This window comes from Streptomyces sp. NPDC093109, from assembly GCF_040701725.1.
Lineage (GTDB): Bacteria > Actinomycetota > Actinomycetes > Streptomycetales > Streptomycetaceae > Streptomyces.
Map to the genome: position 1 here is coordinate 1 of NZ_JBFBEZ010000012.1, position 56,272 is coordinate 56,272.

The 56,272-nt window shown below is 71.8% G+C and carries 52 protein-coding genes, 1 other RNA gene and 2 pseudogenes; 24 read left to right on the forward strand and 31 right to left on the reverse strand.

Features of this window, described 5'->3' with window-relative positions; genetic code table 11:
• Positions 1 to 270: 270 nt before the first annotated feature.
• Positions 271 to 540, reverse strand: a complete 270-nt coding sequence (locus AB0389_RS13845; RefSeq protein WP_366395750.1) for a DUF1330 domain-containing protein — start codon at positions 538 to 540, stop codon at positions 271 to 273.
• A gap of 61 nt (positions 541 to 601) precedes the next feature.
• Positions 602 to 2,179, reverse strand: a complete 1,578-nt coding sequence (locus tag AB0389_RS13850; protein WP_366395594.1) for a prenyltransferase/squalene oxidase repeat-containing protein — start codon at positions 2,177 to 2,179, stop codon at positions 602 to 604.
• Between the two features lie 391 nt (positions 2,180 to 2,570).
• On the opposite strand from AB0389_RS13850, the gene AB0389_RS13855 reads away from it, so the two are divergent.
• A complete protein-coding gene (locus tag AB0389_RS13855) occupies positions 2,571 to 5,054 on the forward strand; it encodes an endonuclease/exonuclease/phosphatase family protein (protein ID WP_366395595.1) in 2,484 nt (827 codons plus the stop codon).
• A gap of 78 nt (positions 5,055 to 5,132) precedes the next feature.
• On the opposite strand, the gene AB0389_RS13860 is transcribed toward AB0389_RS13855, so the two are convergent.
• The 9 genes from AB0389_RS13860 to AB0389_RS13900 all read right to left on the reverse strand — a co-directional run bounded on the left by AB0389_RS13860 (position 5,133) and on the right by AB0389_RS13900 (position 14,217).
• Positions 5,133 to 6,632 carry an FAD-linked oxidase C-terminal domain-containing protein gene (locus AB0389_RS13860; RefSeq protein WP_366395596.1) on the reverse strand — a complete coding sequence of 500 codons (1,500 nt, stop codon included), beginning with the start codon at positions 6,630 to 6,632 and terminating at the stop codon, positions 5,133 to 5,135.
• Complete coding sequence (locus AB0389_RS13865; RefSeq protein ID WP_366395597.1) at positions 6,629 to 7,822, reverse strand: acyl-CoA dehydrogenase family protein; 1,194 nt, start codon at positions 7,820 to 7,822, stop codon at positions 6,629 to 6,631. Before AB0389_RS13865 ends, AB0389_RS13860 begins: the two co-directional genes overlap by 4 nt.
• Entirely contained in the window at positions 7,819 to 8,874 is a 1,056-nt protein-coding gene (locus AB0389_RS13870) for an ABC transporter substrate-binding protein (protein ID WP_366395598.1), read from the reverse strand. Before AB0389_RS13870 ends, AB0389_RS13865 begins: the two co-directional genes overlap by 4 nt.
• A 53-nt stretch (positions 8,875 to 8,927) precedes the next feature.
• A complete protein-coding gene (locus tag AB0389_RS13875; RefSeq protein ID WP_366395599.1) occupies positions 8,928 to 10,055 on the reverse strand; it encodes an LLM class flavin-dependent oxidoreductase in 1,128 nt (375 codons plus the stop codon).
• A gap of 65 nt (positions 10,056 to 10,120) precedes the next feature.
• Positions 10,121 to 11,155, reverse strand: coding sequence for an ABC transporter substrate-binding protein (locus AB0389_RS13880; protein WP_366395600.1), 1,035 nt, complete (start codon positions 11,153 to 11,155; stop codon positions 10,121 to 10,123).
• On the reverse strand, positions 11,152 to 11,937 hold the full coding sequence (locus tag AB0389_RS13885) for an ABC transporter ATP-binding protein (RefSeq protein ID WP_366395601.1): 786 nt from the start codon (positions 11,935 to 11,937) through the stop codon (positions 11,152 to 11,154). The genes AB0389_RS13880 and AB0389_RS13885 overlap by 4 nt, the downstream gene beginning before the upstream one ends.
• A gap of 7 nt (positions 11,938 to 11,944) precedes the next feature.
• Positions 11,945 to 12,886, reverse strand: coding sequence for an ABC transporter permease (locus AB0389_RS13890; RefSeq protein ID WP_366395602.1), 942 nt, complete (start codon positions 12,884 to 12,886; stop codon positions 11,945 to 11,947).
• Positions 12,887 to 12,900: 14 nt separating this feature from the next.
• Positions 12,901 to 13,749 carry a sulfurtransferase gene (locus tag AB0389_RS13895; protein WP_366395603.1) on the reverse strand — a complete coding sequence of 283 codons (849 nt, stop codon included), beginning with the start codon at positions 13,747 to 13,749 and terminating at the stop codon, positions 12,901 to 12,903.
• Between the two features lie 270 nt (positions 13,750 to 14,019).
• Complete coding sequence (locus tag AB0389_RS13900) at positions 14,020 to 14,217, reverse strand: hypothetical protein (RefSeq protein WP_366395604.1); 198 nt, start codon at positions 14,215 to 14,217, stop codon at positions 14,020 to 14,022.
• A gap of 42 nt (positions 14,218 to 14,259) precedes the next feature.
• On the opposite strand from AB0389_RS13900, the gene AB0389_RS13905 reads away from it, so the two are divergent.
• Positions 14,260 to 15,150: a LysR family transcriptional regulator gene (locus tag AB0389_RS13905; protein ID WP_366395605.1), complete on the forward strand. Its 891-nt coding sequence runs from the start codon at positions 14,260 to 14,262 to the stop codon at positions 15,148 to 15,150.
• On the opposite strand, the gene AB0389_RS13910 is transcribed toward AB0389_RS13905, so the two are convergent.
• Positions 15,123 to 15,467 carry an STAS domain-containing protein gene (locus tag AB0389_RS13910; RefSeq protein WP_366395606.1) on the reverse strand — a complete coding sequence of 115 codons (345 nt, stop codon included), beginning with the start codon at positions 15,465 to 15,467 and terminating at the stop codon, positions 15,123 to 15,125. The two genes, AB0389_RS13905 and AB0389_RS13910, sit on opposite strands and share 28 nt — an antisense overlap.
• Positions 15,468 to 15,798: 331 nt before the next feature.
• Here AB0389_RS13910 and AB0389_RS13915 point away from each other — a divergent pair, with 331 nt between their 5' ends.
• The 4 genes from AB0389_RS13915 (at position 15,799) to AB0389_RS13930 (ending at position 19,971) form a co-directional block, all read left to right on the forward strand.
• Entirely contained in the window at positions 15,799 to 17,196 is a 1,398-nt protein-coding gene (locus AB0389_RS13915) for a glycosyltransferase family 4 protein (RefSeq protein WP_366395607.1), read from the forward strand.
• 97 nt (positions 17,197 to 17,293) lie between these two features.
• The gene (locus AB0389_RS13920) at positions 17,294 to 18,025 is read left to right on the forward strand and encodes a class I SAM-dependent methyltransferase (protein ID WP_366395608.1); all 732 of its coding nucleotides are present in this window, start codon (positions 17,294 to 17,296) and stop codon (positions 18,023 to 18,025) included.
• Positions 18,022 to 19,164, forward strand: coding sequence for a prenyltransferase (locus tag AB0389_RS13925; RefSeq protein WP_366395609.1), 1,143 nt, complete (start codon positions 18,022 to 18,024; stop codon positions 19,162 to 19,164). The genes AB0389_RS13920 and AB0389_RS13925 overlap by 4 nt, the downstream gene beginning before the upstream one ends.
• A gap of 159 nt (positions 19,165 to 19,323) precedes the next feature.
• Positions 19,324 to 19,971, forward strand: coding sequence for a hypothetical protein (locus AB0389_RS13930; RefSeq protein WP_366395610.1), 648 nt, complete (start codon positions 19,324 to 19,326; stop codon positions 19,969 to 19,971).
• 114 nt (positions 19,972 to 20,085) lie between these two features.
• On the opposite strand, the gene AB0389_RS13935 is transcribed toward AB0389_RS13930, so the two are convergent.
• The 4 genes from AB0389_RS13935 to AB0389_RS13950 form a co-directional block, all read right to left on the reverse strand.
• Positions 20,086 to 20,943: a hypothetical protein gene (locus AB0389_RS13935; RefSeq protein WP_366395611.1), complete on the reverse strand. Its 858-nt coding sequence runs from the start codon at positions 20,941 to 20,943 to the stop codon at positions 20,086 to 20,088.
• A 303-nt stretch (positions 20,944 to 21,246) separates the two neighbouring features.
• Complete coding sequence (locus AB0389_RS13940; RefSeq protein ID WP_366395751.1) at positions 21,247 to 22,224, reverse strand: N-acetylmuramoyl-L-alanine amidase; 978 nt, start codon at positions 22,222 to 22,224, stop codon at positions 21,247 to 21,249.
• Between the two features lie 14 nt (positions 22,225 to 22,238).
• Entirely contained in the window at positions 22,239 to 22,928 is a 690-nt protein-coding gene (locus AB0389_RS13945) for a class I SAM-dependent methyltransferase (RefSeq protein ID WP_366395612.1), read from the reverse strand.
• 163 nt (positions 22,929 to 23,091) lie between these two features.
• The gene (locus AB0389_RS13950; RefSeq protein ID WP_366395613.1) at positions 23,092 to 24,915 is read right to left on the reverse strand and encodes an MFS transporter; all 1,824 of its coding nucleotides are present in this window, start codon (positions 24,913 to 24,915) and stop codon (positions 23,092 to 23,094) included.
• A 298-nt stretch (positions 24,916 to 25,213) separates the two neighbouring features.
• Between AB0389_RS13950 and AB0389_RS13955 the strand changes: the two genes are divergently transcribed.
• Positions 25,214 to 25,915 carry an alpha/beta fold hydrolase gene (locus AB0389_RS13955; protein ID WP_366395614.1) on the forward strand — a complete coding sequence of 234 codons (702 nt, stop codon included), beginning with the start codon at positions 25,214 to 25,216 and terminating at the stop codon, positions 25,913 to 25,915.
• A 178-nt stretch (positions 25,916 to 26,093) separates the two neighbouring features.
• On the opposite strand, the pseudogene AB0389_RS13960 reads toward AB0389_RS13955, so the two are convergent.
• The 3 genes and pseudogenes from AB0389_RS13960 to AB0389_RS13970 form a co-directional block, all read right to left on the reverse strand.
• A pseudogene (locus AB0389_RS13960) lies at positions 26,094 to 26,508 on the reverse strand (response regulator); the annotation flags it as partial.
• Positions 26,509 to 26,689: 181 nt separating this feature from the next.
• Entirely contained in the window at positions 26,690 to 26,866 is a 177-nt protein-coding gene (locus AB0389_RS13965) for a hypothetical protein (protein ID WP_366395615.1), read from the reverse strand.
• 116 nt (positions 26,867 to 26,982) lie between these two features.
• Entirely contained in the window at positions 26,983 to 28,278 is a 1,296-nt protein-coding gene (locus AB0389_RS13970; protein ID WP_366395616.1) for a hypothetical protein, read from the reverse strand.
• 216 nt (positions 28,279 to 28,494) lie between these two features.
• Here AB0389_RS13970 and AB0389_RS13975 point away from each other — a divergent pair, with 216 nt between their 5' ends.
• Genes AB0389_RS13975 through AB0389_RS13985 form a run of 3 tightly spaced genes read left to right on the forward strand, consistent with a single transcriptional unit; the run spans position 28,495 to position 31,497 of the window.
• A complete protein-coding gene (locus AB0389_RS13975; RefSeq protein WP_366395617.1) occupies positions 28,495 to 29,442 on the forward strand; it encodes a Nif3-like dinuclear metal center hexameric protein in 948 nt (315 codons plus the stop codon).
• Positions 29,439 to 30,182 carry a C4-type zinc ribbon domain-containing protein gene (locus tag AB0389_RS13980; RefSeq protein ID WP_366395752.1) on the forward strand — a complete coding sequence of 248 codons (744 nt, stop codon included), beginning with the start codon at positions 29,439 to 29,441 and terminating at the stop codon, positions 30,180 to 30,182. Before AB0389_RS13975 ends, AB0389_RS13980 begins: the two co-directional genes overlap by 4 nt.
• Before the next feature lie 10 nt (positions 30,183 to 30,192).
• Entirely contained in the window at positions 30,193 to 31,497 is a 1,305-nt protein-coding gene (locus tag AB0389_RS13985; protein WP_366395618.1) for a bifunctional RNase H/acid phosphatase, read from the forward strand.
• A gap of 75 nt (positions 31,498 to 31,572) precedes the next feature.
• Here AB0389_RS13985 and AB0389_RS13990 read toward each other — a convergent pair whose 3' ends face one another.
• The 3 genes from AB0389_RS13990 to yaaA form a co-directional block, all read right to left on the reverse strand.
• Complete coding sequence (locus tag AB0389_RS13990) at positions 31,573 to 31,884, reverse strand: hypothetical protein (protein WP_366395619.1); 312 nt, start codon at positions 31,882 to 31,884, stop codon at positions 31,573 to 31,575.
• Between the two features lie 420 nt (positions 31,885 to 32,304).
• Positions 32,305 to 32,922, reverse strand: coding sequence for a bifunctional 4-hydroxy-2-oxoglutarate aldolase/2-dehydro-3-deoxy-phosphogluconate aldolase (gene eda, locus AB0389_RS13995; RefSeq protein WP_366395620.1), 618 nt, complete (start codon positions 32,920 to 32,922; stop codon positions 32,305 to 32,307).
• 1,129 nt (positions 32,923 to 34,051) lie between these two features.
• Positions 34,052 to 34,864: a peroxide stress protein YaaA gene (gene yaaA / locus AB0389_RS14000; RefSeq protein WP_366395621.1), complete on the reverse strand. Its 813-nt coding sequence runs from the start codon at positions 34,862 to 34,864 to the stop codon at positions 34,052 to 34,054.
• 177 nt (positions 34,865 to 35,041) lie between these two features.
• Between yaaA and rnpB the strand changes: the two genes are divergently transcribed.
• Together rnpB and AB0389_RS14010 are read left to right on the forward strand one after the other, a co-directional pair.
• Positions 35,042 to 35,440: RNase P RNA component class A (rnpB, locus tag AB0389_RS14005), an RNA gene on the forward strand.
• A 1,057-nt stretch (positions 35,441 to 36,497) separates the two neighbouring features.
• A complete protein-coding gene (locus tag AB0389_RS14010) occupies positions 36,498 to 37,730 on the forward strand; it encodes an MFS transporter (protein WP_366395622.1) in 1,233 nt (410 codons plus the stop codon).
• 61 nt (positions 37,731 to 37,791) lie between these two features.
• On the opposite strand, the gene AB0389_RS14015 is transcribed toward AB0389_RS14010, so the two are convergent.
• The 5 genes from AB0389_RS14015 to AB0389_RS14035 all read right to left on the reverse strand — a co-directional run bounded on the left by AB0389_RS14015 (position 37,792) and on the right by AB0389_RS14035 (position 40,328).
• Complete coding sequence (locus AB0389_RS14015) at positions 37,792 to 38,220, reverse strand: hypothetical protein (protein ID WP_366395623.1); 429 nt, start codon at positions 38,218 to 38,220, stop codon at positions 37,792 to 37,794.
• 33 nt (positions 38,221 to 38,253) lie between these two features.
• Complete coding sequence (locus AB0389_RS14020; protein WP_366395624.1) at positions 38,254 to 38,958, reverse strand: phytanoyl-CoA dioxygenase family protein; 705 nt, start codon at positions 38,956 to 38,958, stop codon at positions 38,254 to 38,256.
• A gap of 42 nt (positions 38,959 to 39,000) precedes the next feature.
• Positions 39,001 to 39,255 (reverse strand): hypothetical protein, encoded by a 255-nt coding sequence (locus AB0389_RS14025; RefSeq protein ID WP_366395625.1) that lies wholly within the window; start codon positions 39,253 to 39,255, stop codon positions 39,001 to 39,003.
• 82 nt (positions 39,256 to 39,337) lie between these two features.
• Positions 39,338 to 39,871, reverse strand: coding sequence for an NUDIX hydrolase (locus AB0389_RS14030; protein ID WP_366395626.1), 534 nt, complete (start codon positions 39,869 to 39,871; stop codon positions 39,338 to 39,340).
• A 259-nt stretch (positions 39,872 to 40,130) separates the two neighbouring features.
• Positions 40,131 to 40,328, reverse strand: a complete 198-nt coding sequence (locus tag AB0389_RS14035) for a hypothetical protein (protein ID WP_366395627.1) — start codon at positions 40,326 to 40,328, stop codon at positions 40,131 to 40,133.
• Positions 40,329 to 40,503: 175 nt separating this feature from the next.
• On the opposite strand from AB0389_RS14035, the gene AB0389_RS14040 reads away from it, so the two are divergent.
• From AB0389_RS14040 to AB0389_RS14050, 3 genes are all read left to right on the forward strand, one after another.
• Positions 40,504 to 41,361 carry a helix-turn-helix transcriptional regulator gene (locus tag AB0389_RS14040; RefSeq protein WP_366395628.1) on the forward strand — a complete coding sequence of 286 codons (858 nt, stop codon included), beginning with the start codon at positions 40,504 to 40,506 and terminating at the stop codon, positions 41,359 to 41,361.
• Between the two features lie 2 nt (positions 41,362 to 41,363).
• Complete coding sequence (locus tag AB0389_RS14045; RefSeq protein WP_114658942.1) at positions 41,364 to 41,588, forward strand: DUF397 domain-containing protein; 225 nt, start codon at positions 41,364 to 41,366, stop codon at positions 41,586 to 41,588.
• 145 nt (positions 41,589 to 41,733) lie between these two features.
• Positions 41,734 to 41,859 (forward strand): hypothetical protein, encoded by a 126-nt coding sequence (locus AB0389_RS14050; protein ID WP_366395629.1) that lies wholly within the window; start codon positions 41,734 to 41,736, stop codon positions 41,857 to 41,859.
• Between the two features lie 29 nt (positions 41,860 to 41,888).
• Here the strand turns inward: AB0389_RS14050 and AB0389_RS14055 are convergent, their stop codons facing one another.
• Positions 41,889 to 42,548: a DUF4157 domain-containing protein gene (locus AB0389_RS14055; RefSeq protein WP_366395630.1), complete on the reverse strand. Its 660-nt coding sequence runs from the start codon at positions 42,546 to 42,548 to the stop codon at positions 41,889 to 41,891.
• 138 nt (positions 42,549 to 42,686) lie between these two features.
• On the reverse strand, positions 42,687 to 45,629 hold the full coding sequence (locus AB0389_RS14060; protein WP_366395631.1) for a LuxR C-terminal-related transcriptional regulator: 2,943 nt from the start codon (positions 45,627 to 45,629) through the stop codon (positions 42,687 to 42,689).
• 258 nt (positions 45,630 to 45,887) lie between these two features.
• Between AB0389_RS14060 and AB0389_RS14065 the strand changes: the two genes are divergently transcribed.
• From AB0389_RS14065 to AB0389_RS14085, 5 genes are all read left to right on the forward strand, one after another.
• A complete protein-coding gene (locus AB0389_RS14065) occupies positions 45,888 to 46,532 on the forward strand; it encodes a response regulator transcription factor (protein ID WP_366395632.1) in 645 nt (214 codons plus the stop codon).
• 263 nt (positions 46,533 to 46,795) lie between these two features.
• Positions 46,796 to 47,509, forward strand: a complete 714-nt coding sequence (locus AB0389_RS14070; protein ID WP_366395633.1) for a DUF4255 domain-containing protein — start codon at positions 46,796 to 46,798, stop codon at positions 47,507 to 47,509.
• Positions 47,506 to 49,686, forward strand: a complete 2,181-nt coding sequence (locus AB0389_RS14075; protein ID WP_366395634.1) for an AAA family ATPase — start codon at positions 47,506 to 47,508, stop codon at positions 49,684 to 49,686. Before AB0389_RS14070 ends, AB0389_RS14075 begins: the two co-directional genes overlap by 4 nt.
• Before the next feature lie 370 nt (positions 49,687 to 50,056).
• A complete protein-coding gene (locus tag AB0389_RS14080; protein ID WP_366395635.1) occupies positions 50,057 to 50,191 on the forward strand; it encodes a hypothetical protein in 135 nt (44 codons plus the stop codon).
• A gap of 84 nt (positions 50,192 to 50,275) precedes the next feature.
• Positions 50,276 to 50,656, forward strand: coding sequence for a hypothetical protein (locus AB0389_RS14085; protein WP_366395636.1), 381 nt, complete (start codon positions 50,276 to 50,278; stop codon positions 50,654 to 50,656).
• Here AB0389_RS14085 and AB0389_RS14090 read toward each other — a convergent pair.
• A pseudogene (locus AB0389_RS14090) lies at positions 50,629 to 51,378 on the reverse strand (hypothetical protein); the annotation flags it as partial. The gene AB0389_RS14085 and the pseudogene AB0389_RS14090 overlap by 28 nt on opposite strands.
• Before the next feature lie 291 nt (positions 51,379 to 51,669).
• On the opposite strand from AB0389_RS14090, the gene AB0389_RS14095 reads away from it, so the two are divergent.
• The 4 genes from AB0389_RS14095 to AB0389_RS14110 all read left to right on the forward strand — a co-directional run bounded on the left by AB0389_RS14095 (position 51,670) and on the right by AB0389_RS14110 (position 54,479).
• Complete coding sequence (locus AB0389_RS14095; RefSeq protein ID WP_366395637.1) at positions 51,670 to 53,295, forward strand: phage tail sheath subtilisin-like domain-containing protein; 1,626 nt, start codon at positions 51,670 to 51,672, stop codon at positions 53,293 to 53,295.
• A 103-nt stretch (positions 53,296 to 53,398) separates the two neighbouring features.
• Positions 53,399 to 53,842, forward strand: a complete 444-nt coding sequence (locus AB0389_RS14100) for a phage tail protein (protein ID WP_366395638.1) — start codon at positions 53,399 to 53,401, stop codon at positions 53,840 to 53,842.
• Entirely contained in the window at positions 53,842 to 54,324 is a 483-nt protein-coding gene (locus tag AB0389_RS14105; protein ID WP_366395639.1) for a hypothetical protein, read from the forward strand. The genes AB0389_RS14100 and AB0389_RS14105 overlap by 1 nt, the downstream gene beginning before the upstream one ends.
• Positions 54,321 to 54,479, forward strand: a complete 159-nt coding sequence (locus AB0389_RS14110; protein ID WP_366395640.1) for a DUF6760 family protein — start codon at positions 54,321 to 54,323, stop codon at positions 54,477 to 54,479. The genes AB0389_RS14105 and AB0389_RS14110 overlap by 4 nt, the downstream gene beginning before the upstream one ends.
• Positions 54,480 to 54,522: 43 nt before the next feature.
• Here the strand turns inward: AB0389_RS14110 and AB0389_RS14115 are convergent, their stop codons facing one another.
• Entirely contained in the window at positions 54,523 to 55,206 is a 684-nt protein-coding gene (locus AB0389_RS14115) for a hypothetical protein (protein ID WP_366395641.1), read from the reverse strand.
• Positions 55,207 to 56,272 lie beyond the last annotated feature (1,066 nt).

Sequence of the window (56,272 nt, forward strand, 5' to 3'; positions counted from 1 at the left end):
GGTCACCAAAGGCTTCCTCCGCAAAATCGCCCTCGGCGTCTACACACCCCCACCACCCGTAACCACCAGCACAAACCCTTAACTTGACGGCCTTGTGTCAGGGGTGGAGCGCAGCGGAATCGGCGTAGCCGACGCGACGGAGGAGCGCCCTTGATACCCGGCCCGGAAGCGCGAAACTCACAGCTGGAGGGGCGGCCCCACACCCAACAACCTCCGCCACCCACCCCACTCGGCGCTGCTCTGACCCGCACCCCACAACTCCCGCGAGCCTCACGCCCCCGTCGGTCGCGGCGGGAGGGTGAAGCCCTCAGGGGGTGAGCCCTCGGCGAACGGCATCTGTATCCGGGTCGCGCCCTCCCGGATCTCCCGGGCCCGCCGGTACTCGGGGGAGTCGTACCACTCGCGGATCCGGTCCATGTCGGGGAACTCGACGACCAGGAGCCGGGCGGAGTCCCATGTGCCCTCGACGGGCTCCGGGGTGGGGCCCGCGACCAGGTAACGGCCGCCGTGGCTGAGGATGGACGGCTCGGCCCGACTCAGGGCACTTCCGCCGCTTCCGCCGTTCCCGCCGCTCCCGCCACTTCCGCCGCTTCCGCGTAAGTCAGCGCGTCGCGGGGCGGTTGCTCCGCCTCCGGCTGCCCCGGCTGCCCAGCAGGTAGCCGATTCCGCCCCCGAAGGCCAGTGCGATCCCGACGAGCCACAGCACGCCGCGTCCGTCGGCGCCGCTCAACGCGCTCTCCGCCGCCGCCGCGGTCGTCGCCGCGGGGCTGGTGCCGGTGCCGGCCGCCGTGCCGGCCGCGCCGGTGGTGCCCGGGGCGGGGACGGGGGCGATGTACTTCGGGGCCGGGCCCGTCTCGTTCAGCCGCTGGACCAGGTCGATCCCGCCGAAGTTGCGCGGGTCGGTGCCCGTCGCGTGCGCGGCGAAGATCAACTGGGCGTAGGCGGCCGGGCCGTTGGCCTGGGCCCAGGCGCCGCAGTTCTGCTTCAGCCACTCCAGGGCGATGTTCGCCTGGTTGCCGTATCCGGTGGTGGTGAGCGCGACCACGGCTGCCGCCGTGTTCCCGAAATCGGGCAACGGTGCGCTGTCCTTGGCGTCGGGCAGCGGCGGCTGGTCGAGGTGGCCGGTCGCGGCGAGAGCGGTGGCGAGATAGGCGGCGCCGTTGCGGGCGGCCCGCTCCGGCGGCAGGCCGGCGGCCGGATCCGTCGCCGTACCCCCCGCGTTCTCGCAGATCGGCGCCGGACCCGGCACCACCGGCATGGTCACCATCCGCTTGCCGATCCCGGCCAGTACGGCGGCGGCCGTGGCGGCGTCGTCGGCGGTCAGCCGGCCGTCGGCGTCCGGCTGGTACGCGAAGGCCCCGGCGTCCGCGCCCGAGCCCGCGCCGCACGGGACGGAGAGGCGCACGAGCGCGTCGTAGGCGTGCTTGCCCTCGGGCGAGGGGGCGTTGTTCCGCGTACGGACGGAGCTGGGCCGTACCCCCGCCGCCGTCAGCGCGCCGATCACCAGGGAGGTGGAGTTCGTGTCGCTGGGCCGGCCCGGGCGGTAGCCCCAGCCGCCGTCCTCGTTCTGTACGGAACGGAGCCAGCTGATCGCGTGCTCCATCGGGAGCTGCTGCTCGCCGAGCGAGGAGAGCGCCTGTATGGCGGCGGCGGTGGACCGGGAGTCGACGGCCGTCTTCTCGTCGCACGGTACGGCGGGGTCCGCGCGGAACGCGGGGAAGGCGCCGCTGGCGCACTGCTGCGACTTGAGCCAGATCACGGCCTGGTCGCCCGGGCGCACTTGGGCCGCGGCCTGGCCGAGCATGGCCAGCGACTGGCGCCATACCCCGTCCCGGGTCGGATTCTTGTCGCCGTACAGACCGGGCGGAATCACTATGGTCGCCGCGTCGGAGGTGCCGGAGGCGTCGGAGGCGTCGGAGGTGCCGGAGGCGTCGGTGGTACCGGAGGCGTCGGTGGTATCGGAGGCGCCGGTGGCACCGGAAGTGGTGGAGGCGCCGGCGGCCGTGGTGGCACCGGTGGATTTCGTCGCGGGCTCCACCTGCATCGGAGACGCCCCGGCGGACGGAGTCCGCTCCGTGGCCGGAGCCGCGTCACCCCCCGCGCTGGCGGCCGGGGCGAACGCCACGCAGAGCACGGCGGATGCGGCGAGCGCCGCGGTGCAGCGGCGAACGGTGGTCATGGCGGGCGGAGCCTCTCCTGCGGGAGCTGCGGTTCAGTACCGCTCCGTACCGGTCTGTCGCGATGTGATGCGATGCGGGCGATACGGGTGTGAAGCTGACCTCGCCCACTCTACCGGCCCCCGCCGGGCGGCCACCCGGGCCCGTCCCGAGGCCCACGCTTCCGGCCCCCACGCTCTCCGACAACCAGGTTAAATCCGGCGAACAGTCGGGAAACATTGCCTCTTTGGCGGGACTACCCCCTTGTAGACGGTAGATCTACGCGCGTATCTTGAGCCGACTTTCGAGTCTCCGAGTCATCCGAGTCACCCCCGAGACGACCTTGCCGCACCGGCCGCCCCCACACCACGTGCGCAGGAACACGCCGTAGAACACGCAACAGAGAGAGACACCGTGTCCTCATACATCCCCCCGGCCCTGCGCGGCAGGCGCGCCCGGCTGATCGCCCTCTCCGTCGCCCTTCCCGTGGGCATAGCCGGATCTCTCGTCGCCCTTCCGCTCACGGCCCAGGCGACTCCGTCCGCCGACGCGGTCATCGCCGAGGTGTACGGCGGCGGCGGCAACTCCGGTGCCACGCTCACCAACGACTTCATCGAACTGGGCAACGCCGGCGGCGCGTCCTTCGACCTCACCGGCTGGTCCGTCCAGTACCTGAGCGGCTCGCCCAGCGCCACCACCAAGTGGTCGGTCACCCCGCTCTCCGGCGCCATCCCGGCCGGCGGCAGCTACCTCATCCAGCAGGCCAAGGGGACCGGCGGCACCGACGCCCTGCCCACCCCCGACGCCACCGGCACCATCGCGATGTCAGCGAGCAGCGGCACCGTCGCGCTGGTCCACTCCACCACCGCGCTGACCTGCCTGACCGCCGACGACTGCGCGGCCGACACCGGCATCAAGGACCTGGTCGGGTTCGGCACGGCCGTGGTCCGCGAGACCACGCCCGCCACCGGCGCCGACAACACCCACTCGGTCACCCGCGACGCCAAGCTCACCGACACGGACAACAACTCCGCGGACCTCAGCGGCGCCACGCCCACCCCGCGCAACAGCGCCGGTGAGGGCGGCGGCACGGCCCCGGGCGACGGCGACCCGTCCCCGTCCCCGACCCCGTCGCCGACCAACACCACCCCCGGTGACGTGCGTATCCACGACATCCAGGGCCCCACCCGGCTCTCGCCGTACGCGGGCAAGAGCGTCACCAACGTCCCCGGCGTGGTCACCGCCGTCCGCTCCACCGGCACCTCGCGCGGCTTCTGGATCCAGGACACCGAGCCGGACAAGGACTCCGCCACCAGCGAGGCCGTGTTCGTCTTCACCGGCACCACCACCCCGCAGGTCAAGGTCGGCGACTCCGTCCTCGTCTCCGCCAAGGTCGTCGAGTACTACCCGGGCGGCCAGGCGAGCGGCGTGCAGGCCCTCACCGAGCTGTCCGGCGCGACCACCGTCGTGCTGTCCTCCGGCAACGCGCTGCCCGCGCCGGTGATCGTCACCTCCAAGACGATTCCCGACACGTACGCGCCGAAGGTCAAGGGCGGCGGCAGCATCGAGTCGCTGCCGCTCAAGCCCACCAAGTACGCCCTCGACTGGTTCGAGGCGCACGAGGGCATGCGCATCCAGATCGGCGACAGCCGCGTCGTGGGCGCCTCCAACTCGTACGGCGAGACCTGGGTCACCACCAAGCCCAAGGAGAACGCCACCCCGCGCGGCGGCACCATCTACAAGTCCTACAAGGACGTCAACTCCGGCCGCCTCAAGCTCATCTCGCTGACCGGCGACCAGATCTCCGCCAACGTGGGCGACACGCTCACCGGCGCGAGCGCCGGCGTGCTGGACTACTCGAACTACGGCGGTTACGTCCTCCAGACCACCACCCTCGGCAAGGTCAAGTCGGCCGGTCTCAAGCCCGAGGTGGCGAAGAAGGCCAAGAGCGACGAGCTGTCCGTCGCCACGTACAACGTCGAGAACCTCGCCCCGGCCAACGCGCAGAGCAAGTTCGACCGGCTCGCCGAGGGCATCGTCACCAACCTCGCCGCCCCCGACGTCGTGAGCCTGGAGGAGATCCAGGACAACAGCGGTGCCACGAGCGACGGTACGGTCGCGGCCGACAAGACCCTCGCCAAGTTCATCGCCGCCATCAAGGCGAAGGGCGGCCCCTCCTACGAGTGGCGCTCGATCGACCCCGAGGACGGCAAGGACGGCGGCCAGCCCGGCGGCAACATCCGTAACGTCTTCCTCTTCAACCCCCAGCGCGTGAGCTTCGTCGACCGTCCGGGCGGCGACGCGACCACCCCCGTGAAGGTCGTCACCACCACGACGAAGGACAAGAAGGGCAAGGTCGTCAAGACCGACGTCACCCTGTCCGCCTCCCCGGGCCGGATCAACCCGACGTCCACCGCCTGGAACAGCAGCCGCAAGCCGCTCGTCGGCGAGTTCACCTTCCGCGGCCAGCAGGTCTTCATCGTCGGCAACCACTTCAACTCCAAGGGCGGCGACCAGCCGCTGCACAGCGTCAACCAGCCGCCGGTCCTCGGCTCCGAGACCCAGCGCGTGGCCCAGTCCAACGAGGTCCACGCCTTCGTCTCCGACCTGCTCGCCAAGGACAAGGAGGCCAAGATCGTCGTCCTCGGTGACCTGAACGACTACCCGTTCTCCAAGCCCCTGGCCACCCTCACCAAGGGCAAGGTCCTCAACGACCTGATCGACACGCTGCCGAAGAACGAGCGCTACAGCTACGTCTACGACGGCAACTCGCAGACCCTGGACCACATCCTGGTCAGCCCGGCGATCAAGAAGCCCGGCTACGAGGTCGTCCACATCAACTCCGAGTTCGCCGACCAGACGAGCGACCACGACCCGCAGGTCGTCCGCATCAAGTAACCGAGTCAGCCGTGTGGGCGGGTACGTGGTGTTGTGCCGCGTACCCGCCCACACGTGTGTCCCGACGGCCCGGGCGTCTCAGATCGCCTTGCCGGGATTGAGGATCCCGTACGGATCGAACGCGGCCTTCAGCCGGTGGTGCAGCGCCAGGCTGTCCTCGCCGAGTTCGTCGGCGAGCCACTGGCGCTTGAGCGTGCCCACTCCGTGCTCGCCGGTCAGGGTGCCGCCCAGCCGCAGCGCCAGCGCGAAGATGTCGGAAGCCGCCGCCCAGGCGGCCGGAGGCACCTCGGTGAGCGCCGGGTCGATGACCAGGATCGGGTGGAGATTGCCGTCGGCGGCGTGCGCCAGGGTGTATACGGGGACGCCGTGCCGCGCCGAGATGGCCCCGATCTCCCGTACCGCCCGCGCCAGTTGGGAGCGCGGTACGGCAATGTCCTCGATCAGCGGGCGGCCCAGACGTTCCAGCGCGGGCAGCGCCAGCCGGCGCGCGGCGAGCAGGGACTCGGCCTCCGCCGGGTCGTCGGTCGTCTCGACGGAAGTGGCCCGCGGGGTGAGGAGCGCGGCCACACGCTCCGCCTCCGCCGCCGCGCCCGCGCCGTCACACTGCACGAGCAGCAGCGCCCCGCCACGCGCCCGCAGCTCCGTGCCCGGCGCGTGTGCGCCCGGTGCGTGTACGCTAGGCGCCTGCGTGCCGCGCGCTTCCGTGCCGCGCGCTTCCGTGGCCCGCGCTTCGTCGATCGCGGCGAGCACCGGACCGTCGAGCAGCTCGGCCATGGCGGGCTCGATCCGGGCGGCGGTGAGCGCGCTCGCGCCGGCCGCCGCGTCCTCGAACGTACGGAAGTACGCGGCGATCGTGGCGGTCGCGACCGGGACCGGGCGCAGCCGCAGCGTCGCGGCGGTGATCACACCGAGGGTGCCCTCCGAGCCGGTGAGCAGCGCCGTCAGGTCGTACCCCGCGACGCCCTTGACGGTCCTGCGGCCGGTACGGATCAGGGTGCCGTCGGCGAGTACGGCGTCCAGCCCGAGCACGCTGTCCCGCGTCACCCCGTACTTGGCGCAGCGCAGCCCGCCCGCGTTGGTGGCGATGTTGCCGCCGATGGTGGAGATCGCGGCGCTGGCCGGATCGGGCGCGTACCGCAGCCCGTACGCGGCGGCGGCGCGGTCGAGGTCGGCGGTGATGACCCCGGGCTCCACGACGGCCAGCTGGTCGTCCGGGGAGATCTCGGTGATCCGGTTCATCCGGGCCAGATCGAGGACGACGGTCCCCTCGGCGGCGGTGGCGCCGCCGGACAGTCCGGTGCCCGCGCCCCGGGGCACGACCGGCACGCGCAGCGCGTTCGCGTGCCGCAGGGTGGTCCGCACGTCGTCGGTGTGTGCGGCGTGTACGACGGCGAGCGGCTGGCCGTCGGGGTGCGCGCCGGAGCGGTCGGTGGCGTACGCGGCGGTCGCGGCGGGGTCGGTGGTGAGCCGGTCGGCGGCCAGATCGCGGGCGAGCAGCCCGAGCAACTGGGCGGCGGCGGTGGCCTGTTCGGTCGGCTGATGGACTGGCAGGTGCGTCGGCTGACGGGTGATGGTCATGAGCCCTCCCGTTCGCTCCGCGCCCAGCCGCCCAGCGCCGACGCGCCGATGGCCAGCAGCGCGGTGTCCTCCTGCGGGGCGTGCACCGGCGCGCACTGGATGTCCCGGAAGTGCCGCTCCAGCGGGTTGTCCCGGGTGAGCCCCGGATTGCCGAGCAGCCGCAGCGCGGTCTGTACGGCGGTGGTGGCATGCCGGGTGGCCAGCACCTTCGTGCCGAGCGCCTGCTCCGGCGCGTACGTGTCGTCCCCGAGGTCGACGCGCCGGGCGCCCCCGTACACGAGCTGATCCGCGCTGTCGAGGAGCAGCTCGATCTCCCCGGCGGCCTGCCGGAAGCGCTCCGTGGTGGCCACCGGACGGCCCAGGTTGGCCGGCACGCGCTCATGGGCGAAGCGGTGGAAGTACCGCTGCGCCGCCCGGCCCACCCCCAAGTACAGCGCGGCGAGCGGGAGATGGAGCGGCGCGCCGGCCCGGTTGTCCTGCTCGGCGGCCGGGCCGTGCGCGGCCACGCTCACCAGGTTCCCGGCGGGGATCTCGACCTCGTGGAACGCGATGTCGTGGCTGCCGCTGGCGCGCAGCCCGAGGTGGTTCCAGCGGTGGGTGATCTCGATGCCGGGCGCGTCCCCCGGCACGGCGAACGTGCCCACGCGCGGCTCCGGTTCGTCCGTGGTGGCCCACACCAGATACCAGGTGAGCCCCTCGGCGCCGGTCACGAACCGCTTGGCGCCGCTGATCGCCCAGCCGCCGGCGGTACGGCGCGCGGTGGTGGCGGGCAGCCCGCCCCGGGCCGGCGAGCCCAGATCGGGTTCCACACGCGCGTTGTTGAGAAGGACGGGCCGCTCGGCGGAGTCGGCCAGCACCCGCGCGTACAGCTCCTCGGGCCAGTGCGGGCGGCGCGCCTGCATGGTGTGCGCGTTGAGGGTCATGGCGGCGATCAGCGCGGTGGCCGGATCGCCCTCGCCGAGGGCGGCGAAGATCCGCGCGGTGTCCTCGACGCCGAGGCCGGCCCCGCCGTACCGGGGCGCGACGGTCGCGGTGAGCAGCCCCGCCTCGTGGACGGCGCGGATGCCCTCGGCGGGGAACGCGCCCGTACGGTCGTACTCCTCGGCGTGGACGGCGAGTTGGCGGGTGACGTCGGGGAGCCGGTCGAGAGCGACGGGCCGGAGTGCGGGCCGCAGGCTCGGGGCGGTCATGAGGTGGTCCCCTTTTCGCTCAGCGCCTTCTCCAGGTCGGTGTTGAGCGCGTCGGTCCAGAAGCCGGCGACCTTGAGCGGCTTCGGCAGCGCGCCCAGTGTGTGGAACGCGTCGGCGACCTTCTGCGCGGACGCGGTGGCCTCCGGTGTGGTCGGGCCGATCCTGTTCGGCCGCTGCTTCTCGCCGTCCCGCAGCTGGCCGAGCGCCTGGTCCAGTGGCTGGTGGGTGGCGGCGGCCGTCACCTTCGCGAAGTCCTTCTCGTGGCCGTCGCGGATGTACTCCCAGCCCTTGGCGAGCCGGGCGAGGAGATCGGCCGTCGCCGCGCGCTTCGCCGGATCGGCGATCGTCTTGTCCGACGCCTCCCAGTTGAAGTTGCCGGAGAGGATGCCGGCGCCCGAGCCGATCGTGGTGGCGCCCTGCGCGTGCGCGGCGATGATCGCGTTGCCGTACGAGGCGAGCGCGTCGACCGAGCCGCCGGTCAGCGCCGCGAGCCCGGCGTCCGGCAGCAGTGGCACGGCCTTGATGTCGCTCCACTCCAGACCGGCCTTCTTGAGCAGCTCGTACAGGAAGTACTGGGCGGTGGTGTTCTTGACGTAGCCGACCTTCTTTCCCTTGAGCTGAGCGATGCTCGTGAGCGTGGAGCCCTTGGGCGCCACGACCTCCTGGAGGAGGGTGTTGGCCTGCTGTACGGCCACGACCTTGAAGTTGGCCTTGCCGTCGGCGGCGGCGAACACCGGCGGGATCTCGCTGGACTGCGCCACGTCGAGCGCGCCCGCCCGCATCGCCTGGAGCTGGAGATCACCGCCCTGGAACACACTCCACTTGATCTTGTACGGAGTGTTGTCGAGCCCGGCGAGTTTGAGGATGGACTCCTGGCGGGACCAGCCGGTGTCTCCTACGGCGAGGGTCACGGACGACAGGTCCGTCCCCTTGCCGGCGGTGTTTTTGTCCGCGGCGGACGTGGCGTCGGCGGAACCGCCGCAGGCGGCGAGCGGGAACAGCAGGGCGGAGAGGGCGAGCGCGAGCGCGGCGGTTCTGCGGACACGGGGCATGAGGTTCCTCGGGGGTGCGTGGTTCGTGGCGTGTGCGTCGTACGGCGGACGTGTTACGCGGCCGACTTGGCCCCGGCGGCCCCGGCGGAGGCGCGCGAGGCGAGCTCCTGCCGTACCAGCGGCAGCACGTAACGGGCGTAGTCGATCGCGTCGTTGAGCGGGTCGTAGCCCCGGATCGACAGCAGCTCGCAGCCGATGTCCACGTAGTCGAGCAGCGCGGCGGCGACGGTCTCGGGGGAGCCGACGAGCGCGGTCGACGAACCGGCCGCGTTGGTGGCCGTCGCCAGCGGCGTCCACAGCGCCCGGTCGTGCAGATCGCCGCGCGCGGCGATGTCGAGCAGCCGCTGCGAGCCGACATTGGCCGGCCGGCCGACACCCGGGGCCGGGTAGTGGTTGGCATGGTCGTCCTTGACGCGCGCCGCGGCGCCCTCCTGGACCTTGCCGAGCACCCGGTGTGCCTTCTCCCAGGCCAGCTCGTCGGTCGGCGCGATGATCGGCCGGAACGACACCCAGATACGCGGCCGGGGGCGCCCCGCCGCGTCCGCCACGGCGTTGACCGAGGCGATCTGCTCGGCGGTCTCCTTCAGCGGCTCGCCCCAGAGGCCGAAGATGTCGCCCTGCTGCCCGCCCACCCGGTACGCGTCGGCCGACGAACCGCCCACCGAGATCGGGATGGTGCCGTTCACCGGCGCCACGTCGGAGACGAAGTCCTCGAAGCGGTAGTGCGTGCCCTCGTGCGAGACGGGGCCCTCGGCCGACCACACCTTGCGCAGGATCCGGATGTACTCGTCGGACCGCTCGTACCGCTCCGACTTGGAGAGGTAGTCGCCCTCCCGGCGCTGCTCCTGGTCGCTGCCGCCCGAGATGATGTGCACGGCGAGCCGGCCCTTGCTGATCCGGTCCAGTGTGGCGAAGGCGCGCGCCGCGTGCGTCGGGAAGATCACCCCGGGGCGGTGGGCGAGCATCGGCTTGAGGCGCTCGGTGTGGTTCGCGACGAACTGCGCGAGCTGGAGCGCGTCGGCGGAGGACGAGTGGTAGGCGACGAGGGTGTAGTCGAAGCCGCCGTCGTCCAGGGCGCGGGCGTAGCGGCGGGTGTGCTCGGGGTCGATGCCCCGGCCGAAGGTGGAGGTGCCGTCGAAGGCGGGGTTGGGGTGGATGGCGCTGATGAACTCGACGGGCATGGTGAGCCAACTCCAAGGAGTGGAAGGGGAAGTGGGGGAAGCAGTGGGGGGTGCGGGGGAGCGTGCTACTTCGTGTAGAGGCTGGTGTCGACGGAGTCGGCGACCGTCACGTTCGGGTCGAGCACCTTGATCGCGTGCATCGTGTCGGCGACCTGCTGCACTGCCTTCGTCACCTCGGGGGTGATCGGGACGAGCCGGCCGTAGCTCTGGCTCACGATGGTCTTCGCGACCTCGGCGGACGCCCCGTTGTTCTTGCTGATGGCGGCGGCGTACTCGGCCGGATGGGACCTGGCCCACTCCAGTGCCGTACCGATGCGCCGGAGCGCGTCGCGCAGCGCCGGCTTCTTCGCGCTGTCGGCGAGGGCCTTGTCGGACGCGCCGATGAACCCGTACCCGCTGACCCGGCCGTCCGCGCCGTTGACGATCTCCCGGCCGCCCTGCTGGGTCGCCACCGCCTTGTAGACGCCGAAGATCGCCCAGGCGTCGATCCGCCCGGCGCTGAACGCGGCCTGCGCGTCGGTGGGCAGCAGGTACTTGACCTTGACGTCGGAGTACGAAAGCCCGGCCTGCTGAAGGGCGTTGGCCAGCAGGTACTCGGAGATGCTGCCCTTGGCCGACGAGACCACGACCGTCTGCCCCTTGAGGTCGGCCACCTTCTTGATCTTCGAGTCCTTCCGGACGACGATCCCGACCGCCGTACCGTCGTTGCGCAGCCCGGCGACCGCCTTGACCGGCACACCGCCGCTGAGCGCCTGGAGTGTGGGCAGGTCGGCGGCGTACGTGGTGTCCACCGCGCCGGCCTGCGCCGCCTGGAAGAGCGGGGCCGCGCCCTCGAACTCGGCCCACTTCACCCCGTACGAGGCACCCTTGAAGGCGCCCGAGGCGTTCACCAGCGTCTGGAGGTTCTTCGCCTGGTCGCCGAGTGTGAGTGTCACACCGGACGACCCGGCCGCCGCCCCGGCCGGGGCCGCCCCCGACCCCGATTCCGAGCCGGATCCCGTACCGCCGCTCGTACCGCATCCGGCCGCGCCGAACGCGAGGGCGGAGAGGGCGAGGAGTGCGGCGGCGGTGCGCACGCGGACAGCCGTTCTGTACGTCATGACGCGGTCCTTTCGAGAGCGGTAGCGGTCTTCGTCGTGTCGGGCGCGGTGTCGGGCGCAGTGCCGGCCGTGGCGTCGTGCACACCGAGCCAGGCCAGCAACTGGCCACGCAGGGCGACGAATTCGGGCGAGCCGAGCGAGCGCGGCCGGGGCAGATCCACGGTCACCTCGTGCGCGATACCGCCCGCGTCCATCACCAGGACCCGGTCGGCCAGCAGCAGCGACTCCTCCACGTCATGGGTGACCAGCAGGATCGAGCAGCCGTGCCGCGCCCACAACTCACCCACCAGCCGCTGCGCCTTGACCCGCGTCAGCGCGTCCAGCGCGCCGAACGGCTCGTCCAGCAGCAGCAGTTCGGGCTCCCGCACCAGCGCGCGGGCCAGCGACACACGCTGCGCCTCGCCGCCCGACAGCGTCTTGGGCCACACCGCCGCACGCTGCTCGATGCCCACCTCCGCCAGATAGCGGGTGGCCAGCTCCCGGTCGGGCTTGCCGGGCAGACCGAGCACGACATTGCGCCAGACCTTCAGCCAGGGCATCAGCCGGGGCGACTGGAAGGCGGCGGCACGCCGGTTCGGTACGGTCACCTCGCCGCTGATCTCGTCGTCGAGCCCGGCGAGGATCCGCAGCAGGGTGCTCTTGCCGCAGCCGCTCTGGCCGAGCAGCGCGACGAACTCGCCCCGCTCGATGGTCAGATCGAGATCGTCGAGCACGGTTCTGCCGTCGAAGGTCCGGGTCAGTGACCGGATCTCCACACTGGTGCGGTCGGTGTCGGTACTCATACGCGTGTCACGCCCCGTCGCCGTCGAAGGAGGCCCGCCAGGTCAGCAGGCGCTTGGAGAGCAGCCGTACGACGAAGTCGCAGAGCAGCCCGAGGACCGCGTAGACGGCGAGGCAGAGCACGATCACGTCCGTACGGAAGTACTGCTGCGCGTTGCTCATCAGATAGCCGATGCCGTTGCTGGCGTTGACCTGCTCGGCGAAGACCAGCGCCAGCCACGCGGTGGACAGCGCGTACCGCAGCCCGATCAGCGCGCCGGGCAGCGCGGACGGCAGGATGACGTAGCGGATCAGCCCGAGGCGGCCGAGGCCCAGCATCCGCGCGGCCTCGATGAGCTGGGAGTCGGCGGAGCGGATGCCGCCGTAGATGTTGAAGTAGAGGGGATACGTCACCCCGAGCGCCACCAGCGCGATCTTCGGGGTCTCGTCGATGCCGAACCAGACGATGAAGAGCGGGATCAGCCCGACCCAGGGGATCGCGCGGAACATGCCCATCGAGGAGTCGATGACGTCCTCGCCCAGCCGGAAGAGCCCGGCGGCGAGGGAGAGCGCGAGCGCGATCGCGGCGCCGATCACGAAGCCGGTCGCGGCCCGGCGGCCGGACGCGGCGATGGCGCTGGGGAGTTCGCCGCTGGCGGTCAGGTCCCAGGCCTGGCGTACGACGTCGACCGGCGAGGCCAGGATGTTCTCCGGGAGCACCCCGGTCGCACTGGCGAGGTACCAGGCGAGCAGGACGCCGACCGGACCGCTGGCGCGCCGGGCCCAGCGCGGGACGCGCGGCCCGCCGCGACCGCCGGGACCGCCGCCGGTCCGCCGGGCGGGCCGGATGGTGAGCCGGGACGCGGACGGCGCCGGGGATTTGGACGGCGACGCGGGTACGGACGGCGCGTGCGGCTGCGTGTTCGGTTCCGGCGGTGCGGTGCCGGGGGCCGTGTGCTCCTGGACGGACATCGGGGTTCCTCTCGTCAGCCCGGCTGGGAGCCGGTGGCGGCGGGTCGGGCGGGGTCGGCGGACCAGGCGGACCAGGAGCCGGGGAAGAGAGCGGCGTCGGTGCCGGCGAGGGCGAGCGCGGCGATCTGGTGGGCGGCCGTGACACCGGATCCGCAGTACACGGCGACGGGGGTGGAGCCGTCGGCGCCGAGGGCGGCGAAGCGGGCGCGCAGCGCGTCGGGCGGCAGGAAGGTGCCGTCGGGGGCGAGGTTCTCCCCGGTGGGGGCGGAGCGGGCGCCGGGGACATGGCCGGCTCGCGGGTCCACGGGCTCGGTCTCACCCCGGTAGCGCTCGCCGGCGCGGGCGTCCAGCAGGGTGCCCGTACGGGCCAGCGCGGCGGCCTCGTCGGCGTCGGCCGTCGGCAGGTGGCCGGCGGTGAGGGTGATGTCCCCGGGTACGGGCGCGGGCGCGTCCCCGGACTCCAGCGGCAGCCCGGCCGTACGCCAGGCGCCGAGCGCTCCGTCCAGCAGGGTGACGTCCGCGACGCCCGCCCAGCGCAGCAGCCACCAGGCGCGGGCCGCCGCCGTACCGCCGTTGTCGTCGTAGACCACGACCGGCCGGCCGGCGCGCACCCCCCAGCGGCGGGCGTCGGCCTGGAGCACGGCGAGTGCGGGCAGCGGGTGCCGGCCGGCCTCGGGGGAGGCGGGCGCGGCCAGTTCGGTGTCGAGGTCGACATAGACGGCGCCCGGGACATGGGCGTCCCGGTAGTGCGTACGGCCGTGCGGGTCGCCGAGCGCCCACCGTACGTCGAGGACGACGGGCGGGGCGGGGGAGCGGAGCAGGGCGTCGAGTTCGGTGGCCGTGATGATGACGCGGGCGGTCATGCGGTCGCCTCCGGCGAGGTGGGGGCAGGCAGTGGCGCACTCCGGCCCCGGGGCGGGCCCGGAGCGGCGCGAAGAGATAAGGAGAAGGAGGAGATCAGGAGAAGGAGGAGATAAGGGGAAGAAGGGCCGGCGATCACCGATCAGCGAACTGAATCGGTGCGCGGAATCGGTGCGCGCAATCGGTGCACGGCACAGGCACACGCACGGAACAGCCCTACGGCGAGGTGCGGCACACCCGCGGCTACGGCAGGTACGGCCCGTCCAGCGGGGTCAGCGACAACAGGCGCTGTTGACGAGGCCGAAATCGACCACGCGGCGCTGCGTCAGCGGCACGCCCACGGCGGCGTACCGCCGGGCGTCGAGGGGCTTCGGCGCGGTGGCCGCCCCATTCGCTGTCTGCAACATGGCACCAGGATGACCGACGCCGAGCGCCACGTCCAACGACGATTCGCACTCATAATCGATCACATTTTCTGATCGATCAAGGATTTCGGGTGCTAGCGTGCGCGCATGGCACACGTACTGGACATTACGGCGCTGCGCAGCCTCCTCGCGGTCGCGGACCGCGGCGGCTTCCACCGCGCCGCCGAGGCGCTGGCGCTCAGCCAGTCCGCGGTCAGCCAGCACGTACGGCGGCTGGAGAAGACCCTCGGCCGCCCGGTCGTCGAGCGCGAGGGCCGCGGCACCCGGTTCACGGCCGACGGCGCCCGGCTGCTGGAACAGGCGCGCCGGATCGTCGCCGTGCACGACGAGGCGGTCCGCACCCTGCTCGGCGACGACGGGGAGGCCGTCGTCATCGGCTCCACCGAACACGCGGCCGACCAGATCCTGCCCCTGCTGACCGCCGCCGTACGCGAAGTGCGCCCGCAGTGCCGCGTACGGTTCCGCATCGACCGCTCCGCGCGGCTCGTGGAGGCCGTGGACCGGGGCACGGTCGACCTGGCCGTCTACGTCACAGAAGCGGGCGGTACGGAGGGCACGCCGGTCGGCGGACTGCCCCTGAACTGGTACGCGGCCCCCGGCTGGAACCCGCCGCCCGCCCCGGCGCCGCTCCCGCTGGTGGCCATCGAGGACCCCTGCGCGATCCGCCGCCGCGCCCTGGGCGTACTGGCCGAGCGCGACATCCCCGCCACCGTCGTCTGCGACGCCGGCTATCTCGCGGGCGTCCTCGACGCCGCCCGCACCGGGCTCGGCGCCGCGCTGCTGGCCGGGCTCGGCGACGCCCCCGAGGGGCTGAGCGCACGGCACGACCTGCCGCCCGTACCGGCCATCCGGATGAGCGCGCACGCGCGGCGGGGCGCCGATCCGGCGATGGTCGCGGGCGCGATCGCCGCCATGGAGGAGCTGCTCGCGGTGGCGCCGGCCCCGCCCGCTCACGCGTCGCAGGGCGCCGTCAGATAGTCGAAGCTCCGCGTGACGTCCAGTACGCGCCGTACGGGTGGCGTGTAGCGCAGCAGACAGAGATCGCCGCCCGCGCGTCTGCTCGCCCGGCGCTGGCTGCGCAGGATGTTGAGCCCCGTGGAGTCCATGAAGTGCACCTGGCTGAAATCCAGCTCGACATAACGGTGCGCCAGCGGCGCCAGCGTGGCGAACAGGTCGGGCCCGGTGTCGCAGTCGAGTTCGCCCCCGACCTGGACCAGTACGCGGTCGGGCCGGGAGACGATCTCCACGCGGAGGGGCTCGTACGAGGGGGGCAGAGAGATGGGTAGCTCACTCATTCCGGTAGCCGGTGGAAGGCCCTGTGCGGGCGACGACCGGGGAACGCTACACCGTGCGATCCCATGACGAGGTGTCAGGAAGGGCGCGCCGTCGCGCAGCCCGGTCATTTCGGCCACGGGCCCGCGTGTCGCGCGTAGGTGCGGGGTGCGCCCGGGGTGTGCCCGGGGTGCGCGCGGGGTGGCGTGAATCACCTGATCCGACGGGTACGGCGAGGCTACTTGCCGGTAGATTCGGTGCGGTGTACGAGAACTTGTTCTAGCTTGTCGGCAGCGGTTACGCTCCGTTGAACAACCCGAGAGCACAGTGAAAGCAGTGAAAAGGGGACCGCGAGTGACCGCTGAGGCCGTTGAAGCGGGCACCGGGTCAGGGTCAGGGTCAGGGGCAGAGGCGGAGTCCGCGTCAGGGAACGAGGGCGGCGACACCTCCGGCGGCGACCGTCCCCTCCGTATCGCGCTCCTCAGCTACAAGGGGAACCCGTTCTGCGGCGGGCAGGGCGTCTACGTCCGCCACCTCTCCCGCGAACTCGCCCGCCTCGGTCACAGCGTCGAGGTCATCGGCGCCCAGCCCTACCCCGTACTGGACGAGGGCGTACGCCTTACCGAGCTGCCCAGCCTCGACCTCTACCGCCAGCCCGACCCCTTCCGCACCCCGAAGGCCGCCGAGTTCCGTGACTGGATCGACGCCCTCGAAGTCTCCACCATGTGGACCGGCGGCTTCCCCGAACCGCTCACCTTCTCCCTCCGGGCCCGGCGCCATCTCGCCGCCCGCGCGGGTGAGTTCGACGTCATCCACGACAACCAGACGCTCGGTTACGGACTGCTCGGCGACCTTGGCGCGCCTCTGGTCACCACCATCCACCACCCGATAACCGTCGACCGGCGGCTGGATCTCGACGCCGCGCCCACCTGGACCAAGAAGGCGTCAGTCCGGCGCTGGTACGGCTTCACCCGGATGCAGAAGCGCGTCGCGCGCCGGCTGCCGTCCGTCCTCACCGTCTCCGGCTCCTCCAAGCAGGAGATCACCGACCATCTCGGGGTACCGGCCGGCCGTATCGACGTCGTCCACATCGGCGCCGACACCGAGCTGTTCTCGCCGGACCCGGCCGTACCTGAGACACCCGGCCGGATCGTCACGACCTCCAGCGCGGACGTCCCGCTGAAGGGCCTGATCCATCTGGTCGAGGCCCTCGCCAAGCTCCGTACGGAGCACCCCGCCGCCCATCTCGTCGTCGTCGGAAGACGCGCCGAGGACGGGCCGGTCGCGCGGGCCATCGAACGGTACGGACTCGAGGACGCCGTCGAGTTCGTCAAGGGGATCTCCGACGCCGAACTGGTCGACCTGGTGCGCGGCGCGCAGATCGCCTGCGTACCGTCCCTGTACGAGGGGTTCTCGCTGCCCGCCGCCGAGGCGATGGCCACCGGCACCCCGCTCGTCGCCACCACCGGAGGCGCCATCCCGGAGGTCGCGGGCCCGGACGGCGAGACATGTCTGGCCGTACCGCCGGGCGACGCGGGCGCGCTGGCCGCCGCCCTCGGCCGGCTGCTCGACGACCCGGAGCTGCGCACCCGGCTGGGCACGGCGGGACGCGCGCGGGTGCTGTCCCGCTTCACCTGGGCCGGCGCGGCGCGGGAGACCGCCGAGCGGTACCGGGAGGCGATCGCGGCGGCGGGAGAGCGGCGGGGCCGCCGGGCCGGGGTCCGCGCGCCGGTGGCCGGCGGCGCGGGCTGATGCCGGCCTTTCCCTCCCTCTCCGCTCCCTCCCTCCTTCCTCTCCTTCCTCTCCCTTCCCTCCCTTCCCTCCTCGACCGCGAAAGCAGGACGCCCCAGTGCTGACCGTGGACTTCACCCGCTTCCCGCTCGCCGCGGGCGACCGCGTGCTCGATCTGGGGTGCGGCGCGGGCCGGCACGCCTTCGAGTGCTACCGGCGCGGCGCCCAGGTGGTGGCCCTCGACCGGAACGGCGAGGAGATCCGCGAAGTGGCCAAGTGGTTCGCCGCGATGAAGGAGGAGGGGGAGGCCCCTGCGGGCGCCACCGCCACCGCGATGGAGGGCGACGCGCTCCATCTGCCCTTCCCCGACGAGTCCTTCGACGTCGTGATCATCTCCGAGGTCATGGAGCACATCCCGGACGACAAGGGCGTGCTCGCCGAGATGGTCCGCGTCCTGCGGCCCGGCGGCCGGATCGCGGTCACCGTACCGAGGTACGGCCCCGAGAAGGTCTGCTGGGCGCTCTCCGACGCGTACCACGAGGTCGAGGGCGGCCATATCCGCATCTACAAGGCCGACGAACTCCTCGGCCGGATGCGGGAGGCCGGGCTCAAGCCGTACGGCACCCACCACGCGCACGCGCTGCACGCCCCGTACTGGTGGCTGAAGTGCGCCTTCGGCGTCGACAACGACAAGGCGCTGCCCGTCCGCGCGTACCACAAGCTGCTCGTCTGGGACATCATGAAGAAGCCCCTCGCGACCCGGGTCACCGAGCAGCTCCTCAACCCCGTCGTGGGCAAGAGCTTCGTGGCGTACGCGACGAAGCCGCACCTGCCGGCGGCGGCCAAGTGACCTTGCCCCGGCGCGGCCCCGACGCCACGGAACACCTGGTCCTGCCCGGTGTGCTCACCGCCGAGGAGGCCGCGGGGACGGTGGCGGCCGTCCTGGCACTCCAGCGGCCCGACGGCTCGATACCGTGGTTCCACGGCCACCACCTCGACCCCTGGGACCACACCGAGGCGGCCATGGCGCTGGACGCCGCGGGCGAGGACGAGGCGGCGGGGCGCGCGTACGAGTGGCTGGCGCGGAACCAGAACGAGGACGGTTCCTGGTACGCGGCCTACGCCGACAGCGGCGACCCCGGTGACGGCGGTGGCAGCGCCCCCGGTGAGGCTTCCGCCACCCGCCCGGCGGCCGTACCGACCGACGCGGCCCGCGAGACCAACTTCTGCGCGTACGTGGCCGTCGGCGTCTGGCACCACTACCTGGCGACCGGGGACGACGGATTCCTCGACCGGATGTGGCCCGTCGTGCACGCCGCGATCGAGTTCGTCCTCGAACTCCAGCAGCCCGGCGGCCAGATCGGCTGGAAGCGCGAGGCGGACGGCACCCCCGTCGAGGACGCCCTGCTGACCGGATGCTCGTCCGTGTACCAGGCGCTGCGCTGCGCCCTGGCGATCGCGGACGAGCGCGAGGAGCCGCAGCCCGACTGGGAGCTGGCGGCCGGCGCGCTCGCGCACGCCATCACCCACCACCCCGAGCGGTTCCTCGACAAGAGCCACTACTCGATGGACTGGTACTACCCCGTGCTCGGCGGCGCGCTGACCGGGGAGCGGGCCACGGCCCGGATAGCCGAGGGCTGGGACCGCTTCGTCGTACCGGGGCTCGGGGTGCGCTGCGTACTGCCCAACCCGTGGGTGACGGGCGGCGAGAGCTGTGAACTCGCCCTGGCGCTCTGGGTGATGGGCCAGTCCGACCGGGCGCTGGAGGTCCTCCAGTCCATCCAGCACCTGCGCGCCGACGACGGGCTGTACTGGACGGGGTTCGTCTTCGAGGGCAACATCGCGTTCTGGCCGGACGAGCGCACCACCTGGACGGCGGGCTCGCTGCTGCTCGCGGTGGCCGCGCTGGGGGGCGACGAGGCGACGACCGCGGTGTTCGGCGGCGAGCGCCTGCCACTGGGCCTGGAACCGGACTGCTCCCACTGCTGACCCGGGACTGCTGACCGGCCCGGCTGACCGGGGCGCGGTGACCGGCCCTCTGTGACCGGCCCTCGGTGACCCGGTGCCACCACCCGAACGGACCAGCCCGCATGGCGGCGGGACCGGGCGGCGGTGAGGCTTACAGGCAGTCTGCCAGGGAGGTTTCCCATGTCCGACACACCGCGCACCGAGACCCCGCACATACGCAGCAGTCCGCCCCACGTGACGCTCCGGCGTACCGTGCTGGCGGTCATGCTGTCCTGCGCGCTGCTGTTCACTTCGGCGGCGTGCGGCAGCGGCACCAAGAACGCCACCAGCACACCCGGCCAGGCGCAGCAGGTCCAGGAGGTCCAGGACGCCGCCGACCTGATGGCGGCGGACCCGACCCCCACCTCCAGCGCCGAGAAACGGAAGTTCGCCAAGACCCGCTTCGTGGCCGACGCCGCGCTCGCGGCCGGCGCCGCGTACCAGTGGATCATCAAGCCCTACAAGAAGGGCAAGTTCAAGAAGGGCGCCAAGGGCCGCAAGCTCGCCCTGGTCAAGGCGGGCCTCGCGGGCGCCTTCACCTACAACCGCCTCAAGGCGGCCACCAAGAACGCCAAGGGCGACCCGCTCCTCTCCAAGGCGCTGGCCCCTCTGACCGCCGGCATCGACTCCCTCAAGGGCCTCGGCACGAAGCTCCGCAAGGGCGACGCGAGCAGCAGCGACGTCGGCAACTTCGGCAACATCATCAACAAGGTCAAGGACGCCGGCAGCGGCGCGGGCGCACCGGTGAAGGACAAGGTGCCCTCGCTCTCCCAGCTCAACAAGGGCTGACCCGACCGGATCCGTACGCAGCACGACGACGGCCCCCGCACCGGAGTGCGGGGGCCGTCGTCGTAGCGTGCGGCGTGGCGGTCGTACGGTGTGGCGGTCGTACGGTGCGGCTGGTCAGCCTCGCTGTATGCCCGAGGTGTCCTGGAGGACGCCGCGGCGGCCGTCCTGCGTCTGGGCGATCAGGGCGGCGCCGCGCTGCTCGACCGCGAGGTACCAGGTGCCGGGGGCGAGTTCGGCGATGGGCGACGGAGAGCCGTCCTCGCCGAACAGCGGCCGGGCCACCGGGACGGCGAACCAGAACGGCGCGAAGTCGCCCGCCGGGGCTGCTGCGTCCGCCTGGGCCGCAGCCGGCTGGGCGGACTGCGCGGGCTGGGTGCTGCCGAAGGGGGACGCCTGGGCGCCCGCCGGCTGGCCGGTGTCGGCGCCGGGCTGCGCGCCGTACGTCTGCGGCTGGCCCTGCGCGCCGAAGGACTGCTGGCCGCCCGGGTAGCCGTACCCCGGTCCGGCCGGAGCGCCGGGTCCGCCCGGCTGGCCGGCGTACGGCCCCGGGACGGCCGGCTTCGGCGCGCTGATCAGCGCGACCTTCAGCGGCGGCAGCAGCGGCGTGGCCACCGCGGCGCCCGCGAGCACCGCGGCACCCAGGAAGCCGAGGATCTGACCGCTGCCGGCCTTGCCGTCACCGAGCAGGTACCACAGCGCCGTCCACGCCGCGAAGATCGACAGCGCCGTGCCGAACTGCCCGAGGTCGAGCCCCGCCAACTTCCGCGGCTGCGGCAGCGCGCGAGCGGTCACGATCAACGCCGCCGCGATGACCCCGGCCAGATGGATGCTCATCACCACACCCAGCAGGTCCCATGCCTTCACACCATTGGTGTAGGACGAGTCGTAGAAATTGAGGAACGAGGCGATGAACAGCAACACCGCTGCTCCGATCACCACGCCGTCGCCTCTAGTGAGGGAGCGGATGTTCACGTGAAAAGTCCTTCGGTCAGTCGTCTCGTCGGGGCGGTCGTCGCTGCCGCTGCTGGGCCCTTTCCGTACGGGACCCAGGCGGTGCACGGTGCGAAGCTCGGGGGCGGCTCCCTATCGTACGGATGAATGTAACGCCTGTCCGATGGGGGCGTCTGCCCGGTATCACGCCTGGTTATCCGGCCGTTACTCGGCCCGTACCTGTCCCGCGCCTGTCCCGCGCCTGTCCCGTACCTGTCCCGCCGCTGTCCGAAGGCTGTGCGCGCGTGTGTCCGGCGGGCCGCCCGTCCCGTCCGGTTTACGGGTTCACTTCTCCAGGAAACCGCTGATGCCACCGGCCAGGCCACGTGCCGCTTTCTGCCGCCATTCCGCGCTGGTAAGCAGAGCCGCGTCCTTCGAATCGCGCATGTTGCCGCATTCGATGAACACCTTCGGAACGGTCGAAAGATTCAGGCCGCCGAGATCCGAGCGCACATCCAAACCAGTACCGCTGCCGATGTAGTTGGCGGGTGCGCTGCCGGTCTCGCGCACGAAATTCCCCACGATACGTTCACCAAGTTCACGCGAGGGCCCCACGATCGCGGAAGTATCCGCTCCACCGCCTTTGACCAGGGCGGGGAGAATCACATGGAATCCGCGATTACCGGCGGCGGAACCGTCCGCGTGGACGGAGACGACGGCGTCCGCCTCCGCGGTGTTGCCGATTCGGGCCCGCTCGTCGATGCAGGGGCCGAACGGGCGGTCGTTGTCGTAGGTGAGGGTGACGGTCGCGCCCTCCTTCGCCAGCAGATCGCGCAGCCGGTGGGCGACGTCGAGGGTGAACTCGGCTTCCGGGTAACCGGCGTTGGTGGAAGTGCCGGTGGTGTCGCATTCCTTGCGGGTGGTGCCGATGTCGACCTTTTTGTTGATCTCGGCGGTGTGATCGCGATTGCGCGGATTGTGGCCGGGGTCGATGACAACGACCTTGCCGGCGAGGGGCCCGGAAGGAGCCGTCGTGGGGGCGGTCGGGGCGGTCGGGGCTGTGGGGTCGCCGCCACCGGGAACGTCGTCGGCCGGCGCGGAGGCGGACGCCGGCGCCGAGGCCGACGCCGAGGGGGAGACCGCGGCCTTCGCGGCGGGCGGACCACCGTCGCCGTCGCTCTCCCCGGCGCCGCTCACCCCCTGCCACACGAGCACTCCGGCCAGCGCGGTCGGCACCAGCGCGGCGACCGTGACGGTGAGGCGGTTCCGGCCGAAGCGGCTGCGGACGGGCTGCGGACTCTCGTCGTACGACACCGTCGCGATGCTAGTGGGCGGAGTCAGATTCCCGGCGGCACTCGGCGCAGGACGCGCAGTGAGTCACTCGCCGAGACCTCCGCGAAGGCGCCCGACTCCAGGGCCCTGCGGTACACGCGGTACGGGGCCTGGCCGCCGTCCGCCGGGTCGGGGAACACATCGTGGATCACCAGCAGCCCGCCCTCGGCCAGATGCGGTGCCCAGCCCTCGTAATCCCCGTTCGCGTGCTCGTCGGTGTGGCCGCCGTCGATGAAGACGAGCCCGAGCGGGCCGCCCCACACCCGCGCGACCTGCGGCGACCGGCCCACGACCGCGATCACGTGGTCTTCGAGCCCTGCCCGGTGGAGGGTGCGCCGGAAGGACGGCAGCGTGTCCATCAGGCCGCTCTCCGCGTCGACCAGCGTCGGATCGTGGTACTCCCAGCCCGCCTGTTGCTCCTCGCTGCCGCGATGGTGGTCGACGGTGACCGCGACCGTCCCCGCCTCCCGCGCGGCGGCGGCCAGCAGCAGTGTGGAGCGCCCGCAGTACGTGCCGACCTCCAGCAGCGGCAGCCCGAGCGCCCCCGCCGCGACGGCCGCGCCGTACAGGGCGAGCCCCTCGAGTACGGGCATGAACCCCTTGGCGGCCTCGAACGCGGCGAGGACGTCGGCGGCGGGGACGTCGGTGGCGGGGGCGTCTGCGGCGGGGACGTCGGTGGCGGGGCCGACGGGCATGGGGCGCTCCTGGCGGTGTACGGGGTGCGGGTGCGGGTGCGGTTCACGAGCTGCGGGGTGCGGGGGTGCGGGTTACGGCCCGCCCATGCTGCCTGACGCCCGGGTCGGCACGGGCGCCGGGGGTACGCCCGTACCGCCGAGCCTCCGTCAGCCCGAGCCTCCGTCAGCCCGCGACCGTACCGCTCCCGCTGTGCTCCTGCGCCTGTGGCGCACCACTGCCCTGCCGCGCCAGCACCAGGTCCACCTCGACCGGCACCCCGTCGCCCGCGTACCGCGCCGGGCACGCGTGCGGCGCGTGGCCGCTCGCCGAGCCCGCCAGTACGTACGCGCCGGCGCTCGGGGGCAGCAGCGCGAAGCGGCCGTCCTCGTCGGCGGTGGTGAGACCGGCCTGCCGGCCACGGTGGTCGATCAGCGTGACGTTCGCGCGCGCGACCGGCGTACCGTCCGCGTCCCGCACCCGCCCGTGGAACCCGCCGGACCCGGCGACCAGCGTCGTCGACGGCTCGGCGGCGGGGGCCGCTACGGGTGCGGGCACGGGCGAGGAGACGGCCGCGGCCGTCGCCGTACGCCGCGACGGCAGGAACGCGGCCAGGACGAGCCCGACGGTCACCGCGCCCGCCGCGATCCCGAACGAGATCCGGAAGCCGTGCAGGGACGGCATCGCCACCCCGCCCGACACGATGGAGGTGTGCGCCAGCACCATGCCGATGACCGCGCTCGACACCGAGGTGCCGATGGACCGCATCAGTGTGTTCAGCCCGTTGGCCGCGCCCGTCTCCGACGGGTCGACCGCGCCGATGATCAGCGCGGGCAGCGAGGAGTACGCGAGGCCGATGCCCGCGCCCACGATCACCGAGACGAGGATCGTCTGCCACACCTCGCTCATCAGGCCGAGGCCGGCCCCGTACCCGATGCCGATGATCAGCAGCCCGAGCATCAGCGAGACCTTGGGGCCGTAGCGGGCCGCGATCCGCGCGTACACGGGGGCCGTGAACATCATCGTCAGCCCGAGCGGCGCCACGCAGAGCCCCGCCACGACCATGGACCGGCCCAGGCCGTAGCCGGTGGACTCGGGGAGCTGGAGCAGCTGCGGCAGGACGAGCGAGATCGCGTAGAAGGCGACCCCGACCATGATCGAGGCGAGGTTGGTGAGCAGCACCTCGCGCCGGGCGGTGGTCCGCAGATTGACCAGCGGCGCTGCGCTGCGCAGCTCCATCAGGCCCCACAGCAGCAGGATGACCACGGCGAGCGCGAACAGCCCGAGCGTGGTGGGCGAACCCCAGCCCCAGTCGCCGCCCTTGGTGATGGGCAGCAGCAGGGCGACCAGCCCGGCGGAGAGGCCGAGCGCGCCGGCCCAGTCGAAGGTCCCGGCGGCCCGCACGGACGACTCCGGTACGAGGAAGAAGGTGAGCGCCATCGCCAGCACACCGAGTCCGGCGGCGCCGAAGAACAGCGCGTGCCAGTCGGAGTTCTGGGCGATCAGCCCGGCGACGGGCAGGGCGAGCCCGCCGCCCACACCGATGGACGAGCTCATCAGCGCCATCGCGGAACCGAGCTTCTCGCGCGGCAGCTCGTCGCGCATGATGCCGATACCGAGGGGTATCGCGCCCATGGCGAAGCCCTGGAGCGCCCTACCGATGATCATGATGATCAGGTTGTCGGTGAATCCACAGATGATCGATCCGATCACCATGACGGCGAGGCTGGCGAGCAGCAGCCGCCGCTTGCCGAAGAGATCGCCGAGCCGCCCCATGATCGGGGTGGCGACGGCGCCGGCGAGCAGGGTCGCGGTCATGACCCAGGTGGCGTTCGCGGGTGCCGTGTGGAGCAGGGCCGGCAGGTCCTTGATGACGGGCACGAGCAGGGTCTGCATCACGGCGACGGTGATGCCCGCGAAGGCGAGTACGGGGACGATGGCCCCGGAGGCGCGGCTCCGCGGATCCGGGGGCAGGGTCCCGGGAAGCTGATCGGTCGTCGTCTGCGGCATTACGTGCGGCCTCCGGGTGGGGCGAGTGGGGGACGGGCGGTGAGCGGGACGGGCGGTACGTGGGGCGAACGGGACGGGCGGTGAGCGGGACGGCCGGGGCCGGCGCAAAATCATCGCAAAGTCGTTGCCCTATGAAACCTTCTAGCTCAACCCGCGCCTTCGTCGCCCTATTCCGGCGAACATATGACGAATAAATTCCGACGGATCCAACGGCGGTCCGGTCGGGTTCGATCCGGTCGCCGACCGGGTCCCGTCGTCGCCCGGTCTCGTTGTCAGACCCCCGCGCTACGTTGTCGGCATGACTCAATTCGTGCTGGTGGCGGGGGCGTGGCTCGGGGCGTGGGCGTGGGACGAGGTGGTGCCCGAGCTGCGCGCGGCCGGGCACGGCGCGCACGCGCTGACGCTGTCGGGCCTGGCCGAGAGACGGGACGAGCCGGCCGGGCAGCGTACGCACGTCCAGGACATCGTGGACGAGGTGGTCCTGCACGATCTGCGCGATGTCGTGCTGGTCGGGCACAGCTACGCGGGCATCCCGGTCGGCCAGGCCGCCGAGCGTATCGGGGACCGGCTGGCCCGGGTCGTCTTCGTCGACTCCAACATCCCGGCCGACGGCGAATCGTTCGCCTCCACCTGGTGGCAGGGGCCGGGCGTGCTGGAGCCGCTCATAGCCGCGAACGGCGGCTCCTGGGCGCCACTGACCGCCGCCGACTGCGCAGGCCAGGAGCTCACCGACGAGCAGATCGCCCGTTTCCTGGCCGGCGCGACCCCGCACCCCGGCGCCACCCTGACCGAGCCGGCCGCGCTGACCGGCCCGCTCGGCGCGCTGCCCGCGACGTACGTCAAGTGCCTGCTCGACGGCCCAGAACCCGCGGACGACGTGGCGAAGCTGCTGACGGGCGAGCACTGGCGGCTGGTCGAACTGGACACCGGGCACTGGCCGATGTTCTCGCGACCGCGCGAGCTGGCCGGGATTCTGCTGGGGGCGGCTACGGAGTCCTGAGCGGTGCGGCTCCACGGGAGCCGGTGGACGTAGCCGGAGCCGTAGCCGGGAGCCCCTCGGGGGGCGCCGTCAGCCCTGGCCGTCCCCTTCCCTGTCCCCTTCCCTGTCCCCGTCCCCGTTCCTGTCCCCGTTCCTGTCCCCGTTCCTGTCCCCGTTCCTGTCCCTGTCCGCGGCGGCGGGCCAGCGCCGGGTCGATCACGGTCTCGCCGGTCAGCACCCGGCGGATCGCCCGGGCCAGTTCGTCCACAGGACCGTCCTTCACCAGGAACCCGGCGGCTCCCGCCTCCATCGCCCGCCGCAGACCCGGGCCGTCCGAACGTCGCCAGGATCAGCACCCGGCAGTCGGGCACCTCGGTACGGAGCAGCGCCGCCGCGTCCAGCCCGCTCAGCCCCGGCAGTTCGCTGTCCAGCAGCGCCACGTCCGGCCGCGCCACCAGCGCCGCGTCGACGATCGCGTCCCCGCGGCCCACCTGGGCGACGACCTCGATGTCAGGCTCCATCCCCAGCACCAGGGCGAGCCCGCCGCGCACCATCCGCTGGTCCTCGGCGAGCAGGACCCGCACACACTTCGCCGGCCTGTGGTCCCGCGGCATCTCCGTCACGGACCCAGCGTAGACAGCCGGGACCCGCCGGGCTGGTCGCGCCGACGGCGTGATGCGTGATGCGTGATGCGTGCGGGGATCGTGATGCGTGCGGGGATACGGCGAGAGGCCGCCACGGCGTTCCTCGCCGTGACGGCCTCTCGTAGACCAGGCCCCTCGTCGGGCCCCCTCGTCAGGCCGCGTCGCCGCGCTCTCCCGGGCGGCGGTGGCGACCGTGGGCGGGGGACGCGGAGTCCTCCGCCGGTGCCGCGCCGCCGCGGTGTTTCCCGTGGCTGTCGAGGTCGCCCCGGGCCGTGGCCGCGGCTCCCTGCGGGCGGCTCTGGGACGTGTCGGTTCGGGTTTCGGACATGTGGGAAGTCACCCCGTCGTGATCGCTTCTTCTGTGGCGCAGGGCCCGGCCTCCCCGTACCGCCCCGACAGCGGCACGGGCACCGTCCACTTCACACGTACCGACAGAACTCCAGGTCAGTACGGTTGCGCGGGCCCCGACCGGAATTCTAGGGTGTCGCCCCGGGTCCTGTCGGCGCTGTCCGGGCGGCCGGTGAGTGGCGCCTGCTGCAATGGCACCGGCCTGCACATCACAGGAGTGCGTGGGGCGGCGTCCGGTTCCCAGTCCGGGTATTCCGTTCGCCCGGATTCCGATTCCGATTCCGCTCCGGAGCCGGTGTGCGGCATCGGCCCCCGCGCCGTCTCCCGCGCCATCTCCTGCGTCATCTCCCGCATCGGCTCGGGTTCATGCCGCGGAACCACCGTCGCCATCCCGCACGGCACCGCCTCCGTCGCGTACGGCAGCCGCAGCACCCCGTCCGGGGTCCACAGCCCGGATCCCGCCAGCCACCCCTGCGGCGCGGGCAGTTGCGCCAGCCGCCGGTCCGCGGGCCGCCACACCCCCAGCCAGCTGCCCGCCGCGCCGTCGATCCGCAGCGCCACCGCGCAGCTCTCCGGCATCAGCACCTGACCCGGCTGGACAGCGAAGGGAGTCACCGCGTAGTCCGCGGGTCGCAGGCACTCGGGGAACCGCACCGGCCGCAGGCTGCCCAGCACGCCCCAGCCCAGCCGGTCGTGGCCCGGCGCGTCCGAGCGGATCAGCAGCAGTCCGCTGTCGGCGTCCGCGAGCAGCAGCCGGTCGTTGCTCTCCTCGGTGATCTGGAGGAGCGGCGTCACCTCGCCGCCGCGCCCCAGATCCACGGCGACGGCCTTGACCACGCCGTCCCGCTCCCGGTCGAGCGCCAGCATCCGTCCCGTACGGTCCAGCCAGACGCCGCCCGAGCAGCGGCCCGGCACCTCGGCGACCAGCTCGGGCCCGAACGCGCCGCCCGCCACCAGCCAGAGCGTGGTGGACCGTTCGCCCACGACCAGGGCGTACGCGCACCGGCCGTCGGGCGAGGGCGGCAGTATCGTCAGCGACCGGCACTCGACGGCGCCCATGGGGACCTGCCCCGTTCCCGGACCCGTCGGGTAGAGCAGCGAGAAGTCGTTGCGGTCCGCCACCCGCCGGCTGATGAGCACCCGCCCGTCGGCCAGCGGCAGCACCTCGGTCTCGGGCTCCTCAGGCTGGTCGAGCGGGAGCGATACGGCGTAGGGCTCGGGCCCGCCGAGGGTCCACCGCTCGGGGAACCACGCGTCACACGCGTCACCGTTCCCGGGAAGGCCGTATCCCGGGGTGCCCTGGGTGCGCTGGGCGCCAGGTGTGCCCAGGGTGAGCCGGGCGGCATAGGCACCGTCCGCCGTGATCGCGAACTCCGTAGCACAGGCCGTCATCGGTCTGTCACCTCCGGCGACGAAGCTAGTTTTCGTACTCGCTGCCGAACAACAAGTGACACCCCTCTTCACACATAAGGGTGGCCGACTCGTGATTCGCCTGAAAGCGAGGGACGACTGTGCTTCGTGCCGCTTCCCGCTGCTTCATGTGGGCGACGAGAGCGAGGAAAAGGAGGCCGACCGGGCGCCGCACGGGCGGCAGGTAGCCTTTGTGGCGTGCCCCCTGTCCCTGCCCCCGTCCCGTCCGCGCCCCGGCTGTCCGAAGTCCTCGCCGCGCTCGACGCCCTCTGGCCCCCCGAGCGGGCCGAACAGTGGGATGCCGTCGGTACGGTCTGCGGCGATCCCGACGCCCCCGTGAACCGCGTCCTGTTCGCCGTCGACCCCGTCCAGGACATCGCCGACGAGGCCGTGAAGCTCGGCGCCCAGCTGATCGTCACCCACCATCCGCTCTATCTGCGCGGTACGACGACGGTCGCGGCCGGCACGTTCAAGGGCCGCGTCGTGCACACGCTCATCAAGAACGACATCGCGCTGCACGTCGCGCACACCAACGCCGACTCCGCCGATCCCGGTGTCTCCGACGCCCTCGCGGGCGCCCTCGACCTGCGGATCCTCGGCCCCCTCGTACCGGACCCGACCGACCCGGCGGGACGGCGCGGCCTCGGCCGGATCTGCGCGCTCGACCACCCGGCCACCCTCCGCGACTTCGCCGCCCGCGTCGCGCACCGGCTGCCGGCCACCGCGCAGGGCGTCAGGATCGCCGGCGACCCGGACGCGCTGGTGCGTACGGTCGCGGTCAGCGGCGGCTCGGGCGACAGCCTCTTCGACCGGGTACGCGCGGCGGGCGTGGACGCGTTCGTCACCGCCGACCTGCGCCACCACCCGGTCTCCGAAGCCACCCAGCACTCCCCGCTCGGGCTGATCGACGCCGCGCACTGGGCCACCGAGTGGCCCTGGTGCGAGCAGGCCGCCGCCCAGCTCGACGAGGTCTCCGACCGGCACGGCTGGGACCTGCGGGTGCATGTCTCGAAGACGGTCACCGACCCCTGGTCGGCGCACCAGGCCTCCCCCGTCCCGTACGCTCCGTCCTCCGTCACGCACGCCAGTACCCCGCCCCCCTCGACCCCTGCCTCTCCCTCATCCTCCTCAGGAGCCCCCAACTGAACGCCGCGCCCGCCGACCAGATCCGACTTCTCGACGTCCAGGCCCTCGACGTACGGCTGTCGCAGCTCGACCACAAGCGCACCTCGCTGCCCGAGCACGCCGAGATCGAGTCCCTCACCAAGGACCTCGCCCAGCTGCGCGACCTGCTGGTCGCCGCGCAGACCGAGGAGAGCGACACCGCACGCGAGCAGATCAAGGCCGAGCAGGACGTCGACCAGGTCCGCCAGCGCGCCGTGCGCGACCAGCAGCGGCTGGACTCCGGCGCGGTCAGCTCGCCCAAGGACCTGGAGAACCTCCAGCGCGAGATCGTCTCCCTCGCCAAGCGCCAGGGCGACCTGGAGGACGTCGTCCTCGAAGTCATGGAGCGCCGCGAGTCCGCGCAGGAGCGGGTGACCGAGCTGACGGAGCGCGTCTCCGCCGTACAGGCCAAGACGGACGACGCCGTGGCGCGCCGCGACACCGCGGTCGCGGGCTTCGACGGCGAGGCGGCGACGGTCGCCAAGGAGCGTCAGCTCGTCGCCGATTCCGTACCGGCCGACCTGCTCAAGCTGTACGAGAAGCTCCGCGTCAAGGAGGGCGGGGTGGGCGCCGCGCGCCTGTACCAGCGCCGTTGCGAGGGCTGCCGGCTGGAGCTGAACGTCACCGAGCTGAACGACGTCAGGTCCGCCGCGCGCGACACCGTCCTGCGGTGCGAGAACTGCCACCGCATCCTGGTCCGTACCGCCGACTCGGGTCTGTGAGCGGATGCCGATGCCCACGTCCCAGCCCACGTTCGTGGTCGAGGCCGACGGCGGCTCCCGGGGCAACCCGGGACCGGCGGGATACGGCGCGGTCGTACTCGACCCGGTGACGGGCGAACCGCTCGCCGAGGCAGCCGAGTACATCGGTGTCGCCACGAACAACGTCGCCGAGTACAAGGGCCTGATCGCCGGTCTGAAGGCCGCGCGGGCGCTGGATCCGGCGGCGCCGGTCCACGTCCGGATGGACTCCAAGCTCGTGGTGGAGCAGATGTCCGGGCGCTGGAAGATCAAGCACCCGGACATGAAGCCGCTGGCGGCGGAGGCCGCCCGCATCCTCCCGGCGAGCCAGGTCACGTACGAGTGGATCCCGCGCGAGAAGAACAAGCACGCGGACCGGCTGGCCAACGAGGCGATGGACGCGGGGAAGCGCGGCAAGCAGTGGCAGCCGTCGTCGTCCACGGCGGCGCTGGACGCGAGCGCGGCGCGCTCGGCCGCCGCTTCTTCTGTTGCCGCCATCGTCGAACCGTCCGGCACGCCCGGTGACGCGGCGGCAGGCGCGGCGAGGGCGCGGGCGGCGCTGGCGGGCGGTCGAGCGCCGGTGACGTCGACCCTGACGGCCGAGGATTCCGCTACGACGGGGGTGGGCGGGACCGAGACGGAGTCGGCAGGCTGGGGCTCGTCCGCCGACCTCGGCGCGCCGACCACCTTCGTCCTGCTGCGGCACGGCGAGACGGCTCTGACCCCGTCGAAGCGCTTCTCGGGCAGCGGCGGCACGGACCCCGAGCTGTCGGCGATCGGCCGGAGGCAGGCCGACGCGGTCGCCGCGTCGCTGGCCGCGCGCGGCACCATCCAGGAGATCGTCTCGTCACCGCTGAGGCGCTGCCGCGAGACGGCCGGGGCGGTCGCGGCTCGGCTCGGCCTGGAGGTGGTGGTCGAGGAAGGGCTGCGGGAGACGAACTTCGGCGCCTGGGAGGGCATGTCCTTCGCCGAGGTGCGCGAGAGCTACCCCGACGACCTGAGCGCCTGGCTCGCCTCGCCCGCCGTGGCACCGACCGGCGGCGGCGAGAGCTTCGCGACCGTCGGCCGCCGGGTGTCGGCGGCGCGCGACCGGCTGCTGGAGCGTTACCGGGGCCGGACGGTGCTGCTGGTCACGCATGTCACCCCGGTGAAGGAGCTGGTACGGCTGGCTCTGGGCGCGCCGCAGGAGTCGCTGTTCCGGATGGAACTGTCGGCGGCGTCGCTGTCGGTGGTGGCGTACTACGCGGACGGCAACGCGTCGCTGCGGCTGCTGAACGAGACGTCTCAACTGCGCTGACCGGTAGGGAAGGTGGGCCGGCGGGGTCGAAACACATCACCCCGCCGGCCCACCTCCTGAACCACTACGGCTGAACTACTTCACCAGTTCCGACAGACAGAGCGTCGTGGTCTCGCGGTGTCTGCGGCTGGTCTTGTGCGTCTCGCGGTACTGGGAGTACGGGGCCTCGCACTGGCTGTCGGCGGGGTTGCGCTGCTCGACCTTGAACGCGGCCGAACTGTCGGTGCAGCCGACGATCTCGAAGTCCGGGCTGATCGAGGTGCCGGTGTTCTTCATGCAGTCACCGACCTGGGCCTCGCTCGCGTTGTTGGAGCCGCCGCCGAAGAAGTAGTAGACGCCCGCGGCGACGAATACCAACAGAACGGCGACGAGACGGATTTTGGCCATCACCGATTTGAAGGTGCGCTTCGGAGGGGCCGGCGCCGGTGCCGGGGGCTGCGGTCCCGGCGGCCCGGGGTACCCGTAACCACCCTGCTGGGGCTGGGGATAGCCGTACGGAGGCGGAGCCTGCTGCGGGTAGCCCTGCGGCGGCGGACCCTGCGGCGGGTAGCCCTGCTGCGGGTAGCCGTAGGGCTGGGGGACGGGCTGACCGTACGGCGGATAGCCGCCCTGGGGCGGTGGAGGCGTGGACAGGGTGGTGCTCCCTCGTTGATGCCATAACCTGCGATTAATGACGTATGCACGTCAACGCAAGGCGGACTCCGGGTACGTTAGTCGCCGGAGTCCGCGTGAGGAATGGCCGGGAGCACGCCGTAGCGCGGCGGTAGCAGAGCTGTGACGCGTGCACCGCGTGCACCGCGTGCACCGCTACCGACGCAGCGCCGATGCCTCGCGCGCGAGCGCCTCGACCCGGGCCCAGTCCTTGGCCGCCAGCGCGTCCGGCGGCAGCATCCACGTACCGCCGACGCAGCCCACGTTCGGGAGCGCCAGGTAGGCCGGGGCCTTCTCCGCGGTGATGCCGCCCGTGGGGCAGAAGCGCGCCTGAGGGAGCGGCCCGGACACCGACTTGAGATAGGCGGGGCCGCCCGCCGCCTCGGCGGGGAAGAACTTCATCTCGGTCACCCCGTGCTCAAGCAGCGCCACGACCTCGGAGACCGTCGACACCCCGGGCAGGAACGGTACGCCGGAGTCGCGCATCGCGGTCAGCAGCGCCTCCGTCCACCCGGGGCTGACCAGAAACCGCGCCCCGGCAGCCACCGAGTCGGCCACGGCCCCGGGAGTGACCACGGTCCCGGCCCCGACAACCGCGTCCGGCACCTCGGCGGCAATGGCCCGAATCGCCTCCAGCGCCGCCGCCGTCCGCAACGTCACCTCGATCGCGGGCAACCCACCGGCCACGAGCGCACGGGCGAGCGGGACAGCATCAGCGGCGTCGTCGAGCACGACAACGGGCACGACGGGGGCAAGGTCAAGCACGGAGGTCATGCACAACATCCTGCCGCGCCGGGTCATACTCCGCAACGATCGTTGCGGAGGGCGCAAAGAGGCTGGTGGCGCGGGTTGGTGGGTGTGGGGCCGCCCCTCCTGGTGTGAGTGTCGCGTCTCCGTGACAGGTGTAAAGGGCGCTCCTAACGTCGCGTCGCTGCGCGATGACCTTCGGTCACCCTTGACTCCTGTCCCGGAGTCGCAAGTGCGGGTGTGGGAGGGGCGGCTGGGGGGTGAGGGGTTGCCCGGGGGGTCGGCCGGACTGCCGCTCGGTTCAGGGTCCGGCGGGCGGGTGGGCCCTGCGGGGCTGCGCGGCAGAGGAGAGGGGCGGTCCGACACCGTCTCGGCGGCCGGCGGTCCGCTGTTTGCTGAGACTCAGGCCCCGCTGGTAACTCCGGGTGGGGGAGGGGCTGGTGGGGCGTGCGTGGCGGCAAGTGGGCTCCCGGAGGCGGTCTTTGCATCCAGAAGGGCGTCTAACGCACCTCAGGACACATGTGCCGTCCGGAGGGGCTCTCAACCGCCTTCCAAACCACCACATATGGGACAGATTGACGGGTGGTGGAGTGCTTGATCCCGACGACGGTGACGCTACGGCCATCTGTCGGGCCGGAAGTGGCTCCAACGTCGCACTCCCTGCTCCCGGACACCGCCCGGAGACCCCCGGCCCCCGGACCGGCCCGAGGACCCCGACCGGACAGCAGGCGCCACCCGCCTCCCGGGTACCACAGCGCAACGGTGATCAGCGGGGCATGAGTGCCAGCCGACAGGCGGCCGTCAGCCGCCGAGACGAGCCCGGCAGCCCCATTCAAAGAGCGCGCAGCCCCGCAGGGCCCACCGGCCCGCCGGACCCTGAACCGACCGCCAGAACAGCAGACCCCCCGGGTAACCCCTCACCCCCCGGCCGCCCCTCCCGAAAAGCCGCACTTGCGACTCCGGGACAGGTGTCAAGGGTGTAGCGAAGCGAAATCGGCGCAGCCGACGCGACGGAGGAGCGCCCTTTACACCTGTTCCGGAGTCGCGACACTCACAGCTGGAGGGGCGGCCCCGTTCCCCACAACCCGCGCCACCCTCCCACCCACCCCGACGGGCCTCGGCCTGAGGCGCCGGCCCGCACCCCCGAACGCGACCGTCAGTGGATCTCCCGTACCACCACGTCCAGGGACCACGGCCGGTCCGTCCTCCCGCCCGTCGGGGGCTTCGGTTCGACGGTGTATCCCAAGTCCCGTACGGTCTCGACCAGTTCGGCCGGGGTCTTCGGCCGGGCGCCGGAGGTCAGCAGGTCCCGTACCAGGCGGCCCTTCGTCGCCTTGTTGAAGTGGCTGACCACCGACCGCTTCTCCGTGCCCGTCGCCGGGTCCACGCGCGCGTGGAGTACCCGTACCGTCGCCGTGCGGCCCGCCAGTCCGGCCGTCGGCTTCCAGGCCGTCGCGTACGCGGCGGAGCGCAGGTCCAGCACCATCCCGTCGCCCGCCGCCTCCGGCAGCGCCGGCTCCATCGCAGTCCGCCAGTGCGCGCCGAGCGCGCCGATGCCCGGGAGTTTGATCCCCATCGAGCAGCGGTACGACGGGATGCGGTCGTTCACCCGTACCGCGCCCCACAGTCCCGAGAAGACCAGCAGCGACGCCGTCGCGCGGCGGCGGGCGGCGGGGTCGAGGGTGGCCAGACCGAGCGCGTCGTACAGGACGCCGGTGTAGATCTCACCGGCCGTACGCGTCCCGGCCGTACGCAGCTCCGCGTTCTTGGCGACCTCGCCGCGCAGCCCCTCGCTCAGCCCGAGCACCTGGCGCGCCTTCTCCTCGTCGGCGGCGCACAGCTCCACCAGCTCATCCAGTACGGCGGCCCTGGCCCCGGCCAGCCCCGGCAAGGAGAGGGACTCCGGCTTCAGCGGAGCACCCCGTCCGGATGGGGCCTTGCCTTCGGACGGCGGCAGCAGGACGAGCACGTTGCTTCTCCTCGAACGGACGGACGGACGGTACGCGGCTATCCGTGCCAGGGTAGCCAGGATGACCGGCGCGGCCGGGACGGCCGGGCCAGCCGGGGCGGCCGGGGCAGCCGGGCAAGGGCGATGCCCGAGGCGTTCCGGGCTGTGTCCGACGGGTAGCATGGCACCCACGGCAGGCGAGCCGGGCGGACGGTCGCGTCAAGATCTTTGATCTTGCCGAGGAACGTCCGGGCTCCACACGGCAGGGTGGTGGGTAACGCCCACCCGGGGTGACCCGCGGGACAGTGCCACAGAAAACAGACCGCCGGGGATTTCGGTCCCCGGTAAGGGTGAAACGGTGGTGTAAGAGACCACCAGTGCCCAGGGTGACCTGGGCAGCTAGGTAAACCCCACCCGGAGCAAGGTCAAGAGGGAGCGTTTCGGCGCTCCTGCGCGGACGTTCGAGGGCTGCCCGCCCGAGTCCGCGGGTAGACCGCACGAGGCCGGCGGCAACGCCGGTCCTAGATGGATGGCCGCCTCCCCGGCCGCCGCGAGGCGACCGGGAGACAGAACCCGGCGTACAGCCCGGGTCGCTCTGCCGCGTATGAGAAAGAGCCCCTGACCAGGAGAAATACCAGGTCAGGGGCTCTTTCGCTTCTCGGGGCCCTGCATTCGCCTACTCACTCTTTGTGACTGTGGCCGTGCGCAGCCACGCGGCGAGTTGGAGTGGGGTCGGTCGTTGGGAAGCCGGGGCGGACAGCGTGGCCCTCAACGCCCCCAAGAAAGAAGGCCACGGCTTGTCGGCCGACGCCAGAGGCACGTGGCCTTCGCCGATGATGCGTCGAAGCTCCGGCGCCGTCATCTTTCCGGTCGACACGCCAGCGGCCTCGTAGTCCAGGGGCCAGCTTCCCGTGCACGCCCACCAGAGGCTTGAGGCGAGCGTGTACACCTCGTCCTGCTGCGTGGGGGCCACAGGGCGGATGCCCTCCTCCACGGATGCGGCCAACTGCGGAGAGAGCAGGTGTACGAGTCCTCCCCGGAACATGTACGACGGCGAGAGGTCCGGCGACCACGCCCACGAGCAGTCGACGAGGCGGACCCCCGCAGCGGTGTGGATGAAGTGCTGGGGCTGAAGATCCCCGTGTACCCACCCGGCCTGATGAAGTGCCCCCACGGCTTCGCACACCGCGACCGCAGCGTCTCGGGCGGGGCCGAAACCGTCGCGTCCCTCCCGGACATCCCGAAAGAGGTCCCAGGTCGACGGGCCTTCATACCAAGGAGTGATCAACCAGGCAGCTTCCTGCGAGCGACCGAAAGAAGGGGGCGGCCCGCCGTGATGAGGCATGCGTTCCAGGACGGCGGCCTCACGCGAGGTGATGGCGGCGCCCTCGCCCCGCCCCACCTTGACCGCTACGGCTCCGGCTGGTCCGCGCGCCTTCCACACGGCCGAGCCGCGCCGGTCGCTGATCAGTTCCCACTGAGCCGTACCGCCGCACAGTTCTCGTGCTTTACCACGCGCCTCCACCGGACAAATGGGTTCTCGCGTCTCCATCTTCTCGCCTTCCTCGGTTGCCGTATGGTGTCTCGCGTTTCCCGGCCACGGAGTGATGGCCGGGCTTCGTGTTTTCTCGGGTCGGGAGTGATCTTGGGGTACGTGCAGCTTCTGCGACGGGGGCCGGTCGTCGGGCTCTGGATCGGCCAGACGTGCTCGGTCTTCGGCGATCGCCTGTACGCCATGGCGATCATGTGGATCGTCTGGCAGAAGTCCGGAGCGGCGGCCATGGGCCTCGTCGCGGTCGCCGAGTCCGTGCCGTACATCGTCTTCGGCACCATCGGCCGACGCTTGGTGGCGCGCTGTAATTCCCTCCGGGCGCTGGCGATCGTCGACCTGTTCCGTGCCGGACTCGTCGCTACGATCCCGCTCGTCTGGTCACACGCCGGATTCATCGGGGTCCTGGTCCTGGTGCTTCTGATCGGTGCCGGCGGAGCCCTGTTCGATCCCAATCTCTCCGCGCTTGTTCCCGACCTCGTGCCGCCCGCCCAGGTGCAAGGCGTCAACGGCCTCATGGACCTCTCGGGCCGCATCGCCCGGATCGCGGGCCCCGGAGCCGCCGGTGCGCTGCTTGCTCTCATGCCCATGACCGCACTCTTCTGGGTCGACGCCGCCACCTTCGTGGCATCGGGGATCGCCCTCATCTGCCTGGCTCCGGCCGCCACCCGTATGCGGCGAAAGGCCCCGAAGGTGCCTGCCGCGCCGCCCGCTGCGCGGGCAAGGGCGCGCGACCTGCTGAAGGGGCGGCCCGACACAGCTGCGGCCATCGGCGTGCACGGGGTCGGTATCGCGTGCACGGCCGTCGCCATGGCCATGCCCGCGCTCCTGGCCGATCGGCTCGGAGCCGGTGCTGCCGCGTACGGCGCGATCCTGGCGGCCACGGGCGCCGGGTCGCTGGTGGGCAACACGGTTGCCGGGCACGTCCAGCTCAAGGGGCCCGCTCCGGCCCTGTACTGCGGACTGTGGGCGCTGTCCGGGGCTCTGCTGGCGCTGACCGGCGCCGCCTTCTCGCTGCCCTTCCTGCTGCTCGTGGCGGTGCTGTCCGGGATGGTCGCGCCGTTCCTCCAGATCACTCTTGCCACCCACCTTTCGCGCTTCGAAGGCGCCGCTCGGCTGCGGCTGATGTCCGTGGACCTCACGGTCATCCGTACCGCCGGTACCGGCGCGATGCTGTTCGTCCCTGCCCTCGCGGCCCCCAACCCCACGGTCGCCTACGCCATCGCCGGGCTCACGACGGTCCTCGTGGGCGGCTTCAGTGCGTTGTGGCTGTGGCGGCGGACGCCGAGCCGGGCGATGAACGAGGACGCGGTGGCCCGCGAGCTGGTCCGCGAGTGACGGCGGGCCCCGGCGTCGCGCTCCGGGGCCCGCCTCTTGCGGTGTCAGTGCCTGGGGGCGGTTACTCGACGATCAGCCGCCAGTGCGACACGTCCACGTTCTCCAGCGGGATGCCGAGCTGCTGGTAGATCCGCTTGTGCATGGCGCCGAACCAGGCGTTCTTCCGGTCGCTGAAGAACTCCTCGTCGTACCAGGCGACGCCGAGGATGACCGTGCCGCCGCCGTTCTCGTTGCCCTGCTCGGCCTCGAAGTACGTGGCCTGCCAGTCCCAGAGCATCAGCTCCTCGGGCCGCTCGCGGAGCCGCTTGTCCGACTCCTCCAGCGACTCGATGCAGCGACGGGCGGTCGCCTCGTCGGGGCAGTAGTAGGTGCACTCGCTCCGCACGAGCGGGTGCTTGTCGCCGCGACGGGCGGCGTCGGTGTCCTCACCGTTCAGGACGCGTACCCGCGTGGGGGCGTCCTGGGCGAGGAACTCCTTGAGGATGGTCACGGTGGTGCTCTCCTCTTCTTTCGTCCGATGGGACTACCAACCCGTCCCGGCGACCGGGAGCAGGCTGGGGCTGGAGCCGTCGCGGATGGCGAAGCCGCCGGGCGCGACGAAGCGGATGTTCAGGCCGATACGCGGGCTGGTGCCGGCATTCGGCCCGGAGCAGTGCACGGTGCGGGTGTCCATGAGCACGCCGTCTCCCATGGCGGCCGGGACCGGCAGGCCGACAACGCCTTCGGGCGGCTGGACACCCAGTGCTCGACCGCGAGCGGCGCCGTTCGCGTCCTCGGCCTTGTAGGGGAGGTATCCGGCGCGCTGGGAACCGGGCACGATACGCAGGCAGCCGGATGTCTCGGTGGCCTCGGTGAGGGCCAGCCAGACGGCCACCGACCGCAGCGGGTCGAGCTCGATACGGTCGTTGATGCCGTCCTGGTGCCACGGCACCTCGAAGTCGGCGCCGGGCCACTTGATGAGGAGGAACGTGTTCTCCACCGCGAGATTCGGCCCCAGAAGTTCCGCGACCGCGTCCAGCAGCGACGGAGAGACGACCGCGGAACGTGCCCACTCCTCGGAGTGATGCGGGTTACGGACGACTTCCGTCCGGCTGGGACCGTACGTGTCGATCAGTTCCGTGACCCAACCGAACACGGTCTCGTCGGGGGCCCAGGCCCTGAGCGCACGGAATCCGGGAAGTCCTAACGGCCCGTTGTCCGCCGAGGTCCCGCCGGTCTCCACTTCCATCACGGTCTCCTTAGCTCGTGTGACGTTCGGTTCCACATCTGGTCAGGGGTCCGCGGTGACGCGGGTGATCGGCCGGTACACGGTCATGGCGCGGCCCATTCGCCATGGCGGGCGGCTCTCGAAGAGAAGGATCTTGTCTCCGCTGTGGCCCGCCCTCATGTCCGCGACCCTGTGGTGCTCCCCGTCGAGCCGGACGTAGTCGCCCACCTCGACCTCGCGCGGGCCCATCGTGCTTGAGTAGGTTCCCGGCGAGGGCCTGATGGGCAGCGCCGGCTTCGGTTTCTTTCGCTCGTACATCAGCTCCTCCACGTGCCGAGGATGAGGGCGGTGCCGACCACGAGGACCGTCAGGAAGTTGATGATCTGTTCGTTCCTGGGGCTCACATCACCGCTGCCAACTGAGCTCTCATACGTTCGTGAAGCAGTGGGCTCCCGAGCTCGTCCAGCCGGAGCCAGCGCACTTGGCCCGTCTGTTCCATAGAGGGCAGGACGGCGCCCGAGTGGGCGTAGAAGAGGTACCGGAAGCCGAATCGCAACCGCGATCCTTGCTCCGCTTCTGCCACCTCGATCAGGAGGGGGCCTTCGATGCCGGGAGGCGTCCACACGTCGTAGACGCCGTAGTTCTCCTTCAGCACCCGAATCGCGGTCTGACCGAGGCTGGTGTCCTCCTGGCTCGGCGAGTCCTCGATGAACCCCCACTGCCTTCCGTGCCAGAGGGCGAGAGTCCGTTCCTGTTCATCGACGAGCACGGCCCCCACCCTGACCTGCGGGCACCGTTCTTCGTGGGAGCAGTGCCGGAGGCGCGAGTGGCTGAGCATGACGTCGAACAGAGGCATCAACGTCAAGGTCTCGTCGGGGTGGAGGTGGAGGTAGCGGTTGATCTCTCTGGCGATGGCACTGTCATCGACGCTCACGGCAGCTCCGTCCCGACGACCTGTTGTGCTCGCGAGGCACCGCGTTCCCGCACTCCGCTGCCAAGGCGCAAGCGGTTGGCACGGTTCGTTTGCAGCTCGCGCTTCTCCTCGTCGGTCGCGTTCTTGCAGTGACCCTGCGGGGTGTTCCAGGTCAAGCCGGAGGGCCGAACGAGGGTGAGCACATCGCCGTTGACGGCGATGACTTCTCCCGTCTGGCTCCGAGCCCGGTCCCTTACTACGTCCCCTACTTCGTGAGGAATCACGGACGCGCCGCCTTCAGCACTCGCGTGAGCCTCTGCGCGCCTCGGAGCTGGATCGAACCGAGCACGAAGAGTTCACCATCGCGGTGAAGGGCCGGAAACGTTAAGCCAACGGCCGTGAGCGCGGCCTTGAGCTCCTTGTAGGTCTGCGCCGGGACGTCATCCTCGGTCGGGGGTGCGGTTTGGGGGAGAGACATGAGTTACCAGCTCCTTGGAGCAACTACCCGCCCTTGCAGCGGTCTTGGGGTGGCTGCCGCACACCCCATGTTCCTCACGAGCAAGGTTGCTCGCAAGATATGTCGCTACAAAAATGTCTCACGGGCAGTATTGGCATATGCGCAAGGCGGTAACCTGCGTCTCGGGAGGTAGCAAATGACCGACGCCCAGCCGAACGTCCATCGGCGCAGACTCGGGCTTGAGTTGCGAGCACTTCGGAACGGGGCAGGCATGAGCCTGGCCGAAGCAGCCACGGCCCTGGAGCTGTCCGGATCGTCAGCCCTGAGCAAGATCGAGAACGGCAAGCAGCGCGTGCCGGCGATCACTCTGGCGGGATACTTCGAGGTCTACGGCCTCACTGATGACCTTCGAAAGCACAAGATCCGCACCATCGCTACGCTGGCGCTGTCCGGCAAGCGGAGCAACCTGTTCGAGCAGTACCGGCAGTCCATCCGTGACCCCTTTGCCGAGTACCTCCACCTCGAAGAGCTGGCCAGCCGGAACGAGACCTGGTCGTACGTCGTGCCGGGGCTGCTCCAAACTCCCGACTACGCCAAGGCGGTTGTGGAGCGGAGCCGGAAGTGGCAGACCGGGCGGGAGATCGACAACTTCGTAGAGCTGCGGATGGCGCGTCAGCAGGCACTCACGCGGGAAGACCCACTGCACCTGTGGTGCGTACTGGATGAGGCCGCGCTCCATCGTCAAGTTGGTGGCGTCGAGGTCATGAAGGCGCAACTGAAGCATCTGCTCGTTGTCACGGAGGAGCACAAGAACGTAGCGATACAGGTTCTCTCGAACGAGCGCGGTGGCCACGCCGGCATCGATGGCCCCTTCCACCTCCTACACTTCCCCGCAGGGCCGCCGGTCGCCGTGGTGGAGCCGCTGACAACCGCCATCTACCTGGAGGAAGATAGCGACATCGGTCGTTACGAGACGGCGTTCAACCATCTCCGCAGCGAGGCCCTCGATGCGGACGCCTCCCGGCGATACATTCACGACTTGATCAAGGACTGAGCATGAACAAGAAGGTCGATCTCACCAACGCGGCCTGGGTCAAGAGCGACCAGAGCAACGGTGGCGACAACTGCCTGGAGATCGCATTCGTAGACGGCGTGGTAGCCCTCCGCGACTCCAATGACGTCGGCGACCCCGAGGCCAAGATCCTTGTCATCTCCGAAGACGACTACCGCGCCTTCACCGGCGGCGTGTCCAAGGGCCAGCGCAACCTTCTCCTCCCCTGATCCGCAACGCCGCACGCCCGAGGCTCCGTAGCCCTTAAGCAGGACTACGGAGCCTGTCGGGCTGCCGGCAGCGCGGGCGTGGGCCGGCGGCGGCCGGTCGGCGCTGAGCACACTGCCGGGTCCCGATCCACTGGGGGCGGTCCATGTGACGGCCGTGTTCGTCGCCGCGCTGGGGCTGGCGCTGTGGGGGAGGACCGGATTCCTCGGTGTTCTCGCCGCATACGACGACACCGTCACCGCGATCGTGAACGGTCGGTCGCCCGGCTTCTGAGAACGCGAATCCACCGCGACGGTCAGTGGTCAGTGGGCTTCTTCGCCCTCCAGGACGGCGCGCTGCGCGACCAGGGAGGGGGCGTGCTGGTGCCCTGCCTTGAAGGCGGCGCCGTCGGTCGAGGCGTCACGTTCCTCTTTGTGCCCGGGGTCGCTGAAGCTCAGCCCGGCGCCGTTGTCGGTGCCGGCCACCTTGCCCTTGCTCTGCTGCTTGACGTGGAGGGCCTCATGGCCGAGGGTCTCGTCGTTGTTGGCGCCCGCGCCGAGCACGATGTGATTCTCGACCGTGTAGGCCTTTGCCCCGATCGCCGCGGCTGAGCGCTGGGCCACGAGGCCCGTGTGCAGCTGAACACCGGAGAAGTTGGCCTGGTGGAAGGACTCCAGCTTGGTGCGCCTGGGGGCGTCGATCGGCCGGCTCGGAGAGCTCAGGGCCTTGGTGACCAGGTCGAGCTGTTCGGTGGGGGTATGGCCGCAACCCGCGTCGTGTGCGTGCTGTTCCTGCTCCGGGTCGTACCGCCGGGAGACGGCCTTGTTGCCGATGGAACGCTGGAGCGCCAGCATCGCCGCGGGATTCATCGGCCCCGCGGTGACGGGATTCACCCGCGCGGCGGGCGCGACCGTCGGCCGGTGCGTGGTGTTGGCTTGCCCGGTCGGTCGCTTCTCCTGTGCGTACATGGAATTCGCTCTCATACGGTCGACGTGGGTGGGGCTGTTCCCATGATGAACCGTGCGCGTCCGTCATGGGCCTGTTACCGGGGTACGGGTGAGGGCAGACGCGCGTCCGATCGGGGCAACGGGGGGATGAACGGGGGTATGGGGCCGGGCTGTTCAGGTCTCGCTGTTGAGCGCCGCCGGCAGGTCAGCCCTCCGGCGTATGCCCAGTTTCCGGTAGGTGCTGGTCAGATGGGTCTCCACGGTACGCAGCGCCAGGTGCAGCAGTTCGGAGATCTCGGCGTTCGTCCGGCCGCCGGCGGCCAGGGCCGCGATGCGGCGTTCGCTCGCCGTCAGTGAACTCCGGCCCGTCAGGGAGGCGTTGGTACGGCGGGCGCCGCTGGCGCGCAGGGCCTGGTCCGCGTCGCCCGACAGCCGTACCGCGCCCAGCCGTTCGGCCGCCGCCGCGGCCTCCCTGAGCAGCGGGCGGGCCCGGCCCGGCTGTCCTGCGGCCGTGAGCTGGAGGCCGTGGGTGATGAGCGCGGGGATCAGCTCGGCCTCCGGCGAGGCGCCGCGCAGGGTGTCGACGGCCTCGGCGGTGAGTTCGAGACCGCGCCGGCCGCCGGTGGCCGCGCCCAGGACGCGCAGCGCGCGGCCCCTGACCCGGGGGGTGTTCCACACTGCGGCGTACCGGTACCCCTCCTCGGCGAGGGCGAGGGCCTCCTGTGGTTCGCCGAGGAGGAGATGGCACTCGGCGGCGGCCGAGCGCCACGGTGTGACGACGGGGCTCTCCACACCGCGGCCCAGCTGGCGCCTGCCGCACTCCCGGAAGTCGTCCAGGGCGCCCGCCGGATCGCCTGCGGTCGCGCGCAGCACACCGCGCGCGTAGAGGAAGCGGTTCAGCTCCCAACTGTCGTACGCGTCCTTGACGTTGACGTCCGTGGTGAGCCGTTCGGCCTCGGCGGGACGGCCGCACTCGACGAGCGCGAGGACGCGGTGGGCCAGGAAGTTGCTCGCTCCGGTACGGGGCGCGTCGCCGGGAGCCGGGATCTTGCCGGCGGTCTCCTCCAGCACCCACCGGTAGTGGCCGCGCGCCGCGGCGGTGTCCAGCCGTGTGTTGAGCAGCGCGCTGTGGACCGGGTGCAGCGCCGAAAGACGGTGCTCGGCCAGCCCGTTCCTGGTGATCCGCTCGGCGTCGTCCAGCGCGTCGGCCCACTGCGTCACGGTGGCGGCCGTACCCAGCAGATACGGCACCAGCAGCGGGTCCTCCGGGGCCGTCAGCAGCTCCTGGATCTGCCGCACGGCGGACTCGGCGGACAGTAGCCCGGCCGTCGCCTCGTACCGGACCAGCAGGGCGCGCAGGGCCGGACTGAGCTGCTCGGGGGAGCGCTCGGCGCTCTCGCGCAGCCGCGTGTAGACGGCCCGCCGGATCTCCCGGTCGTGGTCGGAGAAGAACGCGGACGCCGTCCTGACCGTACGGGCGAGGACGGGTTCCCCGTCCAGCGTGCCCAGTTCCCGCATGACGTCGAGCGCGGCGTGCGGCTCGCCCCTGCTGGTCAGGGCGCTGCCCAGGGCGACCGCGGCCAGCACCCGCTCCCTGGGCTCCTCCTGGAGGCGCAGCGCCTCGGCCAGCAGGGGTATTCCACCGGACCGTTCGGCGGGCCCTTCGGCGGCGAACTCCAGTTCGCCCAGGGCGGTGAGCGCGGCGGCCCGGCGCTCGCGCGGCAGCGGTTCGTCCAGCGCGCGGCGGAGATACTGCGCGGCGGCGCCGGTCCTGCGGGCCCTGGCCGCGTCGGCCGCCGCGTCGAGGAGGCCCTCGATGACGGACGCCGTACCGACGGGGGTGGTACGCAGCAGATGCGCGGCCACCGCCTCGGCCCCGTCGCCCCGGCGCCTGCGCAGTTCGGCCGCGCGGAGGTGCAGGGCCTGCCGCTGGGCGTGGGGCCAGCCGTCGAGGACCGCCGCGCGCAGCAGGGGGTGCGCGAAGCGCGGGGCGCCGGTGCCGGGGGCGCGGCGCAGCAGGCCGATCCGGATCATCGCGGTGACCCAGCCGCCGACGCGGGCGGGATCGGCCCGGGTGAGCTCGGCGAGGAAGTCGTCGTGGGCGGTGCCGGTACCCGGGTCGTCCTGGTCCAGGGGACGCGGGCGGGGGGCGGGCGCTCCGGGACCGCCGGAGGACCCGGACCCGGACTCGTACCCATACCCGGACCCAAACCCGGATCCGTACCCATACCCGGACCCGGATCCGTACTCCCCTCCGTCCTCCTCCGTGCCCTCCAGCTCCGCGAGCGCACGCGCCACCGAGGTGCTCCCCGGGCCGGTGCTCTCCAGCCACCACGCGACCGCCGCCACGAACGCCCCCGGATACAACTCGGCGCTCTTCTCCGGCAGTTGAGGCTCCGGGCCGACGCCGTCCGGGAAGACCGCCCGCAGATCGTCGAGCAGGGCACGCAGCAGCAGCGGGTTGCCGGCGCCCGCCCGTACACAGCCGTCCACCCAGGCGCCGGTGGTGTCCGTACCCAGGGAACCCCGGACCAGCTCCTCGGCGGCGCGCCGGCTCAGCGGGCCCACCGGGTGCACCCGGACCGCACCGGGCGGCAGGGAGTACGCGAGGCCCGGTGTCGGCGGGGCGATGTCGTACTGCCCGCGCTCGGTCACCACCATCAGCACCGGCATCCCGGCCATCCTGCGGGCGCCCTCGGTCAGCCAGCGCCGGGAGTCGGGGTCGGCGAGGTGCGCGTCGTCCACGGCGACCAGCAGGGGCGACTCGGCCGCGTGGTCGCACAGCAACTGCCACAGGCGGGCCGGGTAGCCGAGGTGGTGCGGGGTCTCCGGGGTGTCGTCGCCGGGGCCGCCGAGACCGGGCGGCGGGTCGAGGAGCTGCCGTACGAGGGCGAGCGGCACGCACGCGTTCTCGGCGGAGGCGTGGGCCCGCAGGACCCGCATGCCGAGCTTCGCGCCCAGCTCGGCGGCGGCCTCCAGCAGCGCGCTGCGGCCCGCACCGGTGGGCGCGCGGAACAGGACCAGCCGGCCGGATCCGCCCAGGGCGCGGTCGGCCTCCGCGACCAGCAGGTCCAACGCGGCCCCGCGTTCCAGGAGTTCGGCCGACGCGGGACCCATGACCGGGGCCGCCGACGGAGCCGGGGCCGCCGATGGAACCGGGGCCGCCGACGGGACCGGGACCGGCGACGGGACCGGGACCGGCGGGCGAACCGGCGGTGGGTTCGCCGGCTGACCCGGTGTCACGGTCACGGGGAACCTCCCGCCGATCTCGTGGTCGGTCTCGTGGTGGGCCACGGTTGTGGTCGTCCTATCGGGGAAGGGAGGGTGGGGAGTGCAGGAATGGGTTGTTCCGCTGAGGCAAGGACGTCAGGACGTATGGGCACGGTTCTCCGAACTCCGGTCAGAATCCCGGTTGAGATCCATGCCTCGGATCCGCTCTCCCACGACGGAGCGGTCAGCCAGCTCCGCCCGCAGTCCGAGATAGAGCTGGTCGACGAGGGCGCGGGCCGGCAGGGCACGGTCGCGGTCCTGCTCGCCGAGGGCCTGGACGAACCCACACTGTCGCGGCTGCGGCGGCTGACCCGTACCGACGGCACCAAGGCCGTCCTCGTCACCAGCCTGATCCGCGAGGCGGAGCTGCTCCAGGTGATCGAGTACGGCGTCGGCGCGATCGTCTGGCGGCGCGAGGCCACCGGCCACCGGCTGCTCCAAGCGGTCCTCGCGGCCTCCCGGGGCGACGGGGACCTGCCGGCCGACCTGCTGGGGCGGCTGATCGCCCAGGTCGGCACGTTGCAGCGCGGTACGACCGGCCTGTCGGGAGCCACGGCCTCCGGCTTGGCGCCGCGCGAGGTCGATGTGCTCCGGCTCGTGGCCGAGGGGATGGACACCGGGGAGATTGCCAGCAAACTGTCGTACTCCGAACGCACCGTCAAAAACGTTATGCACGGTCTAACGACCCGCCTGCAACTCCGCAACCGCGCCCATGCCGTGGCGTATGCCTTACGGGAAGGCTACATCTGATGGTCCGTACCTGAGTCAAGGGTCCTGAGGACAGCTCTGGGGAGACGCGGGGGCAGTGGTGTTGCCCCTTGATCGTCCCCCGGGTGCCTCGCCGGGTGGGCGCAGGGACGGCCATGATGGAGTGGGGCGCACCATGCCGAGGCGCCCGAGACCGGCTGGACCGCGGACGGTCCGGCGCCTGTGACGTACAGGCTGTTCGGTGACGGGTCGTCCGGTGACGGGCGGTCCGGTGACGAGCGGCGACAGTGAAGGGCAGCGCGACCGTGATCCACGATGTGGACGACATCCTCAAGGGGCTGCTCACCCGCGGCGCCTTCGCGGGGTCCGATGTCGAGGTCACCTTCGACGCCCCGACGCGCGACTGGGCGGCCAGGCGCAACGCCCCGACCATCGACGCGTATCTCTACGACATCCGCGAGGACACCAAGCGGCGCCAGCGCGGCAAGATGTCGCTCCGCGACGAGCAGGGAATCGTCCTCAAGCAGCAGCAGCCGCCGCGCTGGTTCCGGCTCTCGTATCTCGTCACCGCCTGGACCAAGCGTCCGCAGGACGAACACCGGCTGCTCACCGCCGTACTGCACACCCTGCTGCCCAAGGAGATCCTCCCGCAGGAGGACCTGACCGGCCCCCTCGCCGAACTCGGCCTCTCCATCCCGATGTCCGTCGCCGGGGTGCACACCGAGGCGCGCTCGCTCGCGGACATCTGGTCCGCGCTCGGCGGCGAACTCAAACCCTCGCTCGACGTGGCGATCACCGCGCCCTTCCTGGCCTCCCCCGAGTACCTGGTCGGTCCGCCGGTCACGGAAGGACTCGGCGTTCAGGTACGGGGGGCGGACGGCACGCCCGACGACAGCCGCACGCGGTTCCTCAGCCCGGAGATCATCAACATCCACAAGGAAGACCTGGCGAAGAAGTACGCGAAGAAGTACCTGAAGAAGCGCGGCACGCCAGGAACGGCCCAGGAGCGGCAGAAGTGACCGACCCCGCCTCTCCGCTGCTCGAACGGCTCGCGGCGCTGCGCGGCCGTGTGGCGTCGCTGGTCGAGGACCGCAGCGCCACCGACCCGACGGCCGCCGACCCGATGCGCGGGATGTATCTGACGGACGACGCGGTACGGCACCTGCTGTTCGGGGGGCCGAGGGGCGCGCACACCTCCGAGGCGGAGACCTCTGAACCGGAGAAGCCGGACGAGGCGCACGAGACTCAGGAGCCGGACGAGGCGCACGAGACCCGGGAGCCGGAGAAGCCGGACGAGGCGCACGAGACCCGGGAGCCGGAGGAGCCCGACGAGGCGGACGAGGCTCAGGATCCCGACGACCGCCTCCACTGGCTCGCCCACTGGCTGGGCCTCGGCCCGCTCGACACCCAGATCCTGCTGGTCGCGCTCGCGCCCGACCTGGACCGTACCTTCGAGTCGCTGTACGGCTATCTCAACGACGACGTCACCCGCCGCCGGGCGACCGTCGCGCTCGCGCTCGAACTCTGCGGGGTGCCCACGCACTCCGCCTTCGGACGCTCCCGCTTCCAGCCGTACGCGCGGCTGCTCGCGCACGGGCTGATCGAGGTGGAGGAGCCCGAACGCCCCTTCCTCAGCCGCTCCTTGCGCGTTCCCGACCGGGTCGTGGCGCATCTGCTGGGCGACGACACCCCGGACCCGGCGCTCGACGGGACCGTACGTCCGCTCCCGTACGCGCGGAGCGCGGGCACCGCGTTCGGCGGCGATCCGCTGGTACGGCGGCTGGCCGAGCGGCTGTCGGGGCGCCCGCTCACCGTCTACCTGCGCGAACACCGCGACGGCGACGGGCTCGCCTGCGCCATCGCAGCCCTGGGCGCGGCCGGTATCGAGGCCCTGCATCTCACGCCGGGGGGACACCCGGCGGACCAGCCGGGGGACCACGGGCCCGGCGAGCACGCGCCGGTGGAACGGACCACGGGGGAGCGCCTCCCGTACCGCGAACTGCTCCGCGAGGCGCGGCTGACCGGCCGCGCGATCGTGGTGACCTCGCTGCCCGAGCGGCCGGAGAAGCTGGTCAGGGCGCTGGCGGTGAACGACGTCCCGGTGCTCCTCGTCGACCAGCGCCCGTACGACCCGCAGTGGTGCGACGGCGGGCGCGACCCGCTCGTACTGGAGGCGCCCCGGCGGCGGGCCGGCGATCTCGACGCCTGGCGGGCGGCGCTCGGCCCCGAGGAGCCGGGGTTCGACCTGGCGCCGGTCGTCGCCGCGTACCGGTTCGGGCCCGGCGGGATCGACCGCGCGTCCCGCGCGGCGCTGGAGCTCGCCGCGTTCGACGGTACGGAGCTGACCGCCGCGCATCTGCGGCTCGCGGCCCGGCAGCAGTCCGCGTCGGGCCTTGAGCGGCACGCCCGCCGTATCCGGCCCGACGTCGGCTGGAACGACCTCGTCCTGCCCAAGGGCCCCATGTCGCAGCTGCGGGAGCTGGTCAGGCGCGCCCAGCACCGCGACCGGGTGCTCGGCGACTGGCGGCTGAGCGCGGGCGGCGGGCGCGGGCGGGGTGTGGTGGGGCTGTTCGCGGGCGATTCCGGTACCGGGAAGACGCTCTCCGCCGAGGTGGTCGCGGGCGAACTCGGCCTGGATCTCTACGTCGTACAGCTTCCGTCCATCGTGGACAAGTACGTCGGTGAGACGGAGAAGAACCTGGAGCGGATCTTCACCGAGGCCGACCGTACGGACGCGATCCTGCTCTTCGACGAGGCGGACGCGGTCTTCGGCAAGCGCTCGGAGGTCAGCAGCTCCAACGACCGCCACGCGAACATGGAGAGTGCCTATCTCCTCCAGCGCCTGGAGTCGTTCGACGGGATCGCCCTGCTGACCACCAATCTGCGCTCCAACATCGACGACGCCTTCACGCGCCGGCTGGACCTGGTGGTCGACTTCCCCTTCCCCGACGAGGCCCAGCGCCTCGCGCTCTGGCGGCACAGCCTCACCCATGTCCCGTGCGCCGACGGCCTCGATCCGGCGCCCTGCGCCCGGGACTTCGAGCTGGCGGGCGGGTCGATCCGCAGCGCGGTCGTCACGGCCGCGTACGCGGCGGCGGACAGGGGCGACGGCGTCACGGCGGCGGACCTGCTGGCCGGTGCCCAGCGCGAGTACCGCAAGGCGGGCCGGCTGGTGCTGGACGACGCGACCTGGTAGCGACGCGCGTCCTGGCGGATGACGTGCGTGCCGGCGGACGACGTGCGCGCCGGCGGACGCGGTGCTACGGCCGGACCCCGGCCGTAGCACCGCACCGGTCTGCGGCACCGGCGCCGGGAGCCAGTCCTTGGCCGTCACGGTGCCCGGCTTGTCACCGCCGTTGATCCAGCCCATCGTCAGCTTGGCGAGCGTCGGCTCGTCGATCACCCCGGTCTTGTCGGCCCCGAACTGGCCCTGGTACTCCTTGATCCTGCTGGTGAGGGGCGCGGTCAGGACGTCCTTGTCCTGGACGTGGTCCCGCACATACCTGATATTGGACTTCGTGTAGGCGATCGTCATCCTCAGGTCGGCGTCGTCGATCTCGAACTGGGTGCCCCAGAGCAGGGCGTTCCGAATCCACGGCACCTCGGGGCTGGGCTCGCCCTCCTTCAGCGGCACCGTCTTCACCGCGCCGAAGTGGGCCGTGATGAGCGCGGTCATCGTGGTACGGCCCAGGTTTCCGTAGCCGTCCATCTTGCCCATCTGGCTCCAGTCGCCGTAGGCATTGTCGCTGCCCTCCTGGAAGCACTTCAGGGCGTCCGCGGTCGCCTTGTCCAGCTTGCCCACCGAGTGCGCGGCGGTCAGCTTGCAGCCGCCCGCCCCCTCGACCAGCCGCACCTGGGCGAACTGCACGAAGAGGTTCGGCGGGTCCTCCCCGGTGATGGGCAGCGGGCCCTTGGCGACCTTCTCCTCCTCCTTTTCCTCCTTCTCCTCCTCCTCCTCCTTCTTCTCCTCGCCGCCGCCGCCTCCTCCGCCGCCGTCCGCGCTGTCCCCCGGGCTGTCGTCGGCCTTGGGCAGTTCGGGGGCCACCTCGGTCGCGGGCTTCTCGGCCGGCAGCTCCGGGGCCTTCTCCGGCGGCTCCTCCGGCAGCGCGGTCGCCCCCACCTTCTGGATGCTCGGCTGCGCGAGGGTGCGGACCGGCGCCTTGTAGGTGAACCAGAGCACGAGGCCGGTGATGGTGAGCGCGAGCACCAGACTCAACGTGGTCATCAGCCAGAACGGCATCACGCTGCGCTGTACGTACGTCCCGCTCACCATCAGGGGTTCGGTCCCCGAGCGCCGTATCGCCATCTCGTACGGCCGCTGCTGCTTCTGCCCCGCCCAGGTGATCTGCCGGGGCTTGAGGGTCGCGTCCACGAAGGCGGCGCGGCCGGGGGCGATCTGGACGTTCGAGGGGACGACCTCGTACGACAGCTGGTCGCCGTTGTCGCCGCCGCTGATCGACGCGGTGAACGGGGTGTTGCCCAGGTTGTCGACGGCCAGCTTGGGGCGGCCCCGGAAGCGTCCCTTGACGGTGTGCGGGACCAGCTCGGCCCGTATTTCCGTGAACGCGGTGAAGGTGACGTTCCCCTCGGTGACCGTGGCCGCCTCGGGGTGCTCGGTGGGCAGGATGCGCACACCGAACGGATGCGGACCCGCGGTCGCGTCAGGCGTACGGGGCGGGGCGACCGTCAGCTCCACGACTCCGGTGGTGCCGGGGAAGAGCCTGATGGACGGTGGCTCCACCGTGACGTACGGCGCGATGTCGCCGACGGCCTCGAAGCGGTACTCATCGACGACGTCGCCGGTGTTGCGCAGACGCAGTCGTACGGTGGTGCTGCTGCCCGGGTCGACGGTGGTCGAGGCGGGCTCCAGAGATGTCCAGGTGGTCACCCGACGGACGTTACTGTCCACCGCGGAGGCGACGGCAGAAGCGGCAGGGTACCGCCGCTGCCCGAAAGTTGGCGCGCGATGCCCTCGAACCCCCGCGCGCAAACGCCTGGTTGCCGCCGGACCGCGACCGCATCGCGGTGCGGGGAGAGGCGCGGTCGGCCCGGCGGCGCGGGAGTTGCCCCCGGGGACATATTCCGTGCCCTTGATCATGTACCTGAGGACGTTTACCCGGGCACCCTTGGCGCGGGAGGGTAAGTCTGGTCTTGTCTTGTACCCCGAGGAGAGCAGAGCATGCCGTCTTACCTGTCGCCGGGCGTATACGTGGAAGAGGTGGCCAGCGGCTCTCGTCCGATCGAGGGAGTCGGCACCTCGGTCGCCGCTTTCGTCGGGCTGGCGCCCGAAGGCCCTCTGAACGAGCCGACGCTGGTCACCAACTGGACCCAGTACGTCGCGTCCTTCGGTGAGTTCACCGACGGGTACTTCCTGGCTCACTCGGTGTACGGCTTCTTCAACAACGGCGGTTCCGCCGCCTATGTCGTCCGGGTGGGCGGCTCGCGTGGCGGAGTGACGGGCGCGCCGGGCGAAGGCGCCGACTCGCTCAACGGGCAGCGCGGCCGGTCGGCCGTCGCCGGTGGCGCCGCGGGTCCCGCCGCGCTGACGGCCGGTGAGCCCCAGACCCTCGGTACGTTCAAGGTCTCGGCCATCGCGCCGGGCGAGGGCGGCCCGCTCAGCGTCGAGGTCGCGGACGCCGAGGGCGAAGGCCCCGCCGAGCGCTTCCGGCTGATCGTCAAGGACGGCCCGAAGGCCGTGGAGAGCTTCGACGTCTCGGCGAAGAAGAGCGCCCGCAACTACGTGGTCACGCAGGTCAAGGAACGCTCCAAGCTGATCTCCGTGCAGGAGGCGGTCGCGGCGTCGCAGCTCGCCCGCCCCGACAACCAGACGGTCGCGCTCGCCGTTCCCACCGCCGCTCAGACCCCCGCGGTCCCGGACGCGGTGGAGACCGAGTCGGTCGGCATCGCCGAGTACCTGGGCGACTCCTCGGACCGTACGGGCTTCGGCGGTCTCGAAGCGGTCGACGAGATCTCGATGGTCGCCGTCCCCGACCTGATGGCCGCCTACCAGCGCGGCGCGATCGACCTGGAGGCCGTGAAGGCCGTCCAGCTCGGTCTGATCGCGCACTGCGAACTCATGGGCGACCGGCTGGCGATCATCGACCCGCCGCCCGGCCTCAACGCCCGGCAGGTCCGGGTCTGGCGCCAGGAGACGTCCAACTACGACTCCAAGTACGCCGCGCTCTACTACCCCTGGATCAAGGTCTTCGACCCGGCGGGCGGCCAGACCCGGCTGATCCCGCCGAGCGGTCACATCGCCGGCATCTGGGCCCGTAACGACTCCGAGCGCGGTGTGCACAAGGCTCCCGCCAACGAGGTCGTGCGCGGCGCCGTCGACCTGGAGATGCAGATCACCCGGGGCGAGCAGGACCTGCTCAACCCGATCGGCGTCAACTGCATCCGCACCTTCCCCGGCCGCGGTATCCGCGTCTGGGGTGCGCGCACCCTCTCCTCCGACCCGGCCTGGCGCTACCTCAACGTCCGCAGGTACTTCAACTACCTGGAGGAGTCGATCCTCAACGGCACGCAGTGGGTCGTGTTCGAGCCCAACGACCAGGCGCTGTGGGCCCGGATCAGGCGCAACATCTCCGCGTTCCTGGTGACGGAGTGGCGCAGCGGCGCGCTCTTCGGCGCCACGCCGGAGGACGCCTACTACGTGAAGTGTGACGCCGAGACCAACCCGACGGAGTCGGTGGACCTGGGCCGGGTCATCTGCCAGATCGGCGTCTCGCCGGTCAAGCCCGCCGAGTTCGTGATCTTCCGGCTGGCTCAGTTCTCCGGCGGCGCCGGTGAGCTGGAGGAGTAGGACCGGCCGGTCCACGTCCTCCCGCACACCCCCGACTCGCATCTGATCTCACGTACAGGCACGGGCCCCGCGGGCCCCGGCATCAGTGGAAGGAACGGCTTTCATGACTCTCTCGCAGGGCGATACCCTAACTACCCATAACTTCGGCCTCCAGATCGACGGCGTCATGGTCGAGTACCTCCACGCCGTGGGCGAGGTGGGGATGGAGCAGGACGTCATCGAGTACCAGCAGGTCTCGGCGAACGGCCAGCCGATCACCAAGAAGATGCCCGGCATCAAGAAGGCCGGCGAGACGACCGTGACGCGCGGTATGGAGCAGTCCGCCGCCTTCACCGAGTGGATCGCCGCCTCGCTCCGTGGCGACATGGGCTCGGCGCGCAAGAACGCGAGCATCATCTACATGGACTACCAGTTCAACCCGGTCCGCCGCCAGCACCTGCGCAACGCCTGGTGCTCCAAGGTGATGGGCGCCGGCGCGACGGCGGGCGAGGCCTCCGTCATGACCGAGACCGTCACGATCGTCTACGAAGAGCTGGTCACCGAGTAATGCGCCGCGGACCTTCGAGGCCCGCCGCCGACGCCGCTGCCGCCACCTCCGCGTTCGCGGACGTGGCGGCCCCGGCCGTCGTACCGGCGGAAGCACCCCCCGTACGGCAGGAGTTGCGGACCGAGTTCGCGTTCGAGCTGCCGCGCGGATACGTGGACGACATGGGAACCGTGCATCGCGAGGGCGTGATGCGTCTGGCGACCGCCCGGGACGAGCTGATCCCGCTGCGGGACATGCGGGTGCAGGAGAATCCCGCGTATCTCTCGGTGGTGCTGCTCGGCCGGGTCATCACCCAGCTGGGCACCGTGGCCCATATGCACGACGGCGTGGTGGAGAACATGTTCGCCTCCGACCTCGCCTTTCTGCAGGACTTCTACCGGCAGGTCAACGCCGAGGGCCACACCAGGGCCGGCGTGTCCTGCCCGCACTGCGAGCAGCCGTTCGAGGTCGAGCTCGGCGGGAGCCGCCTGGGGGAATCGTGACGTACGCGACCGACCGGATCCATGAGGAGATCGCGTACATCGCCTACCACTTCCACTGGAACCTGGAGAGCATCCTGGACCTCGAACACCGTGAGCGGCGGCGATATGCCGAACAGATCGCCACATTGGTGACGCGTGCTGCGACGGAGCGGTGATGGGGATATTCGACCGGCTCAAGGGCCGGGGCCGGGGCGGGAATCAGAGCCGGAGCCAGAGCGTGGCTGGGGGCGGGGACGGTACGGTACCGGGCTCCGCCCCTGAGGCGTCCGCCGGTACGGGCTCTGGTGTTGGTGCGGGTGCGGGTGCGGGTGCCGCTGCCGGTGTTTCCGGTGGCGGCGGGCGCGCGTGGGCCACTCTGCCGCCGATCCAGCGAGCGGTGCGGGCGCCGGGGCGGCAGACGGTCGCGACCGCCGACTTCGCGGGTTCGCTGAACACCTGGCAGAACCACTCCTTCTCCGGGTCGCTCTCGCACGCCGTTCTGGACAGCGCTCCGACCGGTGTCATCAAGGACGCGCTGTCGCCCGCCGTGGGGTCCAGGGCGGGCGGCCTCGGCGGGGCCAGGCTCTCCCTGCCGGTCGCTGTCGTCGACGACGGTGACGGAGGTCCCGGTGCCGGTGCCGGTTCCGGTTCCGGCGGCCGGGGGTATGCTCCGGTGCCGTCGGTCCAGCGTGCCCAGGGCCCGCGGGTCGCTCCCGTACGGCCGTCCGCGCCTAGCCCGGCGCGACCGGCGCTGACGCGGTCCGCCGCTCCGAACTCGGTGCGGCCCAGGGTGCTTCCGGCGGTGGCGCCGCGCAAGGCGGCGTTGGTGCCTGCGCCTGCGGCGAAGGCTGCGCCTGTCTCGTCGTCCTCTTCTTCTTCCCCGTCCTCCTCTTCGCCCTCCACCCCGCCTCCCTCCGCGACGCCCTCGGCCGCCACTTCTGTGCAGCGCTCCGAGGGCGACCAGGACGGCCCTCGCGGAGGCTCCGCGAGGATCGAGCCGCAGGGTCCCCGACGGCCGGGTCCGGGTTCGGGTTCGGGTCCGGGTTTGGTTCCGGGGCCGACGGGCACGGCCAAGATCTCCGTGGACCGGACTCCGACCCCGCTGACCCCGCCGACTCCGTCGGCTCCTCCGGCTCGGGCCTCCGCGCTCCCCGTGCAGCGACGTGAGGCGAGCGCACCGGCGGCAGCACCCGGCGGGGCGTCCTCCCCGGGGAGCGGACCGACCGGCACCACGCCACCCCGTCGCCCGCTGCTCGGGCCTCCCCTGGCGGGGCCGGTGGCTCCGCCCACTCCGTCGGCATCACCGGCACAGCGCCCTCGTGACGTCGCCGGTCCTGTCGTACGGCCGTCCGCGCAAGGACCGGCGACGCCCGCGGCTTCGCCCCCGGGGTCGACTGCGGGCACCTCCGTGGGCCAAGTGCCGCCGGTACGGCCGACCTTGGCGGCGGGCTCGTCCGCGTCCGCACCGGCCACGGGTTCCGCCGGTCGGGCGCGTGCGTCCAGCGGCGGCCGGAGCGGTGGAACGCCCTCCGTGCAGAGGGCACTGGCAGCCGGTCCTGGAGCTGCCGCGCCCCGGGCCGGAAGGCTGGGGACGGGCACCTCCGGAACAGGCGCTGCCGGAACAGGTGCTTCCGGAGCCGGGGCTTCTGCGACCGGTACGTCCGGAGCGGGTACGTCCGGAGCCGGTACGTCCGGGACCCGGCCGGCCGTTCGGCCGAGGCTGGGCGCTCCGCTGAGTGGGCCTGTCGGCGGTCCGGCGGCGGCCCACGTTGGCCAGGCGGCGCAGGTCGGCCAGGCGGCGCAGCCGCCGGTGCACCGCGCGCCCGGTACCGCGACCCCGGGTGGCACAACCCCCGTACAGCGTTCAACGGCGGCCGGTGGGCCGCCGAGCACCCCGGCGCCTCCGTCCGTACGGCCGCCCGCACGGCCCGCTCAGGGGCCCGCCGCGCCCGTTGCCGGTCCCGCACCG

Excerpts from the sequence above, each read along its gene's own strand:
- AB0389_RS13850 (WP_366395594.1), bottom strand. The coding sequence starts at position 2,179 with ATGACCACCGTTCGCCGCTGCACCGCGGCGCTCGCCGCATCCGCCGTG.
- AB0389_RS13860 (WP_366395596.1), bottom strand. The coding sequence starts at position 6,632 with ATGACCATCACCCGTCAGCCGACGCACCTGCCAGTCCATCAGCCGACC.
- AB0389_RS13865 (WP_366395597.1), bottom strand. The coding sequence starts at position 7,822 with ATGACCGCCCCGAGCCTGCGGCCCGCACTCCGGCCCGTCGCTCTCGAC.
- AB0389_RS13870 (WP_366395598.1), bottom strand. The coding sequence starts at position 8,874 with ATGCCCCGTGTCCGCAGAACCGCCGCGCTCGCGCTCGCCCTCTCCGCC.
- AB0389_RS13875 (WP_366395599.1), bottom strand. The coding sequence starts at position 10,055 with ATGCCCGTCGAGTTCATCAGCGCCATCCACCCCAACCCCGCCTTCGAC.
- AB0389_RS13880 (WP_366395600.1), bottom strand. The coding sequence starts at position 11,155 with ATGACGTACAGAACGGCTGTCCGCGTGCGCACCGCCGCCGCACTCCTC.
- AB0389_RS13885 (WP_366395601.1), bottom strand. The coding sequence starts at position 11,937 with ATGAGTACCGACACCGACCGCACCAGTGTGGAGATCCGGTCACTGACC.
- AB0389_RS13890 (WP_366395602.1), bottom strand. The coding sequence starts at position 12,886 with ATGTCCGTCCAGGAGCACACGGCCCCCGGCACCGCACCGCCGGAACCG.
- AB0389_RS13895 (WP_366395603.1), bottom strand. The coding sequence starts at position 13,749 with ATGACCGCCCGCGTCATCATCACGGCCACCGAACTCGACGCCCTGCTC.
- AB0389_RS13905 (WP_366395605.1), top strand. The coding sequence starts at position 14,260 with ATGGCACACGTACTGGACATTACGGCGCTGCGCAGCCTCCTCGCGGTC.
- AB0389_RS13910 (WP_366395606.1), bottom strand. The coding sequence starts at position 15,467 with ATGAGTGAGCTACCCATCTCTCTGCCCCCCTCGTACGAGCCCCTCCGC.
- AB0389_RS13930 (WP_366395610.1), top strand. The coding sequence starts at position 19,324 with ATGTCCGACACACCGCGCACCGAGACCCCGCACATACGCAGCAGTCCG.
- AB0389_RS13945 (WP_366395612.1), bottom strand. The coding sequence starts at position 22,928 with ATGCCCGTCGGCCCCGCCACCGACGTCCCCGCCGCAGACGCCCCCGCC.
- AB0389_RS13950 (WP_366395613.1), bottom strand. The coding sequence starts at position 24,915 with ATGCCGCAGACGACGACCGATCAGCTTCCCGGGACCCTGCCCCCGGAT.
- AB0389_RS13955 (WP_366395614.1), top strand. The coding sequence starts at position 25,214 with ATGACTCAATTCGTGCTGGTGGCGGGGGCGTGGCTCGGGGCGTGGGCG.
- AB0389_RS13965 (WP_366395615.1), bottom strand. The coding sequence starts at position 26,866 with ATGTCCGAAACCCGAACCGACACGTCCCAGAGCCGCCCGCAGGGAGCC.
- AB0389_RS13970 (WP_366395616.1), bottom strand. The coding sequence starts at position 28,278 with ATGACGGCCTGTGCTACGGAGTTCGCGATCACGGCGGACGGTGCCTAT.
- AB0389_RS13985 (WP_366395618.1), top strand. The coding sequence starts at position 30,193 with ATGCCCACGTCCCAGCCCACGTTCGTGGTCGAGGCCGACGGCGGCTCC.
- AB0389_RS13990 (WP_366395619.1), bottom strand. The coding sequence starts at position 31,884 with ATGGCCAAAATCCGTCTCGTCGCCGTTCTGTTGGTATTCGTCGCCGCG.
- eda (WP_366395620.1), bottom strand. The coding sequence starts at position 32,922 with ATGACCTCCGTGCTTGACCTTGCCCCCGTCGTGCCCGTTGTCGTGCTC.
- AB0389_RS14020 (WP_366395624.1), bottom strand. The coding sequence starts at position 38,958 with ATGGAAGTGGAGACCGGCGGGACCTCGGCGGACAACGGGCCGTTAGGA.
- AB0389_RS14025 (WP_366395625.1), bottom strand. The coding sequence starts at position 39,255 with ATGTACGAGCGAAAGAAACCGAAGCCGGCGCTGCCCATCAGGCCCTCG.
- AB0389_RS14035 (WP_366395627.1), bottom strand. The coding sequence starts at position 40,328 with ATGTCTCTCCCCCAAACCGCACCCCCGACCGAGGATGACGTCCCGGCG.
- AB0389_RS14040 (WP_366395628.1), top strand. The coding sequence starts at position 40,504 with ATGACCGACGCCCAGCCGAACGTCCATCGGCGCAGACTCGGGCTTGAG.
- AB0389_RS14045 (WP_114658942.1), top strand. The coding sequence starts at position 41,364 with ATGAACAAGAAGGTCGATCTCACCAACGCGGCCTGGGTCAAGAGCGAC.
- AB0389_RS14055 (WP_366395630.1), bottom strand. The coding sequence starts at position 42,548 with ATGAGAGCGAATTCCATGTACGCACAGGAGAAGCGACCGACCGGGCAA.
- AB0389_RS14060 (WP_366395631.1), bottom strand. The coding sequence starts at position 45,629 with ATGGGTCCCGCGTCGGCCGAACTCCTGGAACGCGGGGCCGCGTTGGAC.
- AB0389_RS14065 (WP_366395632.1), top strand. The coding sequence starts at position 45,888 with ATGGGCACGGTTCTCCGAACTCCGGTCAGAATCCCGGTTGAGATCCAT.
- AB0389_RS14095 (WP_366395637.1), top strand. The coding sequence starts at position 51,670 with ATGCCGTCTTACCTGTCGCCGGGCGTATACGTGGAAGAGGTGGCCAGC.
- AB0389_RS14100 (WP_366395638.1), top strand. The coding sequence starts at position 53,399 with ATGACTCTCTCGCAGGGCGATACCCTAACTACCCATAACTTCGGCCTC.
- AB0389_RS14105 (WP_366395639.1), top strand. The coding sequence starts at position 53,842 with ATGCGCCGCGGACCTTCGAGGCCCGCCGCCGACGCCGCTGCCGCCACC.